Genomic DNA, 57,361 nt, shown 5'->3' on the forward strand with positions numbered 1-57,361 from the left:
CTGCCTCGGCGATCGGCTGGATGACCCCCGTCTCGTGGTTCACCGCCTGGAGGCTCACGAGCCGCACGGGCGCGACGGCCGCCGCTCGATCCACGGCGGCAGCGATCGCCTCCGGCGCGACCCGGCCGGACGGCTCGGGATCGATCCACGCGACGTGCACGCCGCGGCCGGCGAGCGCCTCGGCGGCGCGGGTCACCGACGGGTGCTCGATCCGCGAGACGACGAGCGCCCCGGATCGCTCGTCGAACGCGTGGCAGAGCGCGAGGTTGTTGGCCTCGGTGCCGCCCGAGGTGAGGACCACGTCGCGCGCGTCGAAGCCCGTCAGCCGGGCGACCGCCTCGCGCGCCTGCTCGATGAACGCGCGCGCCCGACGCCCCGGTCCGTGGACGCTCGCGGGGTTGGCCCAGGCCACCTCGGCCGCGGCCTGCATCGCCGCCAGGACCTCGGGGTGCGGCGGCGTCGTCGCGTTCCAGTCGAGGTAGATGGCGCGAGCGGCTGGGTGCATCAGATGGACGACGAGGGATCGGTGGGCGGCGACGAGGGCGGGCCGAGCCGGCCGGGGGAGCTGCCATCGTCCTGGAAGGGCGCTCGCCGGGCGACCGTCAGGTAGAACGCGGCCCCGGTCAGCGTCTCCCCCTCGATGATCTCGTTGCTGGGAGACGCGACGCGCACGTCGCCGCCGAGCCCCCGGGCGGTGCGCCGCGCGATCGCGAGCCCGACGCCGACGCCGCCGTAGGCGCGCGTGGCCGAGCCGTCGACCTGGTAGAACGGCTCGAAGATGCGCGACTGGCGGTCCGCCTTGACCCCGGGCCCGGTGTCGGCGACGCAGAGCTCGTAGTGCCCCGACTGGAGCACGATGACCCGCACGCCCGCGGTGCCGCCGGCCGGCGTGAACTTCGCCGCGTTCTCGAACAGCTGGATCATCGCCCGCTGCAGGCGGCCCGCGTCGCCCCACGCGGGGAGCGGGCCGCGCGGCAGCTCCTCGACGAGCTGGACCTTCCCCTCGGCGAAGCGGTCGGCGACCTGGGCGAGGGCGCGCCGCGTGGTGTCGAGGAAGTCGTACTCGGAGTGCATGAAGCGCATCCGGCCCGTCTCGATGCCGGTGACGTCGAGGAGGTTGTCGATGAGCGAGCGGAGCCTGCGGACGCAGTCCTCCATCGCGAGGAGCGCCTTCTTCTGCGCCTTGTTGAGCGGGCCCAGCTCCTCGTCGGCGAGCAGCTTCACGTACCCGACGATCGGGGTCATCGGGGTCGCGAGCTCGTGGGAGATGTTGCGGTAGAACTCGGTGCGCGCGGCGTCGAGCTCGCGGAGCCGGGCGTTGGCGCGCGAGAGCTCGGCCACCTTCTGCTCCAGGTGGGCGACGATGCGCTGGCTCTGCTCGCGCAGCCGGAGCGGCCCCTGGGACGCGGGGAGCTCCTCGCGCGCGCCGCTGAGGTACCGGGCGATGATCGACGGGAAGGAGCGCGCGTCGATCGGCTTCTGGAGGAAGCCGTCACAGCCGACGGCGAGGCTCGTGTCCCGGTCGCCCTCGGCGGTGATCGCCACGATGGGGACGCCGGCGAGCGACGCCTCGCCGCGCAGGCGCAGGGTGACCTCGAATCCATCGAGGCCCGGGATGTTCAGGTCGACGAGGACGAGGTCGGGGTGCTGCGTACAGGCGAGACGTACCCCTTCGAGCCCGTCGGCGGCCTCTAGGACCTCGTAGCCCGCGTTCTGGAGCAGCTTGCGGACGAGCAGGCGGTTCGCGGGGTCGTCCTCGATGTGAAGGATTTTCGACATGGGCTCTGCGTGCGCATAGTAGTCGCGATCGCGGGGGTTCAGGCACGTTCTGCGCGAACTTCCACCGCCTGGCCGGGACGCGCGGGCGCGCCCGGCGCCGGGATCGTCCGCTCGTAGCGCTCGTTTGCGGTGCGGGTTGCCAGGCTCGCGCCGAGCGGGTTGCCAGGCTCGCGCCGAGCGGGTTGCCAGGCTCGCGCCGAGCGGGTTGCCAGGCTCGCGCCGAGCGGGTTGACGGAGGGGCAGCATCCCTTCAATACGGGGGCCGCCATGCTCGGCCCTTCCAGGTTCCACCGCGCCGCCGTCACGACGACGCGCTGCCTTCCCTTCCTCGGGCGCTCCCGATGACGACCGCGCACCAGCAAGAGAGCGAGGCTGCCGTCGCAGACGCCGGGGGTGGAGAGACCGCCAGCCTCCCGCTGCCGGACGCGCCGCGCAGCGCGGGCGACCCCCCCGCGAGCGCGGGGAGCGCTGCCCGCGCGCTGCCCGCCCGCCTCGCCTATGCGCTCGCGGCGCTCAGCGGGCTCTTCTACTTCCTCGGGTTTCCTGGGGTGGATCTCTGGCCGATCTCGTTCTTCGGCCTCGTCCCGCTGATCGTCGCGCTGCGCGGACAGACGCCCGCGCGCGCGGCGCTGCTCGGCTGGATCGCCGGCTTCGTCATGACGATGACCGGCTTCTACTGGCTGCTCGAGATGCTGCGGGTGTTCAGCGGATTCCCCACGGTCCTCTGCGCGCTCTTCATGGCCATCCTCTGCGGCTACCAGGCCGGGAGGATCGCCCTGTGCGGCTGGCTCTACGGGCGGGCCGAGGCGCGCGGATGGCCTGGCTCGGTGGCCTTCGCGCTCGCGTTCGTGACGAGCGAGCTCGTCTACCCGCTGCTCTTCCCCTGGTACTACGGCGCCTCGGTCCACAACGCGCCGGTGATGGGCCAGGTCGCGGATCTCGGCGGCCCCTACCTCGTCGGCCTGGTGCTGGTCGCCGCGAACCTCGCGATCGCCGAGCTCGTGATGCACCAGCTGGATCGCGCGCCCCCGAGCCCTGCGCCGGGCGACGCCGGCCCGGCGCGGCGCGGCCGCCCGCTGAACCGCGCGGTCCTCGCTGTGGGGATCGCCGCCCCCGCCCTCGCCGCCGTGTATGGCGTCCTCCGGATCCGCGCCGTGGACGCGGCCGCCGCCGCGGCCGAGCCGATCAAGATCGGGATCGTCCAGCCGAACCTCGCGCTCTTCGACCGTGGGAACGCGCTCAAGATCCACGTGAGCCGGACCCGGGAGCTCGCGCAGCAGGGCGCGGAGCTCGTCGTGTGGAGCGAGGCAGGCGTGCCGCAAGCCTTCCGCGAGTCGGCCTACCAGAGAGAGGTCCAGCGGTCGCTCACGCGCCGCCTCGGCGTCCCCACGGTGGTCGGCACGGTCATCCACCGGCAGGCGGCCGACCGGAACGAGCGCGGCGTGAGCTTCAACACGGCGCTCATGGCCGGCAAGGACGGCGAGATCCTCGGTCGATACGACAAGCAGTACCTGCTCGCGTTCGGCGAGTACCTCCCGTTCGGCGAGATGGTCCCGTACCTCTACAAGCTGTCGCCGAACTCGGGCCGCTTCAGCTCCGGCACGTCGTTCGCTCCGCTCGAGTGGGAAGGCCACAGGCTCGCGACGATGATCTGCTACGAGGACATCCTGCCCCACTTCGTGAACAAGCTGGTCGCCCAGGGCGACCCCGACCTCCTCGTCAACCTCACGAACGACGCCTGGTTCGGCGACTCGACGGAGCCGTGGATCCACCTCGCGCTCGCGAAGATGCGCTCGATCGAGCACCGCCGCTACCTCGTGCGCGCCACGAACAGCGGCGTCTCCGCGATCGTCGACCCGGTCGGGCGGGTCGTCACGCACAGCGACACGTTCAAGGAGCAGTCGCTCCTCGGCGAAGCCCGGTTCATGCACGGGCAGACCGTCTACGGAACCGTGAAGGACATCCCGTGGTACGTCGCCGCGGCCGCGAGCGCCGCGATGGCGCTGTTCACGCGGCCGAAGCGCCGACGGCCCCGGCGCGGCGAAGCCTGAGCTGCGCGCGCGTTCGCGTCGTACTCGCCGACGCCGCGCGCGGCCCGGTTGACGCCGGAGCGACCAGAGAGCGACGGTCACCCGCACAGGAGACGGGCCCAGATCGGCGTTTTCGGCGCGGAAGCGTACTCACGTCTCAGGATTGATCATATTTCCCCCACCTCCCTCGCGGCGCTCCAGCCCTGAACGAGGGTGAGGAGCTGCTCGTAGCCACGGCCCAAGGTCTGCCAGCCGGGCTCGCCGTTTCGCCGGAGGTGTCCGCCGAGCGCGGCGATCGCCAGGAAGGCATCGCGGGCCGTGGCGTTCTCGGGCAGGGGCTTGCGCGCGAAGACCCGCAGCACCGCGAGCTGGGTGGGCGTGAGCACGGCGGTCGCGGGCTGCTCCGGAGCGCGCCGAGCCTCGCTGCGCAGCAGCAATAGCTGCCAGGCGATGGGCGCGAAGAGCGCCAGCACGTTGCGCAAGCCGTGCAGGTCCTCGATCTGGCGCTTCTCGTAGGCGCACCCGGTCTTCAGGGCCTTGAAGAATTCCTCCACCATCCAGCGCGCCCGGTACCAGTCGACCAGCTGCGTCAGCTGCTCGCCGGACTCGACCGGCTCGTTGGTGAGCAGCACCCACTCGACCGGCGCTTCGCCCGGCGGCGGCTCGAGCTCCCAGACACGCACGACCTGAAGCGAGAGTGTCGCCGGCAGCTCACGCGGCTGCGATCTGGGTCGTCGCAGCGTCACGCGCGTGCTGCCAAGGGCGAGCTTCGCCAGGCGTCCGGCACGGGTGGGATGCAGGCGTTTCTGTTGAGGGCTACGGTTGCCCGCCGGCCGTGGGGAAAGCTCTACCTCGCGCACAGCGACCGCTTGAACTTGCGCGAGCGCGTGCTCAAGTTTCGCCTCCTCTCCGAGGGCGGCGGCCTCGACGAGGCGATTGTGTGCCAGCCGGATCACGAACCGATGCCCTGCGCCCAGCAGCTGCGCGAACAGGCCGTAGTCGTCGCCCTCGCGGTCCATGACATGCACCAAGGCGTGCGGAGCACAGCCCAGGGCAGCGACCTGTTCCACCTGCTCTCCCCAGCGGTCGTGCTCGTTGCCCGTCGTGTCCTCGTCGCGCACGTGCGTGCTCAGAGCGAGCACGCCGAGCGGGCGACGCACCCCATCGCCGCTGACGGCCAAGGTGAAGTGGGCGAAGAACGTCTGCCCCGAGGAGCGCAGCCGGCCGAGCCCCTGCCGCTGGCCGTCCGAGCGGAAGGAGAGGGTCGTGGTGTCATGGATGGCGAGCACGACCGGCTCGGCCTCCATGCGCGCGAGGGTGGCGCGCACATGCGGAGCCAGGATCGCCGCGGGCGTGACGGCGTCGTTGCCGAAGAAACGGTACGCAGCCTCCAGCTCGCTGTCGGACAGCAGCGAGGGGAAGCTCTTGTCCGGCGCCTGCGCCAGCTTTTGCACCAGCTTGCTCTGGCGCTTCGAAAGCCGCACATCGCCGAAGGGCGCGTCGCTCATCTCCTCGGCGAGTGCGGCCGCGTTCTCTGCTGCGGGTGAACCCATCCGCAGCTTTGATCACGTCGCCCAGCACACATCAAGCGAGATGTGTAGGATCCTGAGACTCACGTACGCTGAGCACCGAAAACGTCGAGATGGGCCCGTCTCCGAAGCGGATGACCGCCGCTCTAGAGCTTCATTGCCTTTTTGAAGCGCTTCGCGTCGGCGAACATGTCGACGTTCGTGAACACGTACGTCGCGTCGTCGTGCTTCGCGCCGCGCGCGATCTCCGCGAGCCGCTCGATCGCCGGATCCTCGTAGCGCGACTTGTGCCCCGCGGGACCGTGCAGGCGGTAGTAGGCCACCTTCAGCCGCGAGAGGCCCGCGTTCAGCGGATCGCGCGCGGCGAGCGCACCGACCTCCTGGGTGAGCTCGTCGCACTCGTCCGGATCCCACCCCGGCGGAGGCTCGAAGACGACGCGCTCGAAGCGCTTCTTCACGTTGACGAGGAAGTCGCGCAGGATGGCCTTGTTCGCGCGCGTCGGCGTGAACTCCGGGGGGCCGACGAAGACGGCGAGCTTCGCCTCGAGCTCGTCCGCGACCGCCTCGATGCTCTTGAGCGCCGTCTCGATCACCTTGCCGTCCCGAAACCCCTCCTGCCCGATCTCGCGCGGACCGAGCAGGGCGAAACGAAAGCCGCCTGGAGCTTCGCGCCGCCAGCGCCGGATCGTTCCAGGTCCCGGAAGGGACACATGGGTCTCCTGCACCTCCACGAACATGAACTCGCGGAAATAGCGCGTCGCTGGGACGGGAAAACCGGCGCAGCCGACGGTAATCATCGCCCCCACCCTAGCCCACGCGCGCGCTGGCGAGAAGCCAGAGCGATGGATTTCTCGCTCGGCTCGCCCGGATGCCCGAACGAGACGGGGCGCGCGGCCAGGTCGCGGGCGCGAGGACGCAGTCGCAGTGGGTGCCCGCTCACTCCTCGCCCTCGCGCCGCGGCGCCGCTGGCTCGGAGCCTGGGCGCGCCGCAGCGCCGTCGACCGCGCCCGCGCCCGCGCCGGTGGCTTGCCCGAACGGCAGCGCGAGCACGGCGGCGCTGCGATCGACCTTGCGCTGCAGGCGGGCTCGGCGGCGGGCCTGCGCGGGCTCGGGCTCCGCGGTGCCCTGGTCGGCCAGCTCGAGGGCGCGGGAGAAGGCGCGCACGTGGTGCTCGTAGAGCTTCGCGAGCTCGAGGCGCACCGAGGGGTCGTCGATCTCGGCGGCGAGCGCCTCGTAGTCCGCGAGCGCCCGCGCCTTGTCCCCGCGCGCCTTCGCGATGTCGCCGCGCGCGCGCCGCGCGACCGCGCCGCCGCCGCGCTCGACGGCCGCGTCCGCGAGCTCGGCCGCGCGCTCGAGCGCGCCCGCCCGCCGCAGCGTCGCGGCCACCCCGGCGAGATCGCCGGCGGCGAGGCTGCCGAGCGGCTCGCCGTAGAGGCCGACCAGCGCGACCATCGCGAGGACGTCGGCGGCGTTGTGCTCGACGACGCCGAGCAGCGCCTCCTCGTCGCCGGTGCGCAGGAAGTGGGCGTAGCACGCGACGATCTCGCCGCCGGGCACGTCCCCGACGCGCACCCGGCCGAGCACGTCGTGCTCGAGGGCGATGAGGGTGCGGCTCTTCAGGCGGGCCTTGTGGATGCGGCGCGCGACGTGGACGAGATCGAGGTGCGGCAGCTCCGGCGGCGGCGGCAGGCGGTTCATCACGTAGCGCGTGCGCAGGAGCGGCATGTCGAACGCCTTGCCGTTGTACGTGACGATCATCGAGGCGCCGGCGAGGCGCTCGGTGAGGCGGCGCAGGATGGGCTCCTCCTCGCCGAGGCGGCGCAGGAGGAGCTGCTCCATGACGAAGCCGTCGGACGAGGGCTCGCCGAGCGGCCCCGCGCTGTCCGCCCCGGGGTCGAACCAGGCGAGGCCGATCAGGAACGGCACGGTGCCCGTGCCGCCTGCGAGGCCCGTGGTCTCCGTGTCGAGGAACAGCGCCCGCCGCACATCGCAGCCGGCGAGCGCCGGGTCGAGCGACAGGAGCGCGAGCATGGCCGGATCGGCGTCGCGCGCGGCGACGAGCGGCGCGCGGCCGACGCGGGCCGCCGCGAGCGAGCGGGTGCGGCTCGCATAGAGAGGCCCCCCGGGCGTCTGCTCGACATGGAAGGGGAGCTCGCCGCGCGCGGGATCGGCCCTGGGGGTCGGCGGCGCGCCCCGGGCGACGATGCGGGAGATGCGCTCGCGCAGATCGTCGAGCGACGGTCGAGCGACGCCCGTGGACGCAACCGCCGCGGCCGGCGCCGCGTCGCTCGGAGCCGGCGCCGCGGGCGGCGGTGCGGGAGGAGCATCGGAGGGGCCGACGCCGTCCACGGCGGGACCGCGGTCGAGCGACGCCGGCGCGGGGGCGAGCGGCGCAGCGCCGCGCCGCTCCGCCGGGAGCGGCCCGAGCCGCGCGAGCTTCGACTTGAACGACGTCATCGGCCAGTCGCGAGGTTTCCACGCCGGGCACTGCGCATCAAGTCAGTGGTCCAGCGGATGCCTATCAGGGATCCTGGCCCGATCCCTGGCGCGCGGCGCTGGGACCGACACCGAGCTTCGCCCGGATCGAGGCGAGCACCTCGTCGGCTTGCCGCTCGGTCGCGGCGCGATCGCCGGAGTTCTCGATGACGTAGTCGGCCACCGCGACCTTGCGGGCGAGCGGGAGCTGCGCGGCGAGCCGGGCGCGCACCTGGTGTTCGGTCGCGCCGTCCCGCGCCATCGCGCGGGCGATCTGGACCGCCTCGGGCACAGCGACCACGACGAGCGGGCGAAACGCGTCGGCGACCCCGTTCTCGACGAGGAGCGCCGCCTCGTAGCAGGCCAGCGGCTCGCCCTGCGCCTGGAGCTCGGCGGCGCGCTCCAGCGTGAGCGCGGTGATGCGCGGGTGCACGATCGCGTTCAGCTGGCGGCGCTTGTCCGGGTCGGCGAACACCACAGCGGCGACGCGCGCGCGATCGAGCGAGCCGTCCGGCGAGACCACCTCCGGGCCCAGGGTGCGCACCACCGCGTCGAGCCCCTCGGTTCCCTTCGCCACCACCTCGCGGGCGAGCGCGTCGGCGTCGAGGACCGGAAGCCCCCGCGCGCGAAAGTGAGCCGCCACCGTGCTCTTGCCGGATCCCAGGCCGCCCGTGAGCCCGAACAGGACAATCCCCATGGCCGCCTCACCGCCCTCCCTGGAGCGACCGGCACGCCTCTCCGCTGTCTGATCTCGACCCAGCGTCATAACGCATAGCGTTAAACCTGACCCTATCGTCCCGAAGGTCGAGCGCGGCGGGCGTCAAAGGAACGTGCGACCTGCGCCGGCGCCCACGTCTGCCCGGAGCGCCTGCTCGCCTCGTGACCACCACGACCCCAGCCTACCTCGAAGGGGGGTCTGCGACCGTCGAGTTTCCTCGCCGTCGGCGCTTAAGAAGTCCGCTTCTCCGGGAATGCAACTACCATAACTGGGTGGTGGCAAAGATCGATGACCGGCCGGAGTCGAGCCTGCACGCCGCGTTCGATCGCTCGGACGTGCACCGCGGCTCGCCGGACAAGCAGCTCGTGGCGTGGTTGTCCGAGCTCGACGTCGGCGTGATCGAAGTCGACGCCGAGCAGCGCGTGGTGCGCGTCAACGGTGCAGCGGAGCGGCTGACCGGCTGGTCGATCGTCGAGGCGCGCGGCGCGCTGCTCGATCGCGTGCTCCGGCTGATCCCGGCGGCGGGGACGACGAGCGGAGATCCGGACATCGACGTCGGAGAGATGACCGAGCTGTTCGACGAGGGCGCGCCGGCGAAGGCCGCTCCGCCGCTCGCGCTCACGCCGCGGCGCGAGCCGGTGGCGCCGCTCGCGCCGGTGATCATCGACGAGGGCGCGCTGCGCACGCCGGGCGCGCCGCTCGGCGCGCCGGAGGCCGCCGCGGCAGGCAGACCGACGTCCGCGCGGTACACCGCGCTGCTCGAGCGCCGCGACGGCTCTGTCATCCCCGTGCTCCACACGATCGGCACGCTCGCGGGGCGCCCCACGCGCGAGAGCCAGCGCGACTCGAGGCCGCCGCCGCCCCCGCCCGGACAGATCATCCTCTTCCGCGAGCTCGGCGCGCCGGGGCCGTTGCCGATCCACCCGGCCAAGCCCCGCTACGACGCGCTGACGCGGCTCCTCGATCGGTACGCGATCATCGATCGCATCGAGGAGGCGCTGAACGACTGCAGGGCGAACAACACGCCGTACGCGCTCTGCTACATCGACCTGGATCGCTTCCGGCTCGTGAACGCCACGTGCGGGCACGAGGCGGGCGACGATCTGCTCCAGTGGGTCGCGACGCGCGTGCACGAGATCGTCGGCCCGAAGGACGCGGCCGGGCGGATCGGCGGCGACGAGTTCGTCCTCTTGCTCGCGGACAAGAACGAGCGGGAAGCGGAGCGGATCGCGCGCGACCTGCAGATCTGCCTGCTCGAGTTCCGGTTCGGGTGGGCGGAGAAGACGTTCTCGATCGGCGCGAGCATCGGGCTCGTGGTGCTGACACCGCACTTCGAGCGCGCGGTCGACGTGCTCGGCGCCGCCGATCACGCGTGCCGGATCGCGAAGGAGAACGGGCGCGGGAGGCTGCAGGTCTACCTCGACGACCAGCAGATGACGACGAGCCGGCGCTCGATGCAGTGGGTCGCGAGCCTGCAGCGCCACCTCGCCGAGGGGCGGCTCCGGCTCTACGCGCAGGGCATCCACCCGCTCATCAAGCCGGGCGCGGCGCACACCCCCCGCGGCGCGCACTTCGAGGTGCTCGTGCGGCAGCTCGGCGAGGACGGCCGGTTCTACTCGCCGGTCGGCATCATCCAGGCGGCGGAGCAGAGCGGCCTGATCCACGTGATCGATCGCTACGTCGCGCGCCAGGCGTTCCGGCTCATCGGCGCGCTGCCGCAGCACGCGCTGAGGCGCCTCGACACGTGCTCGATCAACCTGTCGGGCGTGTCGCTGCTGCGCGAGGGCCTGCTCGACTTCCTCGTCGAGCAGCTGCACCGGGCGCAGGTGCCGCCGAGCAAGATCTGCTTCGAGATCACCGAGACGGCGGCGCTCGCCAACCTCGGCGAGGTGCTGTGGTTCATGCAGGAGCTCGGCGCCATGGGGTGCCGGTTCGCGATCGACGACTTCGGCAGCGGGCACGCGTCGTACGGCTATCTGGAGAGCCTGCCTGTCGACTACGTCAAGATCGACGGCATGTTCGTGCGCGATCTGAAGGACAACTCGCTCCACCGCGCGATCGTGGAGTCGGTGCACCGCATCGGCGACACGCTCGGCATCAAGACGGTCGCCGAGCAGGTGGAGAACCAGGAGATCGCCGAGCTGCTCACGTCGATGGGCATCCACTACGCGCAGGGGTGGCACTTCGACAAGCCGCAGCCGCTCGTGGACCTCTGCGGGTCCCTGCGCGCCCAGGGCGAGCCGAGCATCCCGGACACGAGCGGCTCGCCGGAAGGCCGCTGACGCGATCGCGGCGAGACCGGCCGCGCCACGCGCCGGTCTCGCCGCGCGATCCGCTGGATCCTACCTAGAAGAGAAGCGCCGACGATGTCGTGAGCGTGACGCCGGCGGCCTGCATCTCGGCGAGCGCCGCGGCGACCCCGGCCTCGGTGATGCCGGCGACGGCGTCGGTCAGGAGCGCCGTGCGGTAGCCGCGCTGGGCGAGGCCGAGGGCGGCGGCGCGGACGCAGTAGTCGGTCGCCACGCCGTAGACGACGAGCTCCGGCGCGTCGCCGAGCGCCGCGGCGAGGTCGCGCAGGAACGCCTCGGCGAGCGGGTTCGCGAAGAGGCTGTAAACCTCCTTCTCGAAGTAGACCGCCTGGCTCTTGCCCGCCGCGAGCTCGCGCACCGCCGCGTCGATGGGCGCGCGCTCCACGTTCGGGAGGAAGCGGAAGCGCGGCGGCAGCGTCCCCTCGACCTTCAGCCAGCCCGGCGTCCCCTTCACGCAGTGGTCGGGGAAGCCCGGCTTGCCGCCCTCGGGGGCCGGCGTGTCGTTCGACGCGAACTCCCACGCGTCCCACGCGTGCGAGTCGACCGAGCCGACGATGGGGATCCCGTGCGCGACGGCGTGCTCGGTGAGCCTCCGGAACAGCGCGTTCGGCGAGCCCTGCACGTAAAGCGCGCCGGTCTCCTCGCAGAAGTCCCGCTGGACGTCGACGTCCACGAACACCCTCGGGGGCGATGATTGCCGCGTCCATTTACCGCTCGCCATGTGCTCGTCTCCTGTCGTGGGGGGAGCGCGCGGCCTCGCGGCCGCGCACGCCAGGGGTCTCGCTCGCTACGGGTGTCCTGCGCCGGAGACGACGCGGGCGCGCACCGCCTCCACGAGCGCGCCGAGCCGCGGCGACACCTCGGCCGCGAAGGGCGCGCCCGGCTCGGGCTCGTCGTCGATGGAGAGGAGCGCCTCCGGGAGCCCGGCGAGCTCCGCGCGTGCGCGCAGCCGGACGGCGTCGAGCGCCTCGCGCGGCGCGACCCGGGCGCCGCGCGCCATCACGGGCGCGAGCAGCGGCTCTGCGTCGGGGCTCATCGGCTCGCCGTCGAGCGCGATCACGTCGCGGGCCAGCTTCCCCGATCGATCGCGGAAGCGGTGCACCTGGTGCGCGCCGGGCAGGGTCGCCTTCCCTTCCGAGAACTTCGCGATGGGCGTGCGCTCTCCGCCGGCGCCCCGCTCGACGTCGCCGATCTCCACGAGCTTGTAGACGCCGCCCAGCGCCGGAGCGTCGATCGACGTCACGAGATCCGTCCCGACGCCGTAGAGGTCGATGGGCGCCCCGGCGCGACGGAGCTCGGCGATGCGGTGCTCGTTCAGATCACCCGAGGCGACGATCTTCGCCGACGTGCAGCCTGCGTCATCCAGGATCCTGCGCACGGCCACGCTGAGCGCGCCGAGGTCGCCGGAGTCGAGCCGGACGCCTTTCAGCTTGTCGCGCGCGATCGCCGCGGCGCGCGCCGCGCCGACGAGCGTGTCGTAGGTGTCGATGAGCAGGATCGCCGCGCTCGGGAAGACGGCGACGTAGGCCTCGAACGCGGCCTGCTCCGTCGGGTGGGCCATGGTCCACATGTGCGCGGCCGTCCCGAGCACCGGGATGCCGAAGCGCATCCCGGCCTCGACGTTGGAGGTGCCGACGCAGCCGACCGCGTACGCGACGCGCGCCGCGTCGATCGCCGCCTCCGGGTGGGCCCTCCGGGTGCCGAACTCGATGACCCCCGCGTCGCCGGCGGCCAGGACGATCCGCGCGGCCTTCGACGCGATCGCGGTGGCGTGGTTGATGGCGGACAGGGCGAACGTCTCGATGAGCTGCGCCTCGATGAGCGGCGCCGTGACGCGCAGCACCGGCTCGTTCGCGAAGAACGCGGTGCCCTCGGGGATGGCCCAGACGTCACCGTGGAAGCGGAAGTCCCGCAGGTAGCTGCAGAACGCCGGCGTCATCGCGTCCGCGAGGGCGGGCAGCGCGCTCAGGTAGGCGATCTGCTCTTCGGTGAAGCGGAGCTCCTCGAGGTATCGCACGACCCGCGCGAGGCCCATCGCGACGAGGAAGCGCCGGTGCCGGGGAAGCCGCCGCACGAAGAGCTCGCACGTCGCGACGCGCGAGGCCATGCCGCGGTGGAAATAGCCCGCCGCCATGGTCAGCTGGTACAGATCGGTGTGCAGGGCGTCCACAGATCATGGCTAGAGACGCTGGACGTACGGGTCAACCGGAAGATGGCGTGACGTGAGGCGGTGAGCCGGCCGTCCTCACGCTCGCTCCGCGGGCCGCTGCGGGCACCGCCCCCGCGACGGCCGCGGGTGGACTAAGCTCCGCGGCCATGGCGGCGAAGATCCTGGACGGCAAGGCGATCGCGCAGAAGGTCCGCGACGAGGTGCGGGAGGGGGTGGCGCGCTTCGCGGCCGCCCACGGTCGGCCCCCCGGCCTCGAGGTGGTGCTCGTCGGTGAGGACCCGGCCAGCGTGACCCACACGCGGAGCAAGGAGAGGATGTCGAACGAGGTCGGCATTCGAGGCCGGCTCCGCGCGCTCCCTGCCGCGACGACCGAGGCCGAGCTGCTCGCGTGCGTCGCGGAGCTCGACGCGGACGACACCGTCGACGGGATCCTCGTCCAGCTGCCGCTGCCGGCGCACATCCGCGCGCACGCCGTGCTCGACGCCATCGACCCCGCGAAGGACGTCGACGGCCTCCACCCGATGAACGCAGGTCTGCTCGCGATGGGCCGCCCGGGCGCCATCGCGCCGTGCACGCCGGTCGGCTGCATGCGCCTGCTCGCGGAGGCGGGCGTCGAGCTCGGCGGCGCCCGCGCGGTGGTGGTCGGGCGGAGCAACCTCGTCGGCAGGCCGATGGCGCAGCTGCTGCTCGCGCGGCACGCGACGGTCGCGATCGCCCACACGCGCACGCGCGATCTCAAGGCGCTCTGCCGCGAGGCCGACGTCCTCGTGGCCGCGGCGGGCAAGGCGAAGCTCATCGGCGGCGACTGGATCAAGGAAGGGGCCACGGTGATCGACGTCGGCATGAACCGCGACGACGCGGGCAAGCTGGTGGGCGACGTCGATTTCGACGCCGCCAGGGAGCGGGCCGCGTGGATCACGCCGGTGCCCGGCGGCGTCGGCCCCATGACGATAGCCTCGCTGCTCGCGACGACGCTGCGCGCCGCGGAAGCGCGCGTCGCGAAGCGGTAGCGCCGCCGTGACGGGGGAGCTCGCGCCCGCGCCGCAGCTCGACGCCGACGCGGAGGCCGCCTCCGCCGCCGAGCGCGCCGCGGCGTTCGTCGCGCGCGAGACGGCCGTCGCCTGTCCGCCGTTCGTCCCCGAGGTCAGGCTCCACCTGGCGACCGAGGTCACGCCGCTCTGGCACGCGACCGAGGCGGCGCTCGCGCGCGCGGGCGTGCCGCCGCCGTACTGGGCGTTCGCGTGGGCGGGCGGGCAGGCGCTCGCGCGGTACCTCCTCGATCATCCCGCGACGGTGTCGGGCAAGCGCGTCCTCGACCTCGCCTCCGGCGGCGGCATCGTTGCGATCGCCGCGGTGCTCGCCGGTGCGGGGCGCGTGAGCGCCGCCGACATCGATCCGTTCGCCGCGGCGGCGCTCCGGCTGAACGCGGCCCTGAACGGCGTCACCGTCGACGTGATCACCGAGGATCTCACGGCGAGCGGCGCGACGGCGGCGTGGGACGTGATCGTGGCGGGCGACGTCTGCTACGAGCGCGCGATGGTCGACCGCGTGCTCCCGTGGCTGCGCCAGAAGGCCGCGGGCGCCACCGCGGTGATCGTCGGCGATCCCGGCCGCGCCTATTGCCCCTCCGAGGCGATCGAGGAGCTCGCGCGGTACCTCGTCCCCACGCCGCTCGACCTCGAAGGGCGCGAGCAGCGCGAGACGCGGGTGCTGCGGCTGCTGCCGCGCCCTTCGGACCGCGGCGAGGGGCAGCCCAGCCCGTAGGCGGCGTCCGGGGGCGCGTCGCCCCGCGGACCGAGGCGCCCGCCCCCTACTCCTCGCTGAGCCGCCCCCCGTTCAGCCGGCGCACGTGCCCCCCGATCGCCGCCGCGAAGGCCGCGTCGTTCGTCGTGAGGAGCGTCGCCTTCCCCTCCGCGCGGCGTTGCTCGATGAGCTCCAGCACCGTGCGCGCCCCCTCGGCGTCCAGCCCGTTGGTCGGCTCGTCGATCACGAGCAGCCAAGGATCGCCCACCAGCGCAGCGAGCAGGAGCGCGCGCTTGCGCTGACCGAACGACAGCCCAGAGAGCCGCTGCCGGTAGAAGGCGGCCGCGCCGAGCCGCTCGATCCACGCGCGCCACGCGCCGTCGAGCGGCGGCGCCTGCTTGAGCGCGCGCACGAGGGCGCAGAGCTCCGCGACCTGGAGATCGGGCAGCGCCTCGGTCGCGTCGGGCGCGTAGCCGAGCCGGCGCCGCGCCGCGACCGCGGCGCCGTGGACGGCCTCCCCCGAGAGCGTCACGGCGCCGCGATCGGGCTCCAGCAACCCGACGACGACCCGCAGCAAGGTCGATTTGCCGGCGCCGTTCTCGCCCATCACGACCGCCACCTCCGAAGGTCCGCAGCGGAGGTCGACGCCCGAGAGCACGTCCCTGCCCGAGAGCCGCTTGTGGATCCCCGTCGCCTCCAGCGTCACAGCGCCCTCCCCTCTCCTGCCGCCGCACCGCGCCCGCGGCGCGGCGAGATCCAGCGCGCCCCGACGGGCCCCGCGAGCAGCGCGGCCGCCGGGGCGAAGGCCGCGAGCGCGAGCTCGCCCAGCGTCCACGCGGCCGCGATCGAGGCCGCGATCGCGGCGAGCACCGAGAGCAGCACCCGGCTGCTGTCGCGGCCGTCTTGCCGAACGGACCACCGGACGCAGCCGAGCGCGATCGCGGCGAGGAGCAGCCCCGCGAGCCCCGCGCCGCCGACCAGGCGCAGCGCCAGCGACGGCGCCGCGCCGGTGAGCGCGCCGACCACCGCGCCATGCCCAAGCGCGAGCGCCGCGAGCGGCGCGGCCACCGCCGCGGCGACGGCGCCCGCGCGGAGCCCGGCCGCCGTGCCGCACGCGTCGAGGAGCCACGCGAGCCGCCGCTCCTCGCGCAGGACCGGACCGGAGAGGCCAGCGCCCGCGCAGAGCGCGACCGGCGCGAGCGCGACGAGCGACGCCGCCGCGAGCGGCTCGCCCCCGAGCCGCCCGCTGTTCCGGGCCCAGGCCGCCGCGGCGAGCGCGCCGATCGCGGCGAGCGCGAGGCCTCGCACGAGCACCGCGCGGTGGCCGCGGAGGAGCGCCGCCAGGTAGGCGAACGAGAGCGCGACGAGCGCGGGCGCCGCCGATGGGATCATCGAGCGCTCGCGGCCGGCAGCGACCTCCGGCGCGCGGACGACGGCCGCGCGCAGCCCGACGGCGAGCGCGGGCGCGGCGCAGGCAAGCAGGACCGACGCCGGGGCCCCGAGCGCGATGGCGCCCGCGAGCAGCGCGAGCGCCGAGAGCTCGCGCGCCCCGCGCGGCCGGGCCAGGAGCATGCAGCGCGCCGCCAGCGCCGCGGCGCAAGCGGCGCAGCCGGCGAGCGCGCCGGCGCCGACCGCCCAGAGCGCCGCCCACGGGAGCTCGGCGACGGCGAGGAGCAGCGCATGAGCCGAGAGCAGCTCGCGGCGCGGGACCGGCAGCGCGCGGAGAAAGAACGTCGCCGGCGCCCGGAGCAGCGCGCGCGCCGCCGGCGTCCCGACGAGCAACCACGCTCCCCACAGCGCGACCCGGAACAGGGGCGACTCGCCCGCGAGGCCCGTGAGCTGCGAGGGGTGCATCCCGTTGCCGCCGAACACGACCGCCGCGACGAGGCCCATGCCCATGTACAGCGGCATGGCGCGCGCGAAGGCGTCCTTCCCGGCCGTCGAGACCAGGACGCGCAGGACGAGGGCGAAGCGGCGCAGCACGCCACGTGCTTGTACCCCACGCCGCCCGGATGCTCCCCTTGGAAGCGCGTGCGCCACCGGCGCAGGCCGGCGCTGCCGCTCGGCGCCCGGCGCGCCGCCCGCCCCCCTGCCGCGCTGGCCAGCGCAGCGGCCCTCCCCGCCCGCGTGGCCGATGTCGCGGAGCGCGCCGGAAGCAGTAAACTCGACCGGGTGAGCCGCTCCCCTGGGCGCCGAGGCGCCGACCCGTCGCAGCTCTCGCTGTTCGGTCCAGCGCCGGAGCCCGCCGCTGTCGAGGCGGCGCGCGAGCGCGACGCGATGGCGGCGGTCTACGACGACGCCGCCCGCCTGGCGGCGCAGCTGCCGCCGGGGCTCCACCTCGGCACGAGCTCGTGGAGCTTCCCCGGCTGGCAGGGCCTCGTCTACGCCGCGCGGCAGAGCACGGAGGAGCTCGCGCGCGACGGCCTCGCCGAGTACGCCCGGCACCCGCTGCTCACGACGGTCGGGATCGACCGCAGCTTCTACGCCCCCGTCCCCGACAGCGACTTCCGCCGTTACGGAGCGCAGCTGCCGGACGGCTTCCGCTGCGTGTCGAAGGCGCTGCACGCGGTCGTGTCCCAGACGCTGGAGCGATCGCAGACCCCGCCGGGCGAGGACGACGGGCGCAGCGCGGGCCCCGCTCGCCTCGAGCCGAACCCGGATTTCCTCTCGGTGCCGCTCTTCCTCTCGCGCGTCGCCGCGCCGCTGCTCACGGTCTTCCGGGCGCACGCGGGGCCGGTGCTGCTCGAGCTGCCCCCGGTCGGCCCGCCCCACCGGCTCCCGCCTCGCGCGTTCTTCGAGCGGCTCGACGCGTTCCTCGGCGCGCTGCCGCGCGAGCTCTCCTGCGCGGTCGAGCTCAGGGAGCGCGCGTATTTCACCGGCGAGTACCGGGAGATCCTCGGCGCCCGCGGCGTCGCCCACGCCTACAGCTACTGGCGCAACATGCCGTCTCCCGGGGCCCAGGCGGAGGTTGTGCCCGTCTCGAACGCCCCGTTCGCGGTCGTCCGGCTCTCGCTGAAGCCCGGCCGCCGCTACGAGGCGGAGAAGCGCCGGTTCCACCCGTTCAACCGGGTGGTCGAGCCGGATCCCGAGATGCGCGCGGAGGTCGCGCGGATCCTGTGCGAGGCCGCGGCGCTGCGCATCGAGAGCTTCACGCTCGTGAACAACAAGGCCGAGGGCTCGGCGCCCCTGACCGTGCGCGCCGTCGCCGAGGAGGTCGCCGGCGCGTGGCGCGCGCCCACGGCGCCCACGACGATCGCCGGCGGGTGAGCCCGACCAGCGCAGGACGGCGCCGGCCGACCCGACGCGCGCCAGCGCCGTGGAGAGGACAGGCTGGAAAGGGTCGCCGTGCGGGCGGCCTCGGGGCCGGCGCTGCGCATCCCCCCCGGCTACCGCGCGCGAAAAGGGCTCTCCTCGCCGCACCATCCGTGCAACACCTCGTGCGCCACGGCCCGAGCGCCGGCGCGCCGGCCGCGGCAGAGGACGCGCACAGCGCTTGGAGGTGCCCAGTGAAACGCAGTGAAGCTCCGGCCCGCGCCGATGTGGTCATCGTCGGCGCCGGCCACAACGGTCTCGTCGCCGCGGTCCTCCTCGCCCGCCGCGGGCTCGACGTGGTGGTGCTCGAGGAGAAGGACGCGGTCGGCGGCGCGGTGAAGACCGAGCACCCCTTCCGGAACGCGCCGGGCCTCGGCGTCTCGAGCGGCGCCTACCTGCTCGGGCTCGCCCCCCCCGAGCTGCTCCGCGAGGTCGGCGTCACCCTCCCCCTGCGGCGGCGCGATCCGCACTATTTCCTCCCGACCACGGACCGGCGCTACCTGCTGTTCGGCTCGGATCAGGCCGCGATGAAGCGGCAGTTCCTGGAGTTCTTCTCCCAGGCGGACTGGGACGCGAACAGCGCGCTCCAGGCCGAGCTCGCCGCGCTCCGGGACGACATCGCCCCGACGTGGCTAGAGGAGCCGCTCTCCATCGAGGAGACGGCGGAGCGCTACGTGCGGCCCGCCCTCCGGCAGACGTTCGTGGCGCTCTGCCGGGGCACGATCTCCGACTACCTCGCGCGGTTCGGCTGGAAGAGCGACCTCCTCCAGGCGATGTACGCCGTGACCGACGCCTTCTCGGGGCTCGCGGGCGGCTTCGAATCGCCCGGCACCGGCATGAACTTCCTCATCCACAACATGTGCCGCCTCCCCGGCGCCGACGGGACCTGGATGATCGTCGAGGGCGGGATGGGCACGATCTCCCGCCTCTTCGCCGAGAAGGCGAGGGCCGAGGGCGCGACGATCGTCACCGGCGCCCGCGTCGCGCGGATCGAGTCGTCCGGGGGCGCCGTCTCCGGCGTGCTCCTCGAGGACGGCGCGCGCATCGCCGCGAAGGTGGTCGTCTCGAACGCCGATCCGTACCGCACCCGCGCGCTCGCCGGCGAGGCGGCGATCGGGGCCTCGCTCTCGGCGCGGCTCGACGCGCTCGCGAAGGACGGCTCGACGCTCAAGGTCAACATGGCGCTGACCGGACTGCCCACGTTCACGTGCCTCCCGGAGGACCGCGGGCAGTTCGGGCCGACCATCCACCTCCTGCCGGACGAGGACGTCGTGATGGACACGCTGCGGCAGGCCCACCGCGACGCGATGAGCGGGCGCCTCCCGGAGTTCCCCGCGATCGAGTGGTACTTCCACACGCCGATCGACCCGAGCCTGCGCGACGCGGAGGGCCACCACAACGCGGCGCTCTTCGTGCAGTGGGTGCCCTACGCGCTCGCGGGCGGCGAGACGTGGGACCAGGCCGCGCCGCGCTACGTGAAGCACCTCCTCTCGATCTGCGATCGCTTCGCGCCCGGGATGAGCGACCTCGTGCTGGAGACGTTCACGCTGGCGCCGCCGGACATCGAGCGGCACTTCGGGATCACGAAGGGGCACATCCACCACATCGACAACAGCTTCGGCTTCGCCGATCGCGTGCCCTACCGGTTCGGGCTGGCCGGGCTCTACTCGTGCAGCGCGGGGACGCACCCGGCCGGGTCGGTCATCGGCGCGGCGGGGCACAACGCCGCGAAGGCCGCGCTCGCCGACCTCGGGAAGTGAGCCGCGCGCGGCGGTCACGCCGCCGCGCGCGCGACCGTCCCCTTCGCCGTGACCACCGCGCGCTCGAGCGGGGCGCCGGCGCCGAGGACCACCTGCGCGCCCGGCCAGACCACGCACCCGCGCAGCGCGCCGGCCCCCTCGACCCGCGCCCCCGCGCCGACCACGCTGCCCGCCACGTCCACGCCCTCGGCGACGGACGCCCCCGGGCCGACGTAGCTCCCCAGGCCGCGCTGCGAGAGCCAGTGCGCGCTCGCCGCCAGGTACGCGGCCAGCGTTCCGATGTCGTGCCACACGGCGGGCGCCGCGAACGTCGCGAGCGAGCGCCCCTCGCGCAGCCACGGCAGGTACACGTCCCCCACCATGCACCCGCGCGGCGGCAGCCTTCGCCGGAGCGCCCCGCCGACCACGTGCACGCCCACGAAATCGCCGCCCGCGACCTCGTCGCCGAAGCGCTCGCCGCGGAGCCGCACCACCTCGCCCCGCGCGCCGACGCCGATCGTCCCCTCCCCGACCGGCCGCGGCGCGACCGCGAGCGTCGCCCCCGCGCCGTGCCGGCCGTGCGCCGCGTGCGCCGCCGAGAGCGCCGCCACGTCGAGATCGATCAGGATGTCGCCGTTCCAGAGGACCAGGTCACCCTCGCCGAGCGCGCCCGCCGCGTTCGCGAGGCCCCCGGCGGTGCCGAGGGGCTCCGGCTCGTGCAGGACCTCGACGGGCACCGGGAACGCCGCGAGCAGATCGCGCGAGAATCGCTCCGCGAGGTGGGACTTGTTCACCGCGACGCGAACGACGCCGCCCGCGACGAGCCGCTCGGCGATGTGCGCGATGAGCGGCCGATCGCCGAGCCACAGGAGCGGCTTCGGCATCTCGTCCGTGAGCGGGCGGAGCCGGGTCCCGAGCCCCGCCGCGAGGATCATGGCAGACGCCATGGCCGCGAGGATCGCCCCTTCACGGGGAACGTTCAAGAAATCGAGGTCGCTACGGCGCGACCGCGCAGCCGTGCGACGACGCCAGCGGAGATCGCGGCCATCGGCCCCATCCCTCGTTCAGCTCACTCCCCCCGCTCGGGCAGCCCCCGCGCCGCGCGCTCGAGCAGCTCGTGCCCCGTCGCGTCCCCCTCCTCGAGGTGCGCGACGCCGATGCGGAGGGTCATCCGGAAGGGCGTCGTGGCTGCGCGCCGGAAGCGGTGCTGGCGCACCTTCTCGCCGAGCACCTTCGCGAACGCGGACGACCGGGTCCGACCGATCCCTGGGCAAACGATCGCGAGGGTGTCGCGGCGGTAGCGCCCCAGCAGCCCGCCTTCCGGCACATAGATCCTGACGATGCGCGCGAGGTCGCCGAGGATGCGATCGACCCCCGCGCGGCCCTGCGTCTCCTCGACGCCCTGGAGCCCCTCCACGCTGAGCAGCAGCAGCGAGAGCCTCCTCGTCCGCTGCTCCTTGGCGCGCTGCACCTCTTTCTTCAGGAAAGCCCGGAGCCGCTCCTCGTGGACGACCGCGGCGAGGTCCTCGTCGCGGTGGCGTGACTCGCCGGCCTTGGGCCCAGGCTCCGGAGGCTTGGGCCCCGGGTCCGACGGCGAGCTGGCGCGCCGGTCGTCCGTCTCGCCCCCGCGGCTCTCGACCCCGCGGCGGGACGACGGCGGCGGGTTCGTGGGGCGATCGGGCGCGGGGGGCGGGGTCGACGGGGCGGGCGCGCCGAGCGCCTCCGCCATCAGCGTGACGGCCGCCGTCGCGCGCTCGAAGCGGTCCTTCGGGTCGATCGCGGTCGCCTGCTGGAACCACGCGTCGAAGGCGGGCGGCAGCCGGATGCTGCTGCGGCGCCGCGCGGCGCGGACGCTCGGCGGCTCGGGCAGCCCGGCCACCATCCGCTGGAGGAGCGCGTAGACCGACGGCAGGACGTTGGCCTCGGTCAGCCAGTACGGGCTGCCCACGAGCAGGGCGAAGGCGACGTGCGCGAGCGCATGGATGTCGGTCTTCGGCCCGACGGCGACGTCGCCGCGGATCTGCTCGGGCGCCATGTAGAGGGGCGTCCCGACCATCGCCGTGCGGTCCGCCACGCTGCGGTGCGCCACGACCTTCGCCAGCCCGAAATCCAGGACCTTCACGCAAGGGGAGCCGTCGTCCCGCCTCGTCAGGAAGAGGTTCGCCGGCTTGAGATCCCGGTGGATGATGGCGGCCGCGTGCATCTTGTCGAGCGCGCGCGCGACCTGGCCCAGGTAGAGGACCACCTCGGCCGGCGGCAGCGGGCCGCGGCGCGCGGACAGGCTCGCGAGCTCCTCGCCCTGGAGCAGGTCCATGACGAGGAAGGGCATCCCCGAGTCGGCGTCGATGCCGGCATCGGAGATGTGGACGATGTGATCGCTCTCGATCGCGCCGTGATCTTGGCTTCCTGGGCGAACCGGGCGCGCTGGGCCGGGTCCTGAATGGAGCCGGGGAGCATCACCTTGAGCGCTCGGCGGCGGTCCGTGACCTCGTCCACGACCTCGTACACCGCCCCCATCCCGCCCGTCTTGATGGGGCGCACGACGCGGTACCGCCCATGGAAAGGCGTGTCGGGTCGGAGCTGCGCGAGGCTCGGCGGATCCATGGGGTGATCGCGGCCCTTGGAGCATAGATCGGACCGGGCCCTGTCCGGTCGCCGTTCGCGCCCCCGAGGTGGGGTGGGCAGCTGGTGTGCCTGAAAACTCGACGCCTCCGGCGGCCGCGTGGTAGCTCCGCCGGGTGGGTTCGTCTGCGCTCGCCGTCCTCTCCGCCGCGAGGCGGAGCTCCGCGCCTTGGGCCGCGGCCGCGTTGCTCGGCCTCGGCGCCGTGACCGTCATCACAGCGCCGAGCTGCGGCAACGACGCTGTGGGCGTCGACGCCTGCCGGCGCATCGAGCGTGCCCGGTGCGAGGCGGCCGCCGTGTGCCCGGAGTGGATCGGCTCTGGGGACGCCGAAGAGCGGGTGAACACCTGCGTCGAGTTCTACTGGGACCAGTGCCTGCACGGCATCGAGAGCGGCGCCGGCGGCGGCCAGGCCGCGGCAGAGCCGACGACCACCCAGGTCGATGCCTGCGTCGCCGCCGTCGGCGAGGCGCGCGCCTGCGCCAGCGCCAAGGTCGCGTCCATGGCGGGGTGCTCCGCGGCGCCGCTCGCCGAGGGGATCGACCCCGCGATCAGCCCCTGCGTGGTGATCACCGCCCAGGCGGAGGCGCTCGAGGCCTGCGCGTTCGTCGCCGCCCCGAACGGCGGCGGCGCCGACATCGGCAGCGGCGGCTCTGGCAGTGCGGGCAGCGGCGGCTCTGGCAGTGCGGGCAGCGGCGGCTCCGGCGGCGACAGCGCCGGCAACGGTGGCTCTGACGGCGCAGGCAGCGGCGGCTCCGGCGGCGGCAGCGCGGGCAGCGGCGGCTCCGGCGGGCCCTAATACCGCTGCGGAAAGCTCCCTCGGACCGCTCTCAGGCTGATCGCCCACCTCGCACCAACCTGCTAGGTTCAGGGAGGAGTTCGACCATGGCTACGCCGGCAACAGTCCACGTTGATGTGGAGCTCCCTTCCGATCTCGCACAGCTCCGCCTCCCGGCGGGGGTCGATCGCAGGCTGCAGGCGCTCCTGGACAAGCAGGACCGCGGGGAGAAGCTGTCGGCGGATGAGGCCATCGAAGCCGAGGGGCTCGTCGATCTCGCCGAGCTGCTCAGCTTGCTGCGCCTCCGCGCATCGCGGAAGGAGCCTGCGCTGACGCGATGAGCCGCGACAGCGTGCCCGCGGCGCTCCAGCGTCGCGTCCGCAAGCGTGCCGCCGATCGATGCGAGTATTGCCGGCTCTCCCAGGTCAGCCAGGAGGCCGCGTTCCATGTCGATCACATCCAGCCGCGGCACGCAGATGGCCTGACCACCCCGGAGAACCTGGCGCTCGCCTGTGTGTCGTGCTCCCTGCGCAAGGGAGCGCGGACCCATGGAGAGGATCCGAGCACGGGCGACCACGCGAGCCTTTTCCACCCTCGCTGGGGTCGCTGGGAAGACCACCTCGACGTCACGAGTGATCTGCTGATCGCCGGAAAAACACCGACAGGCCGCGCCACGGTCGCGCGGCTCCGGATGAATCGGCCTCTCGTCATCGAGATTCGACGTGAAGAGGCGCTGCGGGGTCGATTCCCGTAGAGGGCGCCCGCTGCTTCCGCGAGCTCATTTCAAGCCTTGCAGCGGCCAGGCCCCCGGCGTCCAGGCGCAGCCGCGGCGCCGCCCCGCGCGGGCGGCGCATCCGCCAGCTCGCCCGCGAGCGCCGTCGTCCCCGGCGCCTCCTCCCGCGGGCCTCGCTCGGCCGCGCGCCGCGCCGGGCGCGGCGCCCGCGCAGCGGGGCCGCGTTTCATGTGGCGCCGTTCCCCGGCTTGGACTAGTGCCCCCTGCCGATGGGCCGAGCTCGAGCTGGTTTCGGAACCTTGTTCGCAGCGGATCGCGCGCGCGGGCGCTCCCCGCGACCCCGGGCTGGCCGGTGCGCCCTGGCGCTCGCCGTGCTCGCGCTCACGGCCTGCGCCGACGGGTCCAACAGCGACGACGACCTGCAGCTCGGGACGTCGGTGACCATCGACCCGCTCGCCTTCCTTGGCGACGTCCAGTGCTCCGGCTCGGACGAGCCGGAGGCCATCCGCAGCTACGTCGCCACGCTCACCGACAACAGCGCGGAGGGCGGGCCGTCCCCCCTCGCCTCGTCGCCGCCAGTCTCCTGTGCGTGGAGCGTGTCGTTCACCTCCGTCGTCGAGGGGCACAAGTACACGGTCAGGATCGACGGCTACGGGGGGGAGCTCGCCGACGAGCTCACGCCCGAAGGTGGCGAGACCTCCGGGAACCCCGAAATGCTGCTCCCCAACGGTGACAAGGCCGACCCGATCTGGACGTGGGAGTGCCCCGGCCCCGACCCCGACGCCCCGGACAGCGCCGGATCGATCGTGGCGGAGAAGGACGTAGAAATCGTCGTCCGGACGTGCGCCCCGCCCACCCGCTTCGAGCCCTGACCCTTCCGGCGCCCCCGTTGCGCCGCCTCAAGCTCCCGCCGCGCTGTCCAGCGCCCCCGCCCAGGACGCTCCAGCCGCGCTGTCCGGCACCCCTGATGCGCCCTCGACGGCGCCTCGCAGCGTCCGCCGAGGAGCCGGCGGCAGGCCGCGATCCACGCCCGCCGCGCGCGGGGAGGAACGCCCTCTGAGGCCGGCAAACCCTTTGCGCCAGCCTGCCCCTTGGAGTACCTGAACGCATCCGTCGCATCCCCTGAACAGCGTGGGTCATAGGGCGCGCGGCGAAGGCCGGGCTCCACCTCGTCGCTCGTCGATCGAGGCCAGGGCCGCTTCCGCCGCTCCGCTCGACGCTCGATCCGCGCTGGGATGGGCCTCTACGACGGGGGCCGAGCGCGCGCCGCGCCCGCCCCCCGCGCCTCGGGTGCAGGTCCCCCATGGAAGAGACGTCGAACATCCAGCAGAAGGTTCCGGTCAGCATCCAGGACGAGCTCCGGACGAGCTACCTCGACTACGCGATGAGCGTGATCATCGGCCGCGCGATCCCGGACGTGCGCGACGGCCTGAAGCCGGTGCACCGCCGGATCCTCTACTCGATGAACGAGCAGAAGATCGGCCCCACCGGCTCGCACAAGAAGTGCGCGCGCGTCGTCGGAGACGTCCTCGGCAAGTACCACCCGCACGGCGATCTCGCGGTCTACGACGCGCTCGTCCGGATGGGGCAGACCTTCAGCCTGCGCTACCCGCTCATCGACGGGCAGGGCAACTACGGCTCGGTCGACGGCGACTCGCCCGCGGCCATGCGGTACACGGAGTCGCGCCTGTCGCGGATGGCCGTCGAGCTGCTCGCCGATCTCGACAAGGACACGGTCGACTTCGTCCCGAACTACGACGACTCGGAGCTCGAGCCGAGCGTCCTTCCGGCGAAGTTCCCGCAGCTCCTGGTGAACGGCTCCGGCGGCATCGCCGTCGGCATGGCGACGAACATCCCGCCGCACAACCTCGGCGAGATCATCGACGCGACGATCGCCATCATCCGCAACCCCGACATCACCCTGGAGGAGCTGCTCCACCTCGTCCCGGGCCCCGATTTCCCGACCGGCGGCCTCATCTACGGCAAGAGCGGGATCGTGCAGGCGTACACGACCGGCCGTGGCTCGATCACGATGCGCGGGCGCCACCAGGTCGAGAAGACGATGAAGGGCGACCGCGAGCAGATCGTCTTCACCGAGATCCCCTACCAGGTGAACAAGGCCCGGCTGGTCGCGAAGATCGCCGAGTGCATGAAGGAGAAGCGCATCGAGGGGATCAGCGAGGTGCGCGACGAGAGCGATCGCGAGGGGATGCGGATCGTCATCGAGCTGAAGAAGGACATCTTCCCGCAGGTGGTCGTCAACCAGCTCTACCGGCTGACGGACCTCCAGGCGACGTTCGGGGTCATCAACCTGTCGATCGCGAACGGGCGCCCCGCGGTGCTGAGCCTGAAGGACACGCTCTCGCACTTCATCGAGCACCGGCGCGAGGTCGTGACGCGGCGCTGTCGGTTCGAGCTCCGGCAGGCCGAGGCGCAGCGCGAGCTCATCGAGGGGCTCGGGATGGCGACGAGCGACATCGATCGCATCGTCGCGACGATCCGGGCCTCGAGCGATCCGGACGACGCGCGGGAGAACCTGCAGAAGCTGCCGCTCCGGGGGCTCGGCGAGTTCCTCCGGCGCGCCGGCCGGCCGGAGCCCGAGTGCGCCGAGGCCGACACGCGCGGCGACTACTTCCTGTCGGAGCGGCAGGCCAAGGCGATCCTCGAGATGCGGCTGTCGCGCCTGACCGGCCTCGAGCGGGAGAAGCTCGCGAAGGAGTACGGCGAGCTGTCGCAGACCATCGAGCGGCTCCGGGCGATCCTGGCCGACATGGGGCTGCTCATGAACGTGATCGTGATGGAGCTCGAGGAGATCAAGGAGCGCTTCGGCGACAAGCGGCGCACCGAGATCGTGCCGGCCGAGGCCGAGATCCAGATGGAGGACCTGATCCAGGAAGAGGACATGGTCGTGACCATCTCGCACGCCGGCTACCTGAAGCGGACGCCGACCTCGACGTACCGGGCGCAGCGCCGCGGCGGCAAGGGGATGGTGGGGATGGAGGCGCGCGAGGAGGACTGGGTGAGCCAGCTCTTCGTGGCGTCGACGCACTCGTACGTCTTCTTCTTCAGCGACAAGGGCAAGGTCTTCGTCAAGAAGGTCTACGAGATCCCGCAGGCGCCGCGGAACGCGAAGGGCCGGGCGATCGTGAACTTCGTCGGGATGGAGCCGGGGGAGAAGGTCGCGGCGATCACGCCGGTGCCGAGCTTCGACGGCGAGACGTTCGTGGTGACGCTGACCCGCCGCGGGCAGATCAAGAAGACGGCGCTCAACGAGTACGAGAACTACCGGGACAAGGGGATCATCGGCGTGCGGATCGAGGAGGGCGATCAGCTCTTCACGGCGGCGCTCACCGACGGCAAGCGCGAGCTCGTGATCGCGACGCGGAGCGGGATGAGCATCCGCTTCCCCGAGGACCAGGTGCGCCCGACGGGCCGCGCGACGATGGGCGTGAAGGGCATCGAGCTCGACGAGGGCGACGTGGTGGTCGGCCTCGGCGTGAGCGGCGACGGGCGCGACCGGGTGCTCGCGGTCTGCGAGCGCGGGTACGGCAAGCAGACGCCGCTCGAGGAGTTCCGGCTCCAGAGCCGCGGCGGCAAGGGCGTGATCCTGATCGACGCGAGCGAGCGGAACGGGCCGGTCGTGGGCGTCGCCATGGTGAGCCCGAGCGACGAGGTGCTGATCGTGACCGATCGCGGGCAGATGATCCGCACCAAGACGAGCGAGATCCGCGAGACGGGGCGCAACGCGCAGGGCGTGCGGATCATGCACGTCGGCCAGGACGAGCGGGTCGTCGCCGTCGAGGCCTTCGCGGCGGAAGCGGAAGCGGCCGAGGCCGAGGAGGGCGGGTCGACGCCGCCGGCGGCCGGCGCGGACGGGACCAACGGGGTCGCGGATCACGCCGGCGGGAACGGGAGCAGCGAGGTCAACTAGAGGTCGACCGGGCGCCGAGCTCGGTCGACGGCCCGTCCGCAGCCCCCGCGGCGCGACCACCACACGAGGGACCGACGGTGGTCCTCGGGTCGACCGGACGGGGAGCTCGGTGGCCGACGAGGGCCGCTAGCTCGGTCACGTGCTCGTCGTGCGCGCCCATCGCCATGAGCGCGTCGGCGAGCCGCAGGACGTACTCGACGTTCGAGCCGCTCGGGCCGTGCGACGCGAGCACCTGCGCGGCGATCTCGGGGAGCGGCGCAGCGCCCAGGTAATCGGGGTTATCCGGCGTGGCCAGGTACACGATGGCCGACCGGGCCGTGATCTCCGCGCGCACCGCCGCCCCATCCGCAAGGTGGAGCGGCACGTCGTGGCGCGCATATCCGCCCTTCTCGCGGTGGTCCAGCGCGCGGAGCACCTCGTCGAGCTCGGCCTCGCCAACGCGATAGGCCATCCCCCAGCAGAGGGCGCCAGGCGACGGGATGAGCGTGACCACCCGCCCGGGCGCCCCGGGGACGCCCCGATGGTCTGTGGACCCCTGCCAGAAGCGGCGGGCCCACCCCGTGATGTACCCTGGCACCATCCGCTCGAAGCGGAAGGCAGGCCGCCAGATCAACGAACCGTAACCGAAGATCCACGCCTCGCGGTCCACGGGGCGATTGTACCAAACCGCGCCGGCCGTCAGCCGCTGCAGCTCACCCCTCGAGCAGCTCGAACCGGATCCCCGCCGCCTGAAGCCGCTCGATGAGCCGCTCCCCCATCGCGACGGCCGGCGTGATGACCCCGGCGCGCGCCGGCAGCCGCTCGCGGTCGAACGCCATGCAAAGCGCCGACTCCGCCACCATCTTGGCCGTCTCCGAGTACCCCGGATCGCCGCCGCTCACGCGCGTCACCACCTTGCGCGACGCGCTCTTCCCCTGGAAGGTCACCTGGAACCAGCTGCGCGCCCGCTCCTCCGCGCTCGGCCCCTCCCCCGGACTCCGCACCTTGCGGAGCAGCTCCCGCGTCGGTCCCACCTTGGCCAGCGCCGTGACCGCGCCGAAGCCGGCGATCCCCATCACGAGCTGCAGCCCGGACTTGACCTGCACGTTGTGGCTGTACTGGAAGTCGGGGCCGTAGGCGTCGAGCTCCCGCGCGCTCCGGAGCACGACGAGCGGATCGATGCTGGGCATCGGACAGAGCCATGCGCGCAGCCCCTTCTCGTAGCGGATACGCGCCTTGAGCCCCCGCACCCTGCGCGCCCCGTGCGCGCCCTCGCCGCGCGCGGCGCCCTTCCTGGGGCCGGCGTGCGCCATGATCTCGAGCAGCGACTGCCAGGTGCCGCCGGAGAAGCTGCCGTGCGCGCGCACGATGCCCTCCACAGCGATCGGCTCGCCCGCGGGGAGCTTCGTCACCGTGAAGAGCACCCCGAGGTCGTGCGGGATGCTGTCGAAGCCGCAGCAGTTGACGATCCGCACGCCCCGCGCGCGGGCGGCCTCGTGGTGGCGCTCGATGAGGCGGTCGACGAACCCAGGCTCGCCGGTGAGATCCGCGTAGTCGGTGCCCGCGCGGATGCACGCCTCGACGAGCGGCTCGCCGAGCGCCGTGTAAGGACCGACCGTCGTGATGACGACGCGCGCCTGGCGAGCCATGCGCTCGAGCGACGCCGCGTCGTCCGACGCCGCCTCGATGACGCCCAGCGAGGAGCACGCCGGATCGATCGCCTCCATCGCCGCCTTCACCTCGGCGAGGCGCCCCGCGCTCCGGCCAGCGATCGCCCAGCGGATGGGCCGCTCTTCTGCGCCACGGGCGGAGGCGTCCTTGCCCTTGGTGGCGAGATACTCGGCGACGAGGCGACCGGTGAAGCCGGTCGCTCCGAAGACGATCACGTCGTACGCGCGGTCGCTGGTCATGGGGGGCAGCCTTGATACCACGACCGCGGGCGGGAACGGTCAGCGCCGGCACCACGAGAGCGACGGCGGCACCCAGCCGCCGAACGAGCGCTCCAGGTGCTCCGCCACGGCGATCGTCACGTGATCGTTGCCGTGGATCGCCGCCACCTGGACGCCGAGCGGCAGCCCCTCGCCGTTGAGGCCCAGCGGCACCTGCGTCGCCGGCATCTCCATGACGTTGAGCACCGCGGTGTATGTCCACTGGAAGGGCGGCAGCAGCGGCGCGTAGTGCCGCGGCGCGGGGCTCGGATAGGACGGGTAGAGCATCACGCCCTGCTCGCCGATGCGCGACACGAGCTCGGCGCGCAGCGCCTTGCCGAGCTCCAGGGCGCGCTCGACGCGCGCCGGCAGCAGCCCGCCGACGTCCTCCAGCAGCGCGAGCCCCAGCGCGGGCAGCGTGTGCGTCGAGCGGCGGACCGACCAGCGGGCGAGCTCACGCGGCAGGCTGACCGGGCGGCCACCACCGAGCAACGCCCGGAACGTGACGCCCCCGGACGTGCCCACCATTGCCGTCCAGATGTCGAGCGCCCGCGCGAGGAGGTCGATCCTCGCCTCGACCACCGTCGCCCCGCAGGCGGCGAGCGCCTCCGCCGCCTTCCGCTGCGCGGCCACGAGATCGGCGCTCACCCGGCGCACGCCGTCGTGCTCGACGGAGAGCACCGTCAGCGCGCCGAGATCGACCGAGGCCGGATCGCCGAGCGGCAGCGGCGCACAGCCCGGATCGCGCGCGTCGGGGCCGGCGAGGATGCGGAGCACCGGCATGAGATCCTCGGCGCGCCGCGCGATCGGGCCCGTCGTCATGAAGCGGAGCCCCCGCTCGCCCGGCAGCGGGAACTGGCCCGTGGTCGGCACGAGCCCGCCGGTCGGTTTGTGGCCGAAGACGCCGTTGAAGAACGCCGGCATGCGGATGGATCCGCCGATGTCCGAGCCGAGGCCGACCGGCGCGCCGCCCGCGCCGATCACCGCGGCCTCGCCGCCCGAGCTGCCGCCCGCGGTGCGCGCCGGGTCGTAGGGGTTGTTCGTCCGGCCGTAGAGCCGGTTGTTCGTCTCCATCCACATGCAGAGCTCCGACACATTGGTGACGCCGAGCGGGATGAAGCCTGCGGCGCGCAGGCGCGTGACCGTCACGGCGTCCTCCTCCGCGCGCACGTCGGCGCGGGCGACGAGCCCCGCGGAGTTCGGCATACCGGCGACGGCGAAGCTCTCCTTGATGGAGCACGGGACGCCGAGGAACGGCGGCGCGCCCGCGGCCCCGCCCTCATCGAGGAGCGCGTCGACCGCGCGCGCCTCGGCGCGGGCGGCCTCGAACCGGTCCGCCACCATCGCGTTGAGCGTCGGGTTCACGCGCTCGATGTGCCGGATATGGGCCTCCACGACCTCGGCCGACTTCACGGCTCGTTCGCGGATCAGCGCAGCGAGCCGGGTCGCGGAGAGCAGGAGCAGCGGATCTCGTGACAGCATGCGTGCGGCGAGGATCAGGCTCGGGACGACGACCCAGGTCAAGGGCCCGCCACCCCGGGTCCGTCGATCGCCCCCGCCCCATCCCGGGCGCGAGACGCGCGCGGCCCTCGCCGAGCGTCCTCCTGGGCGCCGGGGGCGCTGGCCGCCTACTCTTCCGCGGCCTGCGCCGCGCCCGCAGCCTGCCCCGCGCCCGCAGCCTGCCCCGCGCCCGCGGCCTGCCCCGCGCCCGCGCCCGCGCGCTGCACCGGCGCGGCGGCGACCGCGCGCTCCCGCGCTCGCTGCGGGAAGGCCCAGCGCACCGCCCCGGTCACCAGCCAGTCGACCGCCCCCCGGTCGTCGACCTGGATGCCGGGATCGAGGTATACCTGCACCCGTTCGCTGAGCTCTGCTCCGACCTCCAGCACGCTCGTCGACACGACGCGGTGCGCGCCGCGGTGGTCGATCGAGAACGCCTGGTCCGGGCTCACCCAGAACCCGCGCGGCAGCTCGATGATGGCGAATTCCCTTATCGTCGACTTCTGGATGGCGTTCCGCCCCGGGTCACCGCCGAACGACACAGAGTGCTGCAGCTGGGCCCCGAGCCGCGCGGGCCGCGCCACGCGGACGTACGCCTGGACGAGGGGCGCCACCTGGTTCTTTCCCGAGCCGAGCGCGCGCTTCGTCGCCGAGTCGAGGACGAGATCCGTGCCGAGGACCAGCGCGAACCGCGGCGTGCCGACCACGCGGACGAGCGGCCGGATCAGGACGTCGCCGAGCCCCACGTCGCGCTGGCCCTCGATGTCGCCCGCATACGCGAGCGGCAGGTCTGCGCGCAGCGAGAACGTCCTGGTGAAGGCGTAGTCCCCCCGGAGCACCGCCGCGTTGAAGAAGCTGGTCTTGCTTTGCGAGTAATCGTTCCGGAGCTCGAGGAACGTGCTGAAGTTGGCGGCCGCCCTCGGTTGCGTCCGGGGCGCCGCTGCGGCGGGCCGCTCCGGCGCAGCAGGTGGCTGCGCAGGCGGCGCGGGTGGCAGCGACGGCCGCGCGGGCTGTGCGCCCGCGAGCGCCATGGGATCCGCTGGATGCGCAGGATCGGCGCGGGCCGCGGCGGCGCCGGTAGAGGCGCCGCTCAACACGAGGAGCCCGACCGTGCCGAGAGAGGCCACGCGGCGGCGCTGCAGACCCCAGGGCGAGACCGGTCGATCGGCAGGGCGCGCCTGCGCGACGCGATGCGCTTGCATGCCAGGTTCATGGGTGTGTCGCGCGATCTGGCGGCAGTCGGTTCAAGACAGCACTCTGCACCTCGGGCGCGCATGATCCGACGTCCGGTGTTTGCGCACCTCTCCCCCGGCGCTCCAGCATCCTGGCCGCGCCCTCGCCTCCGCGCGCTCCACGCGACGCGCTCGGCGCGCCTCGCTCGACTCGCCCGGCGTCACGCTCGAGTCGCGCTCGAGCGACACATCCGTGCACATCGAGCGCGATGCATCGCCGTTCGAGACACCGCTGGCCGAGCTCCCGGACAGCGCCGGTCCGTGCCGAACATCACGCGGTTCACGTGCGTGTGCTCGAACAAAAAACTGCACGAAATGCCGCAGAAACAAGCGTTCTGTAAAGAAACAACTTGACGCGACGCAGCAGCTCTGTAGGGTAGAAGCATCTACGCCATGCAGAAGCCGATGTGCACCACCAGCGCCCACGCCTCCGGCGACGGGACCCCCGCTGAGAAGGTTGTGCACCACGCTTCGTTGGCGTCCTCGACGACGCGTTCGTTCGTCGTCGTCGAAGGCGGCGTGTCCGTCGGGCTCCTAGCGGGCCTAGCCATTCCTGCGCTCTTCAGCCTAGTTGACGTCGTCGGGCTGATTCGCGTCGGGAACGGTTGCGGGCCGCCGCTCTGAGCTGAAACAGCATGGAGATAGGCCCCCGCACCGAGATGGTCCGGGGGCTTTCGTTTTTTTCGGCCTGAGGGTTCACGGAGAGCAGCCGTCGTCGAAGGAGGATCAGGTGAGCAAGGAACATTCGAGGAAGAATCGGGAGGACGCCTCGATCGAGGCCGTCGACCAGCGCATCGCGGAGCTCGCAGAGCTCGTCGCCGCGGGATGTGGGGGGCCCGTCGCGTCGAGCGCCGTGCGAGAGGAGTTCGAGGCGCTCGTCGACGAGATCCGCGCCCGAGCCAGCGGGGGCGCCGTCCGCGCGCCCCAGCGCTCCTCGACGCACCTCAAGGGCGCGCGCCCGCACGGCGACGCCGCGGAGGCCTCGTTCGAGTTCCATGCTGACCCGCCCTCCGCTCGCTCCAACGTGGACCAGCGCGCCAAGCCGGCGAGCGCACCGAGCAGCTCGCGCGTCGTGTCGCTCGACGACGCGCGCAGGGTGCTCGACGCGATCCGCCGCGAGGAGAGCAGCGGCGGCGGCCCTCGGGAGGATCTGCAGCGCGCGCGCGTCGCCTAAGTAGCTGAGCCTCTGAGAAACGGCAGAACCCCGCGGCCAAGGCGCGCCCATGGGCCCCACCTTCACCCGCGTGACTCGATGGAGTCGGGAATTATGAAACGAACCGGTGCACAGATTATCTGGGAAGTCCTCGTCCGCGAAGGCGTGGACGTGGTCTTTGGCTATCCGGGCGGCGCGATCATGCCCGCCTATGACACGATCCTCGGCTACCCGATCCGCCATGTGCTCGTCCGGCACGAGCAGGGCGCGTCGCACATGGCGGACGGGTACGCCCGCGCCTCGGGCAAGGTCGGCGTTTGCGTCGCCACCTCGGGGCCGGGCGCGACGAACCTCGTCACCGGGATCGCGACTGCGATGCTCGACTCCTCGCCCATCGTCTGTATCACCGGGCAGGTCTCGTCCAAGCTGCTCGGGACCGACGCCTTCCAGGAGACGGACATCACGGGCGTCACCCTGCCCATCACCAAGCACAACTACCTGGTGACCGATGTCCAGGACATCGCTCCCACCCTCCGCGAGGCGTTCTACATCGCGCGCTCGGGCCGCCCGGGCCCCGTGCTCGTGGACATCACCAAGGACGCCCAGCAGGCGTCGATCGATTTCGAGCCGCCGAAGGGCGAGGTCCGGCTGCCCGGCTACCGCCCCTCGCAGCACGCCGTCCAGACGGACATCGAGAAGGCGATCGACCTCATCGACGAGGCCGAGCGGCCGCTCATCCTGGCCGGTCAGGGCATCGTCAGGGCGGAGGCGACGCGCGAGCTCCTCTCCTTCGTGGAGAAGACGGGGATCCCCGTCGCCTCCACGCTGCTCGGCCTCGGGGGCTTCCCGGCGACGCACCCGCTCAGCCTCGGCATGATGGGCATGCACGGCGAGGCGTGGGTGAACAACGCCATCCAGGAGGCCGACCTCCTCATCGCGCTCGGGATGCGCTTCGACGACCGCGTGACCGGCAACCTCAAGACCTACGCCGTGAAGGCGAAGAAGATCCACGTCGAGATCGACCGGTCCGAGATCAACAAGAATGTCAAGGTCGACGTGGGCCTCATCGGCGACGTCCGGGACACGCTCCTGTCGCTCATCCCCGGGTGCAAGCAGCGCAACCGGGGCCCGTGGGTCGAGCGCATCAACCTGCTGAAGGGCGACTCGGCGGTCCGTGACATTCAACAATTGCCGTACAACGATAAATTGTACGCCGCGCACGTGATGCACGACCTCTGGCGGCTCACCGACGGCAAGGCGCTTGTGGTAACCGACGTCGGCCAGCACCAGATGTGGGAAGCGCAGTACTACAAGCACGATCACCCGCGGAAGCTCGTCACCTCCGGCGGGCTCGGCACGATGGGCTTCGCCCTGCCGGCGGCGATCGGCGCGCGCTTCGCGAAGCCGGAGGACGAGATCTGGGTGGTCGTGGGCGACGGCGGCTTCCAGATGACCGCGTGCGAGCTCTCGACCTGCGCGCAGGAGGGGCTCAAGGTCCACGTGGCCGTCATCAACAACGGCTACCTCGGCATGGTGCGGCAGTGGCAGGAGTTCTTCTACAACCGGCGCTACTCGGCCACCCCGATGCGCAGCCCGGATTTCGTGAAGCTCGCCGAGGCCCACGGGCTGACGGGCATCCGCGTCACGAAGCGTGAGGAGATCGCCGGCGCCGTGGAGCGCGCCCGCGCCACGCCGGGCACCGTGGTGGTCGACTTCCGCGTCGAGCAGGAGGATAGCGTCTATCCGATGGTCCCCGCCGGCGCCGACCTGAACGACATGATCCGGCGCCCGAGCCCCATCGTGGAGACCGGGGAGGATCCGTGAACGCGCCCGTAGACCCACGCGCCCAGGGCGCGCGCTCCAGCGTGAGCGTGCGCCCGTCGGACGGGCGGGGCGCGCCCGAGCGCGCCGCGGCTGGAGCCGCGCGCACCACAGACAAGAGGGACTTTCAAGAGGCATCCATGGATCGACCCATCCTGCGCACGTTCATCGCCTACGTCGAAGACCGCCCCGGCGTGCTCAACCGCGTCGCGTCCCTCTTCCGGCGGCGCGCCTACAACATCGAGTCGCTGAGCGTCGGGCGCACCCACATCGCCGGGATCTCGCGCCTGACCCTGGTCCTCGAGGCGGACGAGGACGGGGCGAGGCGCCTGGAGGCGAACCTCTACAAGCTGGTCAACACCCTCTGGGTCCGGGACGTCACCCACACCGCCTCCGTCGCGCGCGACCTCGCGCTCATCAAGGTGAAGGCGGACGCGACGAGCCGGGCGCAGGTGCTCCAGCTCTGCGAGGTGTTCCGCGCGCGCACCGTCGACGTCGCCCCCGAGGCGCTGACCATCGAGATCACCGGGACCGGCGACAAGATCGAGGGCCTGCTCGAGGTGCTCCGCCCATTCGGGATCATCGAGATGGTGCGGACAGGGATGATCGTGATGACCCGCGGCGCCGAGGAGGCCGAGGCCAGGTTCGACTCCATCCCCGTGCGCACGGCCGAGAACGGCGCCTCCTGACGGCGCAAGACGGTGTAAATAGCGCGCGCCAGACGTGAATGACGTGAAGGACGGGAGCCGCGAGGTGCGGGTCCCTGTTGTAAGGAGAGAGAGATGGCTAAGATTTTTTACGATAACGACGCGGATCTTTCGCTCATCCAGAGCAAGAAGGTCGCGATCGTGGGCTACGGCTCCCAGGGGCACGCGCACGCGCTGAACCTGCGCGACAGCGGCGTCACGGTGATCGTCGCCCTGCCCGAGGGCAGCAAGAGCCGGCCCAAGGCGCAGGCCGCGGGGCTGCAGGTGGCCACGGTGTCCGAGGCCGCGAAGGCCGCCGACGTCATCATGATCCTCGCCCCCGACACGTCGCAGGCGCGCATCTACAACGAGCAGATCGCGCCGCACCTCGGCCCGGGCAAGACGCTCATGTTCGCGCACGGGTTCAACATCCGCTTCAACACGATCACGCCCCCCCCGTCGGTCGACGTGTCGATGATCGCCCCGAAGGGCCCTGGGCACCGGTGCGCGAGACGTTCGAGGCCGGCGGCGGCGTCCCCGCCCTCCTCGCCGTCCACCAGGACGCGAGCGGCAAGGCGGAGGCCCAGGCCCTGGCCTACGCGAAGGGCATCGGCGCGTCGCGCGCCGGGGTGCTCCTCACGACGTTCGCGGAGGAGACCGAGACCGACCTCTTCGGCGAGCAGGCGGTGCTCTGCGGCGGCGCGAGCGAGCTCGTGAAGGCAGGGTTCGAGACGCTCGTCAACGCCGGCTACCAGCCGGAGATCGCGTACTTCGAGTGTCTGCACGAGCTCAAGCTCATCGTCGACCTCATGTACCGCGGCGGCCTCAACTACATGCGGTACTCGATCAGCGACACCGCCGAGCACGGCGACTACGTGTCGGGCCCGCGGGTCATCACCGACAAGACGCGCGAGGAGATGAAGCGCATCCTCGGCGAGATCCAGAGCGGCGAGTTCGCGCGCAAGTGGATCGCGGAGAACGAGGCGGGCCGGCCGAAGTTCGAGGCGACGCGTGCGAAGGAGCGGGAGCAGCGGCTCGAGATCGTGGGCGCCAACCTGCGCAAGATGATGCCGTTCATCGATCCCGTCACCATCAAGCCCGGCGACTGAGCCTCTCCACTCGTGGGAGGCGGCGGAGAACACCATGCCTGAGATGATTGCCAATCAAGCGATGCCCCCGTCCGATTACGTCCGCATCTTCGACACGACGCTGCGCGACGGCGAGCAGTCGCCGGGCGCGACGATGACGTCGTCGGAGAAGCTCGAGATCGCGCTCGCGCTGGCGAAGCTCGGCGTCGACGTCATCGAGACGGGCTTCCCCGCCGCCTCCCCCGACGATCTGCTCGCCGTCCAGACGATCGCCGAGCGCGTGGGCGCGGCCGCGGTCCCCGGCCGCCCGGCCGCGAACCCGCCGATCATCTGCGCCCTCGCCCGCGCCACCAAGGTCGACATCGACAAGGCGTGGGAGGGCGTCGCCCGGGCCGCTCACCCGCGGATCCACACCTTCCTCGCCACGAGCGACATCCACCTCAAGCACAAGCTCCGAATGACCCGGGCCGAGGTGCTCGACCGCGTGCGGGCCATGGTCGCGTACGCGCGCGACCTGTGCGCCGACGTGGAGTTCAGCCCCGAGGACGCCGGCCGGAGCGAGCCGGAGTTCCTCTACCAGGTGCTCGAGGCCGCGATCGCCGCCGGGGCCACCACGCTCAACATCCCGGACACGGTCGGGTACACCATCCCGAGCGAGTTCGGCGCGCTCATCGCCGGGATCCGCAAGAACGTGGCGGGGATCGACCGCGCCATCGTCTCGGTCCACTGCCACAACGACCTCGGGCTCGCGACGGCCAACGCGCTGGAGGGCATCCGCGCGGGCGCGCGCCAGGCCGAGGTGACCATCAACGGCATCGGCGAGCGCGCCGGCAACACCGCGCTCGAGGAGATCGTCATGGCGCTCGCGACGCGCCGGGCCGTCTTCGGGCTGCGCACCGGGATCGACACGACCCAGATCGCCACCGTGAGCCGCCTCGTCAGCGCGGCGACCGGCTTCAACGTCCAGCCGAACAAGGCGATCGTCGGCGCCAACGCCTTCGCGCACGAGTCCGGCATCCACCAGGACGGGATGCTGAAGCACCAGGAGACGTACGAGATCATGCGGCCGGAGATGGTCGGGGTGACGCAGACCCGGCTCGTCCTCGGCAAGCACTCGGGCAGGCACGCGCTCCGCAACCGGCTGGAGGAGCTCGGCTACCACCTCGACGAGGCCCAGCTCGCGGCGGCGTTCGCCAGCTTCAAGGCGCTCGCGGACAAGAAGAAGCACGTCACCGATCCCGACATCGAGGCGATCGTCTCGACCACGCGAGCGCAGGCCGACGATCTCTACACGCTCGACGCGCTCCAGGTTGCCTGCGGGACCACCGGCATGCCCACCGCCACGGTCCGCCTGCGCGGGCCGGACGGGACGCTGCACGTCCGCGCCGCGATCGGCACCGGGCCGGTGGACGCCGCCTACAGGGCGATCGACGAGATCGTCCGCGTGCCGAGCAGCCTCCTCGAGTTCTCGGTGCACGCGGTGACCGAGGGCATCGACGCGCTCGGCGAGGTGAGCGTCCGCGTCCGGGCGGACGCGACGTCGAACAAGAGGCACCCGCAGCACGACGCCGCGGCACGGGTCTTCCACGGCCACGGCGCTGACACCGACATCCTGGTGGCCAGCGCGAAGGCATACCTCACCGCCCTGAACCGGCTCCTCGCGACCTACGGCGTCGAGCCCAAGGACGACGCGGCGGCGTCAGAGAGCAACCAGAGCGGCCACGGCGCCGCCGTCGAGACCGCGAGGTAGGGCCGTGCGCCGAGCGCAGGAGGCCCCCCACGAGGGCGATGAGCTCGGCGACCCGATCTCGCTGCACAAGGAAGTCGAACCTTATGAATCCGCCTCATAACGGCGCGGAGCAGGGCGCCCGCCCCTCGGACCGCGTCGACGTCTACGACACAACGCTACGGGACGGTACCCAGCGCGAGGGCATCTCGCTCGCGTGCGAGGACAAGCTGCATATCGCGCGCCACCTCGACGCGTTCGGCCTGGCCTTCATCGAGGGCGGGTGGCCTGGCTCGAACCCGAAGGACGCGCAGTTCTTCGAGCGGGCGAAGGACATCGAGTGGAAGCACGCGAAGATCGCCGCGTTCGGCTCGACGCGCCGGGCCTCGCTGGCCCCCGAGGACGACCCCGGGCTGCGCGCGCTCCTCGCCGCCGGGACGAGCGTCTGCACGATCTTCGGCAAGAGCTCGGTCCAGCACGTGACGGCGGTGCTGCGCACGACGCTCGACGAGAACCTCCGGATGATCGAGGAGACCATCGCCTTCCTGCGCGCGCACGGCCGCCGCGTGATCTACGACGCCGAGCACTTCTTCGACGGGTTCGCGCTCGACAGGTCGTACGCGACCGAGACGCTCCGCGCCGCCGTGCGCGGCGGGGCGGAGGTGGTCACGCTCTGCGACACGAACGGCGGCTCGATGCCCTGGCAGATCGAGGCGGTGGTGGCCGAGATGAAGGCGGCGCTGGGCCACCCGCTCGGGATCCACGCCCACAACGACGGCGAGTGCGCGGTCGCCAACTCGATCGCCGCCGTGCGCGGGGGCGCCCGCCACGTCCAGGGGACGATCAACGGCTACGGCGAGCGCTGCGGGAACGCGAACCTCTGCGCGATCATCCCGAACCTGGAGCTGAAGCTCGGCCTCCGGGCGCTCCCGGACGGCGCGCTCCGCGGCATCACCGAGCTCTCGCACTACGTCGCCGAGGTGGCGAACCTCTCCCCCGACGATCACATGGCCTACGTCGGGCGGAGCGCCTTCGCGCACAAGGGCGGCGTGCACGTCGCGGCGATGCGGCGCGAGCCTGCGTCCTACCAGCACATCGATCCCGCGCTCGTGGGCAACGCGATGCGGACCGTGGTCAGCGAGCTGTCGGGCCGCGGCAACCTCCTCAGCAAGGCCGAGGAGTTCGGGCTCGATGTGCCGACGGGCGCCGAGGTCGAGGTGCTGGAGCAGATCAAGGAGCGCGAGGCGCGCGGCTCGTCGTTCGAGGCGGCCGAGGCGTCCGTCGCGCTCCTGCTCCGCCGGAGCTCGCCGGGCTACAAGCCGCCGTTCCGGCTGCTCGACTTCAAGGTCATCGCGGGCCAGCGCGAGGGCGTCGGCACCTTCGCCGAGGCGATGATCAAGATCGCGGTCGACGACGAGGTGGTGATCACGGCGGCCGAGGGATCCGGCCCCGTGAACGCGCTCGACGGCGCGCTCCGCAAGGCGCTCGCGCCCGTGTTCCCGGCCGTGCGTGACATCCAGCTCGTCGACTACAAGGTGCGCATCCTCGACGGGCGCGACGGCACCTCGGCGACGACGCGCGTGCTCATCAACAGCCGCGACGCCCACCGCGAGTGGAGCACCGTCGGTGCGTCGACCAACATCATCGATGCGTCCTGGCATGCGCTCGCGGACGGGATCGAGTATGGGCTCACGCTCGCAGCGAGAGAGCCGCAGCAGTTCACATCCACGTTGCCTGCCAGCGAGGTCGCATGAAGGCCAATATCGTTCTTTTGCCCGGCGACGGCATCGGCGTCGAAGTGGTCGCCGAAACCCGCGCCACACTCGACGCTGTCGCCGCCCAGTTCGGCCACAGTTTCAGCTACTCGGAGCACCTCATCGGCGGGTGCGCGATCGACGCGACCGGCACGGCGCTGACGCAGGAGACGCTCGACGCGTGCCGCGCGGCGGATGCCGTCCTGCTCGGCGCCGTCGGCGGCCCCAAGTGGGACAACCCGAGCGCGAGCGTCCGCCCCGAGCAGGGGCTGCTCGCCCTGCGCCAGGGGCTCGGCCTGTACGCCAACCTGCGGCCGATCCGCCTGTTCCCGGAGCTCATCCAGGCCTCTCCCCTCAAGGCGGAGCGGCTCGCGGACGTCGACATCCTGGTCGTCCGTGAGCTGACGGGCGGGCTCTACTTCGGCAAGCCGCGCATCCGCGAGGAGGTGAACGGGCGCCGGCGCGCTGTCGACACGCTCGAGTACACGGACGAGGAGATCCAGCGCGTCGTCGAGCTCGCGTTCCGCCTCGCCTCGTCGCGCAGGCGCCTCGTCACGTCCGTCGACAAGGCGAACGTCCTCGAGTCGTCGCGGCTCTGGCGCACGGTGGCGACCGAGGTCGCCGCCCGCCACCCGGAGATCCGCATCGAGCATCAGCTCGTCGACTCGTGCGCGATGCGGCTCATCACCTCGGCCGCGGCGTTCGACGTCATCGTCACCGAGAACATGTTCGGCGACATCCTGACCGACGAGGCCGCCGTGCTCGCCGGCTCGCTTGGGCTCTGTCCGAGCGCGTCGCTGGGCGACGGGACGCGCGGGGTCTACGAGCCGATCCACGGCTCTGCGCCCGACATCGCCGGCAAGGGCATCGCCAACCCGATCGGGACGATCCTGAGCGCCGCGATGCTGCTCCGGCACTCGCTTCGGCTCGACAAGGAGGCGGCCGTGCTCGAGCGCGCGGTGGCGCAGGCCATCGCCGGCGGCGCACGGACGGCGGACCTCGGCGGCAAGCTGTCGACCCAGGGGATGGGCGCCGCGGTCCGCGCGAAGCTCGCGGGCTGAGCGCTCCCTCCAGGCGGCCTCGGGCGATCCCCTCCCCGGGGCTCGCCGCGCGCATCGACGGCGCGCTCGCGCTCTTCGCGCCCCTTCCCTTCGCAGCCATCGACGCGTGGACACAAGGCCCCTTCGCGGGCCGCTCCTGCGCGTTGCTTCCACGTCGTCCAGTCCACCGCGTTTTTTTCGCTCGAATCCATCGGTCTTCGCGCCCGACTATCGACCAGGACGGGACGTGACGCGCCGTCGGCTGGTTCGACGATGGGCCTGACGCTCTCCGGTGCGAACCGCGAGCGCATGTGCTCCGAAGGCGCAGTTGCGGGAATCTCCTCATCACCCTTCCGCTGGAGATCCGGGCGGACGACACGATCGCGCGAGCCTTCATGAAGCCTCGTTCGCCGCGCGCCGCGCCTGCCGCGCCGCGATCGCTCGCGGCAGGCGCCTGGGTGCTCCGCGCCATCCGATCCATCTCCGTTGATCGAGCTGTTCGCGTTCCAGGAACCGCCACCGCAGCCTCATGAGGACAGGGCCTCCCGCGGCCGGTCCTCGCCAGCATCGCAGTCCGGCGCGCTTGCGCTGCTCCGCGCTCGCCAGCGAGAGCGATGACGCTGCGCCCGGCGCGCGGGATCAGCGAAGAGCGCGCGGCCCCACCGGAGGGCGCGGGGGCCGGTGAGCGAGCGCCTCGCGCCCTCGCGGAAGGAGCGCGCGATGCTGCCCTCTCCGCGCGCCGACGGCCTCGCAGAAAGCGTCCATGGTGTCTCAGGTGTCCTTTATGGGGTAATCGACATCACCTCCCGAACACCACACATGATCGTGCGGCGGGGGATTTCAGGTCCCCGCGCGTCAACGCTCGTCGTCATGACGGGCGATGACTCCATTCGACATGGATTGATGTGCACAGGAGAACGGGAACATGAGCCAATTGACGAAGTTCGCATCGCTCATCGCCCTCTCGACGGCCCTCTCTGCGGCAGGTTGCATGGCCGAGGCGACGACGTCGGACGCGCCCACCGACGACGTGATGAGTGAGACCGACGAGGCGAAGCAGGCGTTCCAGGCCGAGACGGATTCCGCTGATCAGGAGTCGAGCGCGAATCCGGCGATGGACGAGAGAGCGACGGACCCCAGCGCAGCAGGCGCCAGCGCGCCGGCCCCCGGCGCGCCCGACGTCGGCGCCGTGGACCCCGGCTCGACGAGCGAGAAGCCCGATGCGGCGCGCTGGTGGGGCGGCGGCTGGGGCTTCCGGCCCGGCTGGGGCTGGGGCGGCGGCTGGGGCTTCCGGCCCGGCTGGGGCTTCCGGCCCGGCTGGGGCTGGGGCGGCGGCTGGGGCTTCCGGCCCGGCTGGGGCTGGGGCGGCGGCTGGGGCTTCCGGCCCGGCTGGGGCTGGGGCGGCTGGGGCGGCGGCTGCGGCGGCTGGAGCGGCTGCGGCTGGTAGCGTGCCGCGCTCGCCATCACGGCTACCCGCATGACGGGGAGCCCTGCTGACGCTCGCTCCGCGCCCCCTGCGGCGCCGCCGCGGCTCGGTCCTCGCCATGGCAAGGCGCCGGCAAGGGGGTCATGAGCGGACGATGAAGCGACGGGCGCCCTGACGGGTCGAGGCTCCCTCACGCGGCCGCGGAGAGAGCCTCGACCGCCACCACGGTGCCCCCGGATCGCCCGCACGGGTCTGCGAGCGGTCCGGGGTACTCCGGGATCAGGCGTCGGCCTCGGCGAGGCTCGGGACGCGGCGTATGAGGAAGCGGGGCCTCATGCAGCACCACCACATGACCCCCATGGAGGTGAGATAGAAAGCGAAGAGGCACATGAGCGACGTCGTCGCCCCGCCCGTCGCCTTGATCGAGGCGCCGACGGGCGATTCGCTTCCCTGTCTTCTCTCAAAACGCATCATCGTCCGGATTCCACTCGGTAATCAAAGTGGGCATCGGTCCTCCCCACCGAGATCGGGGCGCTGCCGCCATGAACCATGGCGAATCGGAGCGGCCGAGGCCCGTTCAACCCACGCTCGACATCGGTCCTCATCTCCTGCATTGAATGATCCAAAATCGCAGCTCCTCGTGCGTTTCCGCGCCGTTTCGATGCGCTACTACCGTGCAGCGTCGATACCGCGCGGTCGCCGGCGCGGCGGAGGCCGCGCGCGCGGCGCGACGGCGCGCTGCCTCTATCGGGCGGAGGCGGTCCGCGTCGAGCCCCCGCGCGCCGTCGTGGGGCGCTCGAGCGGCGCTTCAGGGCGGCCGAGCTTCTCCGCGCGCTCGGTCACCCAGAAGCGCTCCGCGTCGGCCGCCGTCCAGGCAGACTCGTCGAGCAGCGGGAGCAGCGCATCGAACAGCGCGCGCGCGCTCTGGAAACGGTGGCGCGGGTCCTTGGCGAGGCAGCGCAGGACGAGGCGATCGACCGCGCGAGGGACGGCCGGGCCGCGCCGCACCGACGGCGCGTGGGGGGCCTTCGTCATGTGCGCGACGAAGAGCTGCCCCGACGACGAGCCCTCGAACGGCAGCTCCCCGGTGAGCAGGAAGTAGAGCGTGCCCCCGAGCGAGTAGATGTCGCTGCGCGCATCCGCCCGATCACCGCGGCACACCTCCGGCGCCATATAGGCCGGCGTCCCGCAGAGCATACCGCTGTTCGTGAGCTCGGCGTCCCGGCCGCCCTCGACCATCCGCGCGACCCCGAAGTCGAGCAGCTTGAGGAAGTCGTGATCGTCGCCCACGCGGGTGACGAAGAGGTTCTGCGGCTTGATGTCCCGGTGGATGATCCCTGCCTCGTGCGCCTCGATGAGCGAGCGGCAGGCCTGCAGGGCGAAGCGCACGGCGCGCGCCACGGGCATGGGGCCGTAGCTGCGCACGATCGCGGCGAGATCGGCCCCGCGCAGGTGCTCCATGGCGATGTAGTAGATGCCGTCGTCGCTCGCTCCGAAGTCGAAGATCCGGATGGTGTGCGGATCGCTGAGCTTGCTCGCCGCGTGCGCCTCCTGCTCGAAGCGCTTCGGCACCGCCGGGTCCGGCGCGTCCCGCGTCCTCAGGAGCTTGAGGGCGACGTCGCGGTGGAGCGTCTCGTCCCACGCGAGCCAGACCTCGCTCATCCCCCCTTTGCCGATCGGCGCCTCGAGCCGGTACCTCCCCAGCTTGCGCGCCTGATAGACCTGCTGCTGCGCGGCCCACACGACGTGGCTCGACAGCGCCCCGATCACCCCCGAGGCGGGGACGAAGATGTAATGGCTCGCGGCCGTGAGCAGCGTCGTCGGATCGAGCCACGCCGCATGGATCGACGGGGAGAAGATCGCGGCGATGCCCATCGTCGCCGGGAAGGCGAGGAACATCGGCGCGGAGGCGAGGAGCGCCTTGCTGAACGGCGCGGGAACGAGCGCCGTGCGGAGCAGCACGACGATGGAGAGCCCGTGCATGTACGCGCTCGTCAGGCCGCCGAAATCGAGCGCCATCAGCGAGATGAAGATCGCGGCGGTGAGGAACGCGGCCTCGTACCCGAGGAGCACGACGCGCCCCGAGAGCGTCGGGCGCCCCGACAGCCGGTACACGGCCAGGGAGAGCGCCTGCTCGACGACGCGCAGGGCGATGCAGCGCCACACCGGCGCCGCGGGGTACAGCACGGTCGCCATGAACATGTCGACAAGCGTGAACGCGGGCCATATCCAGAGCGCGACCCGGAAAGCGCGGCGGACCGCGCGGCGGACGCTCTCGGTGTCGTGGGCGCCCGTTGCGCTGCGCCGCGTGCCGAGCGGGCGAGTCTCGCGCTCTCTGAGCATGCGCGCCGCGGCCGATCGCTCAGCGCGGAGAGCCTCTCGGAGCAGCGCACGCTTCATGGCAATCTCGAGGGTCGCCAGAGCCACGACGAACGTCAAGCGAGCGTTGTTGGCTTCTCGCGCGGCAGGTTTCCTCGGCCACGACGCCGGGCTGCGATGCCCGCCGTCTCCCACCCCGGATGTCGTACCAACATGACCGTTCGCTGCCCCACATACCGTGTTCGTCCACCCTGCGCACACAAGCCCGCGAGGTCATGAATCCCGTCAGCGCCTCGGGGGAGCGGCGTGACGGGACGCCGAAGCGCGGAGAGGTGACCGGGGCGCCTGGGGTCTCGCTCTCGCCTCGGCCGCCGGCCCGCGGCCCTGGCAGCCGCGGCGCCGCTCGCGCCCCGACGCCGCGGGCTCGAGCTCAGCGGGCCCTTGCGCCTCGTGCCGAGGCGGTCGCCCTGGTCAACCGGCCGGATCCATGCTTGAAAGCTCGCCACCGTGCCGCTGTCGCCCGAAAGCTTTCGCCGGCTGTTCGCAAGCCGCCCCGTCGTCCTCGCGCCCATGGAGGACGTGACGGACGCCGTGTTCCGCCGCGTCGGCCGGGAGCTCGGCGCCGAGCTGTGCGTGACGGAGTTCGTCAACGTCGAGGGGCTGCTGCGCGGGTGCAAGACCGCGCGGCGCAAGCTCGCCCTGGCCGACGGCGATCAGCCGACGGCGATCCAGATCTACGGCGCCAACCCGGAGCGCCTCGCCGAGGCCGCGCGCGTCGCCGAGCAGGCCGGGCCGGCGTTCCTCGATATCAACTGCGGCTGCTGGGTGCCGAAGATCGCCGGTCGAGGCGCGGGCGCGGGCTGGCTCCGCGATCCGGAGGCGATGGTGGCGATGGCCCGCCTCGTGACGCGCTCTGTCGCGCTCCCGGTCACCGTGAAGACGCGCATCGGCTGGGGACCGGAGTCCCATATGCCGATCGTCGACCTCGCGCGCCGCCTCGAGGACGCCGGCGTCGCCGCGCTCACGATCCACTGCCGCACGGCCCAGATGGGGCACAGCGGCGCGGCCGACTGGGGCTGGGCCGCCCGGGCGCGCGAGGTCGTGTCCATCCCCGTCGTGGTGAACGGCGACATCAAGACCGCCGACGACGCGGCCCGCGCCCTCCGCGAGACGGGCTGCGCCGGCGTGATGGTCGGCCGCGCCGCCATCGACCACCCCTGGATCTTCCGCGAGGCCCGGGCCCTCCTCGACGATGGCGTGCACCTCCCGCCGCCGACGGCCGAGGAGCGGCTCGCCCTGTGCCGCGCGCACCTCATCGCGAACACCGAGGCGCGCGGCGAGCCGCACGGCGTGCGCGTGACGCGACGCCACCTGACCGGCTACCTCCGCGGCCTCCCCGGCGCGTCGGCCCTCCGGCGCGAGCTGCTCTTCTGCGACAGCCTGTCGGGGTGCCTCGACATCCTCGACAGCGCCGCGCAGCGGCTCGCGGCCTGAGGCCGCCGCCGCGCGGCAGGCCGGCGGCGGCGCCGCCTACATGCCCACGGGCGTCGCGTCGTCGACCGGGGCGGGCTCGCCGTTCTGCCGCTCGGCGCCCGGCGGTGCGCCCATGGGATCGTGCGGCAGGCTCCCGCGGTGCGAGCGGAGCAGCACGTGAGGCGTCGCCAGGAGAAAGTTGGAGACGCGGGACGTGTAGATGTCCGCCGAACGCTCGATCTGCCGGGCCAGGTGGCTCTTGTCGTTGCCCGTGCGGAGGAGCAGCCCCCACCTCGGGTTCAACGTCTCGGCCGACGCCTTCGCGAGCGGCGCGATCCGCGCGTCGAGCGCCGCGAGGCTCGCCTTGAGCTCGTTCATCTTCACCTGGATCTCGCCCTCCGTCGCCCCGGAGACCGGCCCGTAGCCGGCGCGCATCCGCTGGAGCTCCAGGCGCAGCCTGGCATAGACGCGCTCGGCGTCCTCCTTCTCCCGCATCCAGAGATCGAGGCGCGCCTCGGCCCCGCGCGCCTCCTCGATCGCGACGATCTCGTCCTCGAGCTCCCGGATGATGAGCGCCGTGCGCCACCGCAAGGCGCTCTTCGACACGTGCACATCTCCATAGATGTGATCGCCGATGTAGAGGATCTCGTCGCCGGACAGCCCCAGGTGGTGCTCGACGAGCCCCGCGTTGCCGCCCAGGTAGTGCCCGCCCACGCGCAGCCGGCCGGCCGGGCGCAGGAGGCCGTCCTCCGTGACCACCTCGAAGAGCGGGCTGCGGCTCGAGAAGAACTCCGGCTTTCGCGCGGAGACGATGACCACGTCGAACAGGTCGCGCCACGTCATGCCGCCCGGCAGGAAGCGGTCGAACGCGTAGCTCATCATCGCGCGCGTGTAGACCCACTCCGAGTTCGTGATCAGGACGAGCTTCTTGCCCGCCTCCCTCTGGTCGAGCAGCGTGAGCGGGATCTCCGGATCGAGCAGCACGAACCGGTCCGGATCGCCGATGATCTCGGCCTTCAGCTGCCCCTCCATGTGCGTCGCGTCGAGGCGATCCTTCACACGGCGATAGAGATCGCTGTAGCCGAGCACCTCGGGCAGCCGGCGCTGATCGAGCAGATCGACCAGCTTCGCGTACATGCACCCCTCCGAGAGCGAGAAGAGCGTGTTCAGGAAGACGTAGCGCCCGTCCGCGAGGTCGACGATCGTCCGCGCGTAGGTCGCGCGCTGTGTCTCGAAGTCGATCGGCTTCGTGCCGTGGTAGGCCCGCTTCACGTAGCCGAACCGATTCACCTTGAGCAGATTGCCGAGCTCGGTGTCCAGGATGAGCCCTCGGATCACGAGGTCCGGCTCGAACGTCAGGTCGCCGACCGGCCAGCCCTCGCTCTCCAGAAGGTGCCGGAGGTGCTCATAGGCCCGACGCTCCCACGCCTCCACCCGGTAGTGGATCAGCGTGTAATCCATGTCGTATCCGATCGCCTTGATCGAACGGAGATTCAGCGTCCGGTTGCAGAAGATCCCCCGCTGCTTGGGCGGCGGGGCGGCGAGGCAATCCAGCTTGTCCATGGTGATCGCCCGGAGAGCGGTCGTGAGGCATACCAGGGACCCACGGCGTTGCCCACCCGGAATCACCGTCACCCCGCCGTCAGGCGGCCGCGTTCGGCGTGTCGATGTCGTCGTAGACGTAGACGCGCACGCTCGGCCTCAGCGGCGCCTGAGCCGGCTCTTCCCGCTCTGCCGCCGATCGAGGCTCGTCGTGGGCCGAGGTGATCGCCCGTTCGTCGGCGATCGGCGGGCGTCGCCGCGGTCGTCCGCCTCCCACCCGTCGTCGTCCTCGTCGTCCTCGTCCTCGTCGTCGAACAGGTCGTCGTCGTCCTCGTCGTCGTCCTCGTCGCGCGCCTCGGCCCTGCGCACCTCGAGCCCGAGCATCGTGAGCGCCTGCTCGAGCGTCAGCGCCGTCTTCACGGCCTCGAGCTCGACCCCCATGGCCTGGAGCGTCATCGCTATCTCGGGGCTCAGCCCGGACAGGATGGTCGGTGTGCCCATGAGCCGCGCGGCGGAGGCAAGGTTCGAGAGCACCGCGCACAGGTGGCTATCCATGATCCAGACGGCCGTGAGATCGATGACCAGCCCCTTCGCGCCGCTCTCGTGGATGGCCCGCAGCACCTCGGTGTTCAGCTGCTCCGCGAGGTCATCGGTCACGTCCCCCTGGATGGGCACCAGGATCCGGTCCCACAGGTTGATGATCGGAAGGCGCTTGAGCTCCATGGTCATCCTAAGGTTCGATGTCGGCGATCAAGACCGTTGAGTCATCGTGCGAGCGCCGGTGTCGGCTCATGAGGGCGCGGCAGGCATCCGCGGCCTTCATTCCACGAAACAGCGATAGATCGAAGCGAGGGGAGACCCCGTCGGTGAACACGACGAGACGGTCGCCCCGCGCGAGCTGCGCATCGAAGATCCGGACCTTGCTGAGCGATGCGCCGAGGATGCCCGGGCTCTGGAGCCACTGGACGCGCGTGCCGTGCGACATCAGCTCGACGTTGCCGATGCCGCAGCCCTGGAGCCGCCCCTCCCGGAAGCGACAGATCATGCCGGCGGCGCCGCGGGTGCCGCGGAGCCGCACGTGGAGGCGATCGATGAGGGCGCGGACGTCCTCGCCGCTCGGCGCGTCCGCGAGCGCCTTGAGCGCGACGTTCGCCGCGGCCGCTGCGTGCTCGCCGTGGCCGAGGGCGTCGATGACCGCGAAGAGGACGCCGTCCTCCCCGGCCCGCACGAACGCGGCGTCGCCGCTCACGAGCTCTCCGTCCTTGGGGAGGATCGCGTACTCCACGGAGAGCTTCACAGGTGGACCTCGATCTCCACCCGCGTGCCCTTCGGCCCCGAGTCGATATGAAAGCGATCGGCCAGCCGCTTGACCCCGATGATGCCGCGCCCCATACCGGTCTTGCTCTTGTAGCGCCCGGCGAGGATCTCCTGCAGGTTCTGGATGCCTGCGCCCTCATCCACGGCGACGATGAGGAAGCGGACCGGGCTGTCGCGCTGCACCGCGAGCTCGATCGTCCCGCCAGGGGTATAGTGGACGATATTTCGCGCGAGCTCGCTGACGATGGTCGCGACCTTGTGCGACGTGAAGCTCTTTGCGCCGGCCGCATCGCAAACGGCCTTCGCGCTCAGGCGGGCCTCGCTGATGTCGGCCTCGACGTTGATGACCATGACCTTCGAGCGCCGCGAAGGCCGATCGCCGCCAATCGCCGAAATTTCCGACCTGAGCCGACCGAGCCGCGTTGGATCGACATAGAGACGGGCTCGGCGCTCGATGCTCGGAAGGATGTCGGGGAGGTCCTCGAGCGAGAACTCCTCGGGCTGGATCTCCGCCTCCCGCATGGCCCGGAGCAGGACTCCCTCTGCGTTCATCGCCGAGAGATAGCCGAGCAGGACGTTGAGAATCTGTTCGTGCGCGGGAGTCATCCGGAAAGCGCCTGGACCGGCAGGGTACCGGGGCCCTGGGTCCGCGTCGAGTACGCGGCGATGGCATCGCCGGGTTCGCCAGCTGTGACGCGGAAACCGCCGGGCTCCGGCCGGTCAGCGCCAGCAGGGCTCGGTCGGCCCGTCGTCTGCATCGCGCAGGGCGTCGCCTGGCCCGTGCCCGCGCCGACCAGACGGTCTACGGCCGGCTTGAACCCATGCGCGGCCGGCTCCAGGCAACGTGCGGCCGGATCCAAGCAACGCTCGTGCCTGGCTGGCCGTTCCACCGATGTCGCTCAGGCCGGGTAGTACGACGTCTGGCCTTGACGCAGCTCCTCGGTGATCTTGTTCTCCGCGAGGAGTTTCTTGAGCGGCTCCTGGAGCTCCGCTGCGGGGGTCCCCATCGCCAGCGCAAGGTCGTCGATCCCTTGCCCAGGCTCGATCTCCACATGGGCGAGCAGCGCCTCGGCGATCTCGTCCCCGGAGCTCCCGGACGGCAGGCTCACCGGGCTCGCCGGAGCGGCCTGTTCGGCGGCTTTCAGGGGGGCCACGGCGGCGGGCGCCGGGGTACGCGCGGCGCGTGCCTTCGGCGGAGCGACGGCCGGCCGCGCACCACCTCCGGTCGTCCGCGGCGCGGCCGCCTTCTTGCGCGGCGCAGCGCGCGTTGGCGTCTTGGGCGACGGGGCGCTGCGCGGAGGTGCGGCCGGGCGGCTCGGCGCCGGAGCGCGCTCGGCCTTGCGGACCGGCTTGGCGGGAGTCGCGGCCGGCCCGGTCGATATCCCTGCGGCGCTGATGTCGACTTGCAGGTACTGCGCAGCGGCCCGGAGAACGTCCTTACGGACCAGCGCTCTCATGCCCTCCAGGAACTCGGCCACGGAAGCACGAATCTCATTCTCGATCTCGACATCGGATATCACGCAGCCGCCGTCTCATGAATCCCCCGGAATGTCAACGTCTTCCACGCACAGTGGCCCGCACAGGCCGGAGAAACAAGGCGTTCCTGCGCCGGTCGGCGCTCGGGACCGGGCGCCGGATCCCTCGCTGGGGCCGCGCGCGTCCGCTGTGAATTTGCCGTTTTATCAAATGAATTGCTGGCAAGATCTGAAACGCATCGACAGATCATGTCGGGACCCTCCGTCCGCACGCATGAGCCTCGCGTCCGGGCAGAGGTCGACTCGCCGCTCGCGGCTGCGCCAGGGGGGCGGACCTACGGGTGTGCTCAAGCAGCCTTGACAGCGCGGAGCGACGCGCGGCGCAACGGGCGGAGCTGCGACGCCGCAAAAGCCGCGCCGAGGGCGAGCCCGCGGAGCGTCAGCCGCATGTGGAGGACGTCGAGATACCCCTCGCGGTGCAGGGCGGTGATCGCCCGGCGGACGTCGGTCCGGCGCACCTGAAGGGCCGTGGTCAATGTGTCGAGGGTCACCGTCTTGCCCTCGCTCTGGAGGGCAACCAGCGTCCGGAGAAGATGCGGAGCGAGGTCCTTGTTGGTCATGGTGCACACCGTAACCGCCGCCTGAACGGCCGTACAGTTTGTGACGACGTTTTCTCCGAGCCGGCTGCGGGGAGCGCTGGAGACGCCCCGAAGACAGCCGTCGTCTGTGGTAGGTCCTTCCCGTGCGCGCCGACGACTCACCTCCTCAAGCCGTGATCCTCGCCGGCGGGCTCGGCACCCGGATGCGCCCCCGGACGGAGCGCACCCCGAAATTCCTGCTGCCCGTGGCCGGGCGGCCGTTCGGGGCGTGGCTCCTCGAGCGTCTCGCCGCAGCGGGCTTCGCCGAGGTGGTCCTCTGCGTGGGTCACCTCGGCGACGCCATCCGACAGGCGATGGGCGACCGGTTCGCGGGCCTGCCGCTCCATTATGCCGACGACGGCCCCGATCTCCTGGGCACGGCCGGCGCGCTGCGCCGCGCGCTGCCCCAGCTGGCCCCTGTGTTCCTCATGACGTACGGCGACTCCTACCTCCCTTTCGACTACCTGGCCCCGCTCCGGGACCTCTGCACACACCCCGGCGCGCTCGGCACGATGGCCGTGTACCGGAACGAGGGTCGGTTCGACGCGTCGAACGCCGCGATATCGGGCGACCTGGTGGTGCGTTACGAGAAGCGGCGCGCGGGCGCGCGGCCCGACCCTGCGCTCGACCACATCGATTACGGCGCGACCGCGCTCCGCCGCGAGGTCATCGAGGCGCTGCCGGCCGACGCGCCGCTCGGCTTCGAGGTGGTGCATCGCGACCTCGCGGCGCGCGGCCGCCTCCGGGCGCTCGCGGTCGCGGCGCGCTTCTACGAGATCGGCTCGGAGCAGGGCCTCCGCGATCTCGAGGCCGCGCTCGCGACCGCGGCCGCGACGGAGGCGCGGGGATGATCGTCTCTCGCGCCCCGGTCCGCTTCTCCCTCGGCGGCGGTGGGACCGATCTGCCCGCGTACTCCGGCCGCTTCGGCGGCTACCTCGTGTCGGCCGCCATCGACAAGTACATCTACGTGACGGCCAACAAGCGCTTCCACCGGGACATCCGCCTCGCGTACTCCAAGACCGAGATCGTCCCCTCGGTCGACGCGATCGAGCACCCGATCTTCCGGGAAGCGCTCCGGATGCTGGGAATCGAGCACTCGATCGAGCTCACGAGCGTCGCGGATCTCCCCGCGAACTCGGGCCTCGGCTCGTCGAGCTCGTTCACGGTCGCCCTCCTCAACGCCCTGCACGCGTACAAGCGCGACTTCGTGTCGTCCGAGCAGCTCGCCCGTGAGGCCTGCTCCATCGAGATCGAGCGCCTCGGAGAGCCGATCGGCAAGCAGGACCAGTACATCGCCGCTTACGGCAACGTCACGGCGTTCACGTTCTCTCCGGACGGCTCGGTGCACGTCGAGCCCGTCCCAGTCCGCGACGAGGTGCTGGACGAGCTCGAGAGCAACCTGCTCATCGTGTGGAGCGGCGTCGAAAGGCCGGCCAGGATCGTGCTCTCGGAGCAGGGCCGGCGGCTGCAAGACCTGGAGCCCGAGGTGGTCGAGCGGATGCACCGCATCAAGGAGATCGGCCGCGACGTGCATCGCATCCTCGTCACGGGCAGGCTCGACGACTACGGCGAGCTCCTGCACGCCCACTGGACCCAGAAGCGTAAGCTCGCGTCCAAGATGACCGACGAGGTCCTCGACGAGATCTACGAGATCGCTCGAGGCGCGGGGGCGCTCGGCGGCAAGCTGATGGGGGCCGGCGGCGGCGGCTTCTTCATGTTCTACGTCCGGCCGGCGGAGCGGCGCCGGGTGCTGGAGGCGCTCGCCGCGAAGGGCCTGCGCGTCCTGCGCTTCCGCTTCGATCTCGACGGCGCGCGCATCGTCGCGAACCTGCACCGATCGTGAGCGGGCGCGCCGGCGCGCCCCCTCCTGCTGGGCATTTCAGCGGGACTCTGGCTATAGATCGGCCATGCCTCAGAGCACGCACGACTTCGTCGAAAAGTACCTCCGCGAGACGTCCGAGATCGCCCTCGCGACGAGCCCCGACGACATGGCTCGCGTCATCGAGATCCTCTTCGATGCGTACAGGAGCGATCGCACCATCTACACGTGCGGCAACGGCGGCTCGGCGGCCAACGCGAGCCACCTCGCCTGCGACATCGCCAAGTTCACGTGGGTCGACGGCAAGCGGCGCTTCAAGTGCACCTCGCTCTGCGACAACGCGGCGCTCCTCAGCGCCCTAACCAACGACGTCGGCTTCAACCGGATCTTCCTCGAGCAGCTCGACGGCCGCGTGGTCGCGGGCGACGTGCTCGTGTGCCTGAGCGTGCACGGCGGCTCGGGCGCCGATCGCGCCGGCCCGTGGTCGCAGAACCTCGTCGCCGCCGCGGATTTCGCGAAGAAGGCGGGGGCCAAGGTGGTCGCGCTCGTCGGCTACGACGGCGGCGCCCTGCGCCAGATGGCCGACGCCAGCGTGATCGTGCCGAGGACGCGGGCGGGCTACACGTCAACGCCGCACGTGGAGGGCTTCCACGAGGTTTACCACCACCTCATCTGCGAGCGGCTCCTCCAGCTCGTGGCCGAGAGCTGAGCGCCGCGTGGCGAGGCGCGGGATCCTGCTCGACCGCGACGGCACGCTCATCGACGTGGTGCGCGATCCCGAGCTCGGCGTCGTCGTGACGGCGTTTCATCCGGATCAGATCCGCGTCCTCCCCGGCGCGATCGAGGGGCTGCGGCGCCTCGCGGGCGCGGGGTTCCTTCTGGCGATCGCGACCAACCAGCCGGGCGCGGCGAAGGGCCAGGTCCCGTGGGGGGCGATCGAGCGCACGAACCGCGCGCTCGTCGATCGGCTCCGCGAGGCCGGCGTCGCGATCGCGGCGCTCGCGGTGTGCCCGCACCACCCCGAGGGCGGGCCAGGCGGCGATCCGGCGCTCATCGGCCCGTGCGATTGCAGGAAGCCGAAGCCGGGCATGCTCACGGCGCTCGCGCGCGATCTCGATCTCGACACCGCGGCGAGCTGGATGATCGGCGACGCGCCGAGCGACGTGGCGGCCGCGCGCGCGGCGGGCATGCGGGCGGGCCTCATCATGGATGGACGCCGCTGCGAGCTGTGCCCGCTCCGCGGCGAGGCCGATCTCCCCTGCCCCGATCGCGCGGCGCCGCGCCTCGATCTCCTGGCCGCCGAGATCCTCGCCGAGCCGCGCGGCTAGCGGGCTCTTGCGCGCCACGCCGCGCCGCGCCGCCCGATAGCCCGCGCGCGGCGTGCTACCGTCCCGCCGTGACGCCTCCTCCGGATCACGACGGCGGCGCGCTCGACGATCGGGGCGCCCGCGACGACACCCCGGCCACCGCGGCCGAGCTCGACGCCCGCCTCTCGGCGGCCCGCTACATCTCCGATCCGGCGACCTCGCTCGCGCTCTGGCTCGCCCTCCGGATGGATCGGCCGCTCCTGCTCGAGGGGCCGGCGGGCGTCGGCAAGACCGATCTCGCCCGCGCGGCCGCCGAGGCGCTCGGCCGAGGGCTCATCCGGCTCCAGTGCTACGAGGGCCTCGACGAGGCGAAGGCGCTCTACGAGTGGGACTACGCGAAGCAGATGCTCTACACGCAGCTGCTGCGCGACGCCGTCGCGAAGGAGATCGTCGGCGCCGCGAGCCTCGCCGCGGCCGCGCGCGCGATCGCGGGGAGCGAGGCCTCGTTCTTCAGCGAGCACTTCCTGATCGCGCGCCCGCTCCTCGCGGCGCTCCGGAGCGCCGCGCCGGTCGTCCTGCTCATCGACGAGGTCGATCGTGCGGATCCTGAGTTCGAGGCGTTCCTCCTCGAGGTGCTCTCCGACATGCAGGTCACGATCCCCGAGCTCGGCACGATCCGCGCCGCGCGCCCGCCGCTCGTCCTGCTGACGACGAACGCGACGCGCGAGATGACCGAGGCGCTGCGCCGCCGGTGCCTGCACGCGTTCCTGGACTACCCGCCGCCGTCGCGCGAGGTCGCCATCCTGAAGGTCGCCCTCCCGGGGATCGAGCCCCGCCTCGCGGCGCAGATCGTGGCGTTCGTCGGCGCCCTGCGGGCCATGGATCTGCGGAAGTCTCCCGCGATCAGCGAGACGATCGACTGGGCCCGCGCGCTGCTCCTGCTCGGCAAGCGCGCGGTGACGCCGGAGATCGCGCGCGACACGCTCGGCGTCCTGCTCAAGCACCAGAGCGACCGCGGCGACGCGGAGGCGAAGCTCGGCGCCCTCGTGCGGGCCGCCGAGCACGCGGGCGCGGGCGAGCCGGCTACCTGAGCTCGGCCACCTTCTCGCCGAACAGCTTCTCGAGCCGCCCGAGCATGGCGTCGTTGGGCTCGACGCGGAGATCGCGCCCCAGCGCCAGCACCGCCTCTGCCCCGTCGTCGAGCTGGATCACGAGCTGCACCGGGCACACCCCGGGGCTCGCCCGCAGCAGCGCCCCGAGCCGATCGATGTGCTCGCGCCTGGCGCTGCGCGACTTCAGCGTGATCGCCACGCTCCGCGTCTGCGCGAGGATGGCGTCGGCGAGCGGCTGCACCTCGTCGAGCAGCAGGGTCGGCTCGCGCGGCGCGGCCTCGGCCTCCTCGGCCCCCTCCTCCACCATCGGGAAGCTGATCTTCCCCGAGATCAGGACCGGCTCCCCTCGGTTCAAGAGGTCCGCGTAGCTCTCGATCTGCTTCTCGCGCACCTTGACCTCGACCCGGCCGGTCGTGTCCTCGAGCACGAAGAACGCGATCTTGCCGCCACCTCCCTTGAAGATGCGCTCGCGGTAGCCCTCGACCATCCCGCCGACGCGCACCCTGGCCCAGGCATCCATGCCGGCCAGCGCGCTCACCGCGGTCACGTCGAAGCGGTTCATGTCGACGCCGTACCGATCGAGCGGGTGCCCCGAGACGTAGAACCCGAGCGACTGCTTCTCCCGCGAGAGCGTCTCGCGCAGATCCCAGTCCTCGGCCATCGGGTAATCGTCCAGCCTCACCTCGCTCTTGGACGCCACCGCCGCGAACAGGCCGATCTGCGCGCTGTTCCGCTCCTTGCTCGCGGAGCGCGAGCGCTCGAGCGCCCTGTCGATGCCGGTGAACGCCCGCGCCCGCGAGATGCCCCGCGCGTGGAGGCTCGCGTCGAACGCGCCGCACTGCACGAGCGCCTCGAACACTCCCTTGTTGACCCGCCGCGGATCGACCCGCTCGGCGAAGTCGAACAGATCCGCGAACGCGCCGCCCGCGTCCCGCGCCTCGAGGATCGCCTCGAGCGCCGACTCGCCGACGCCGCGGATCGCGCCCATTCCGAAGCGGATCTTCGGGTCGTACGGGTCCCTCACCCGCGAGCCTCCGCGCCGGGTGCCGGCCATGCGCTTGCCGTTCGTCGCCGGCTTCGCGCTGTAGACGACGGTGAAGTCCGTCTTGGACTCGTTGATCTCGGGCGGGAGGATCTCGACCCCCCACGCGCGCCCCTCCGCG

49 protein-coding genes and 1 pseudogene (2 of these 50 only partly in view) are annotated in these 57,361 nt (G+C 72.2%); 26 read left to right on the forward strand and 24 right to left on the reverse strand.

The genetic code is table 11. The features are described from left to right. Positions 1 to 505: the 5' end (the start) of a cysteine desulfurase family protein gene (locus POL72_RS29630; RefSeq protein WP_272099396.1), read on the reverse strand. It extends 668 nt beyond the left edge of the window; the window shows 505 of its 1,173 coding nt (coding positions 1–505); it begins with the start codon at positions 503 to 505; its stop codon lies beyond the left edge, outside the window. Beyond that, positions 505 to 1,779 carry a hybrid sensor histidine kinase/response regulator gene (locus POL72_RS29635; protein ID WP_272099399.1) on the reverse strand — a complete coding sequence of 425 codons (1,275 nt, stop codon included), beginning with the start codon at positions 1,777 to 1,779 and terminating at the stop codon, positions 505 to 507. The genes POL72_RS29630 and POL72_RS29635 overlap by 1 nt, the downstream gene beginning before the upstream one ends. 341 nt (positions 1,780 to 2,120) lie before the next feature. Between POL72_RS29635 and lnt the strand changes: the two genes are divergently transcribed. Then, positions 2,121 to 3,830: an apolipoprotein N-acyltransferase gene (gene lnt / locus POL72_RS29640; RefSeq protein ID WP_272099400.1), complete on the forward strand. Its 1,710-nt coding sequence runs from the start codon at positions 2,121 to 2,123 to the stop codon at positions 3,828 to 3,830. A gap of 146 nt (positions 3,831 to 3,976) precedes the next feature. Here lnt and POL72_RS29645 read toward each other — a convergent pair whose 3' ends face one another. From POL72_RS29645 to coaE, 4 genes are all read right to left on the reverse strand, one after another. Next, the gene (locus POL72_RS29645) at positions 3,977 to 5,362 is read right to left on the reverse strand and encodes an IS4 family transposase (protein ID WP_272093452.1); all 1,386 of its coding nucleotides are present in this window, start codon (positions 5,360 to 5,362) and stop codon (positions 3,977 to 3,979) included. A 122-nt stretch (positions 5,363 to 5,484) separates the two neighbouring features. Beyond that, a complete protein-coding gene (locus POL72_RS29650; RefSeq protein WP_012236337.1) occupies positions 5,485 to 6,135 on the reverse strand; it encodes a DUF72 domain-containing protein in 651 nt (216 codons plus the stop codon). Between the two features lie 139 nt (positions 6,136 to 6,274). After that, positions 6,275 to 7,795 (reverse strand): ribonuclease H-like domain-containing protein, encoded by a 1,521-nt coding sequence (locus POL72_RS29655; protein ID WP_272099402.1) that lies wholly within the window; start codon positions 7,793 to 7,795, stop codon positions 6,275 to 6,277. Positions 7,796 to 7,859: 64 nt separating this feature from the next. Beyond that, positions 7,860 to 8,510, reverse strand: a complete 651-nt coding sequence (gene coaE, locus POL72_RS29660) for a dephospho-CoA kinase (RefSeq protein WP_272099404.1) — start codon at positions 8,508 to 8,510, stop codon at positions 7,860 to 7,862. Between the two features lie 296 nt (positions 8,511 to 8,806). Between coaE and POL72_RS29665 the strand changes: the two genes are divergently transcribed. Beyond that, on the forward strand, positions 8,807 to 10,813 hold the full coding sequence (locus POL72_RS29665; protein WP_272099406.1) for a putative bifunctional diguanylate cyclase/phosphodiesterase: 2,007 nt from the start codon (positions 8,807 to 8,809) through the stop codon (positions 10,811 to 10,813). Between the two features lie 64 nt (positions 10,814 to 10,877). Here the strand turns inward: POL72_RS29665 and POL72_RS29670 are convergent, their stop codons facing one another. Together POL72_RS29670 and POL72_RS29675 are read right to left on the reverse strand one after the other, a co-directional pair. Then, positions 10,878 to 11,561 (reverse strand): cysteine hydrolase family protein, encoded by a 684-nt coding sequence (locus POL72_RS29670; protein WP_272099408.1) that lies wholly within the window; start codon positions 11,559 to 11,561, stop codon positions 10,878 to 10,880. 66 nt (positions 11,562 to 11,627) lie between these two features. After that, positions 11,628 to 13,010 (reverse strand): nicotinate phosphoribosyltransferase, encoded by a 1,383-nt coding sequence (locus tag POL72_RS29675; RefSeq protein WP_272099410.1) that lies wholly within the window; start codon positions 13,008 to 13,010, stop codon positions 11,628 to 11,630. 146 nt (positions 13,011 to 13,156) lie between these two features. Here POL72_RS29675 and folD point away from each other — a divergent pair, with 146 nt between their 5' ends. Continuing rightward, positions 13,157 to 14,020 (forward strand): bifunctional methylenetetrahydrofolate dehydrogenase/methenyltetrahydrofolate cyclohydrolase FolD, encoded by an 864-nt coding sequence (gene folD / locus POL72_RS29680; protein WP_272099412.1) that lies wholly within the window; start codon positions 13,157 to 13,159, stop codon positions 14,018 to 14,020. 7 nt (positions 14,021 to 14,027) lie between these two features. Then, positions 14,028 to 14,774 (forward strand): class I SAM-dependent methyltransferase, encoded by a 747-nt coding sequence (locus tag POL72_RS29685; protein WP_272099414.1) that lies wholly within the window; start codon positions 14,028 to 14,030, stop codon positions 14,772 to 14,774. Positions 14,775 to 14,820: 46 nt separating this feature from the next. On the opposite strand, the gene POL72_RS29690 is transcribed toward POL72_RS29685, so the two are convergent. Both POL72_RS29690 and POL72_RS29695 read right to left on the reverse strand, forming a co-directional pair. Further along, positions 14,821 to 15,459 carry an ATP-binding cassette domain-containing protein gene (locus POL72_RS29690; protein ID WP_272099416.1) on the reverse strand — a complete coding sequence of 213 codons (639 nt, stop codon included), beginning with the start codon at positions 15,457 to 15,459 and terminating at the stop codon, positions 14,821 to 14,823. Beyond that, positions 15,456 to 16,736 (reverse strand): hypothetical protein, encoded by a 1,281-nt coding sequence (locus POL72_RS29695; protein ID WP_272099418.1) that lies wholly within the window; start codon positions 16,734 to 16,736, stop codon positions 15,456 to 15,458. Before POL72_RS29695 ends, POL72_RS29690 begins: the two co-directional genes overlap by 4 nt. Positions 16,737 to 16,784: 48 nt before the next feature. Here POL72_RS29695 and POL72_RS29700 point away from each other — a divergent pair, with 48 nt between their 5' ends. Further along, entirely contained in the window at positions 16,785 to 18,020 is a 1,236-nt protein-coding gene (locus POL72_RS29700; protein WP_272099420.1) for a DUF72 domain-containing protein, read from the forward strand. Between the two features lie 239 nt (positions 18,021 to 18,259). Continuing rightward, positions 18,260 to 19,825 (forward strand): phytoene desaturase family protein, encoded by a 1,566-nt coding sequence (locus tag POL72_RS29705; RefSeq protein WP_272099422.1) that lies wholly within the window; start codon positions 18,260 to 18,262, stop codon positions 19,823 to 19,825. A 14-nt stretch (positions 19,826 to 19,839) separates the two neighbouring features. On the opposite strand, the gene POL72_RS29710 is transcribed toward POL72_RS29705, so the two are convergent. Next, on the reverse strand, positions 19,840 to 20,787 hold the full coding sequence (locus POL72_RS29710) for a nucleotidyltransferase family protein (protein WP_272099424.1): 948 nt from the start codon (positions 20,785 to 20,787) through the stop codon (positions 19,840 to 19,842). An 86-nt stretch (positions 20,788 to 20,873) separates the two neighbouring features. Then, positions 20,874 to 22,640 (reverse strand): protein kinase domain-containing protein, encoded by a 1,767-nt coding sequence (locus tag POL72_RS29715; protein WP_308738135.1) that lies wholly within the window; start codon positions 22,638 to 22,640, stop codon positions 20,874 to 20,876. Here POL72_RS29715 and POL72_RS29720 point away from each other — a divergent pair. The 5 genes from POL72_RS29720 to gyrA all read left to right on the forward strand — a co-directional run bounded on the left by POL72_RS29720 (position 22,543) and on the right by gyrA (position 27,866). Next, entirely contained in the window at positions 22,543 to 23,223 is a 681-nt protein-coding gene (locus POL72_RS29720) for a hypothetical protein (RefSeq protein WP_272099429.1), read from the forward strand. The genes POL72_RS29715 and POL72_RS29720 overlap by 98 nt on opposite strands. Positions 23,224 to 23,309: 86 nt before the next feature. Further along, a complete protein-coding gene (locus POL72_RS29725; protein WP_044965251.1) occupies positions 23,310 to 23,543 on the forward strand; it encodes a hypothetical protein in 234 nt (77 codons plus the stop codon). Continuing rightward, entirely contained in the window at positions 23,540 to 23,956 is a 417-nt protein-coding gene (locus POL72_RS29730) for an HNH endonuclease (protein ID WP_272099431.1), read from the forward strand. The genes POL72_RS29725 and POL72_RS29730 overlap by 4 nt, the downstream gene beginning before the upstream one ends. Before the next feature lie 350 nt (positions 23,957 to 24,306). Further along, complete coding sequence (locus POL72_RS29735) at positions 24,307 to 24,807, forward strand: hypothetical protein (RefSeq protein ID WP_272099433.1); 501 nt, start codon at positions 24,307 to 24,309, stop codon at positions 24,805 to 24,807. 431 nt (positions 24,808 to 25,238) lie between these two features. Continuing rightward, positions 25,239 to 27,866, forward strand: a complete 2,628-nt coding sequence (gyrA, locus tag POL72_RS29740; RefSeq protein ID WP_272099435.1) for a DNA gyrase subunit A — start codon at positions 25,239 to 25,241, stop codon at positions 27,864 to 27,866. Here gyrA and POL72_RS29745 read toward each other — a convergent pair. From POL72_RS29745 to POL72_RS29760, 4 genes are all read right to left on the reverse strand, one after another. Further along, positions 27,859 to 28,515 (reverse strand): gamma-glutamylcyclotransferase, encoded by a 657-nt coding sequence (locus tag POL72_RS29745; protein ID WP_272099437.1) that lies wholly within the window; start codon positions 28,513 to 28,515, stop codon positions 27,859 to 27,861. The genes gyrA and POL72_RS29745 overlap by 8 nt on opposite strands. Positions 28,516 to 28,558: 43 nt before the next feature. Beyond that, a complete protein-coding gene (locus POL72_RS29750) occupies positions 28,559 to 29,755 on the reverse strand; it encodes a saccharopine dehydrogenase family protein (protein ID WP_272099439.1) in 1,197 nt (398 codons plus the stop codon). Positions 29,756 to 29,794: 39 nt separating this feature from the next. Continuing rightward, the gene (locus tag POL72_RS29755; RefSeq protein ID WP_272099441.1) at positions 29,795 to 31,297 is read right to left on the reverse strand and encodes an amidase; all 1,503 of its coding nucleotides are present in this window, start codon (positions 31,295 to 31,297) and stop codon (positions 29,795 to 29,797) included. Positions 31,298 to 31,401: 104 nt separating this feature from the next. Beyond that, positions 31,402 to 32,472: a hypothetical protein gene (locus tag POL72_RS29760; RefSeq protein ID WP_272099443.1), complete on the reverse strand. Its 1,071-nt coding sequence runs from the start codon at positions 32,470 to 32,472 to the stop codon at positions 31,402 to 31,404. 423 nt (positions 32,473 to 32,895) lie between these two features. On the opposite strand from POL72_RS29760, the gene POL72_RS29765 reads away from it, so the two are divergent. The 9 genes and pseudogenes from POL72_RS29765 to POL72_RS29805 all read left to right on the forward strand — a co-directional run bounded on the left by POL72_RS29765 (position 32,896) and on the right by POL72_RS29805 (position 43,217). After that, a complete protein-coding gene (locus tag POL72_RS29765) occupies positions 32,896 to 33,126 on the forward strand; it encodes a hypothetical protein (protein WP_272099445.1) in 231 nt (76 codons plus the stop codon). Between the two features lie 106 nt (positions 33,127 to 33,232). Next, entirely contained in the window at positions 33,233 to 33,676 is a 444-nt protein-coding gene (locus POL72_RS29770; RefSeq protein WP_272099447.1) for a hypothetical protein, read from the forward strand. 93 nt (positions 33,677 to 33,769) lie between these two features. Beyond that, positions 33,770 to 35,479, forward strand: coding sequence for a biosynthetic-type acetolactate synthase large subunit (ilvB, locus tag POL72_RS29775; protein ID WP_272099449.1), 1,710 nt, complete (start codon positions 33,770 to 33,772; stop codon positions 35,477 to 35,479). Between the two features lie 137 nt (positions 35,480 to 35,616). Then, positions 35,617 to 36,165 carry an acetolactate synthase small subunit gene (ilvN, locus tag POL72_RS29780; protein ID WP_012236361.1) on the forward strand — a complete coding sequence of 183 codons (549 nt, stop codon included), beginning with the start codon at positions 35,617 to 35,619 and terminating at the stop codon, positions 36,163 to 36,165. Between the two features lie 174 nt (positions 36,166 to 36,339). Next, positions 36,340 to 37,271, forward strand: a pseudogene (gene ilvC / locus POL72_RS29785) (ketol-acid reductoisomerase); the annotation flags it as partial. 34 nt (positions 37,272 to 37,305) lie between these two features. Further along, a complete protein-coding gene (locus tag POL72_RS29790) occupies positions 37,306 to 39,000 on the forward strand; it encodes a 2-isopropylmalate synthase (protein WP_272099452.1) in 1,695 nt (564 codons plus the stop codon). A gap of 83 nt (positions 39,001 to 39,083) precedes the next feature. Beyond that, the gene (gene cimA, locus POL72_RS29795) at positions 39,084 to 40,730 is read left to right on the forward strand and encodes a citramalate synthase (RefSeq protein ID WP_272099454.1); all 1,647 of its coding nucleotides are present in this window, start codon (positions 39,084 to 39,086) and stop codon (positions 40,728 to 40,730) included. Further along, positions 40,727 to 41,791, forward strand: a complete 1,065-nt coding sequence (gene leuB / locus POL72_RS29800) for a 3-isopropylmalate dehydrogenase (protein ID WP_272099456.1) — start codon at positions 40,727 to 40,729, stop codon at positions 41,789 to 41,791. Before cimA ends, leuB begins: the two co-directional genes overlap by 4 nt. A gap of 904 nt (positions 41,792 to 42,695) precedes the next feature. After that, entirely contained in the window at positions 42,696 to 43,217 is a 522-nt protein-coding gene (locus POL72_RS29805; RefSeq protein WP_272099457.1) for a hypothetical protein, read from the forward strand. A gap of 723 nt (positions 43,218 to 43,940) precedes the next feature. Here the strand turns inward: POL72_RS29805 and POL72_RS29810 are convergent. Then, positions 43,941 to 45,539 carry a serine/threonine-protein kinase gene (locus tag POL72_RS29810; protein ID WP_272099459.1) on the reverse strand — a complete coding sequence of 533 codons (1,599 nt, stop codon included), beginning with the start codon at positions 45,537 to 45,539 and terminating at the stop codon, positions 43,941 to 43,943. Between the two features lie 483 nt (positions 45,540 to 46,022). Here POL72_RS29810 and dusB point away from each other — a divergent pair, with 483 nt between their 5' ends. Further along, positions 46,023 to 47,009: a tRNA dihydrouridine synthase DusB gene (gene dusB / locus POL72_RS29815; protein WP_272099462.1), complete on the forward strand. Its 987-nt coding sequence runs from the start codon at positions 46,023 to 46,025 to the stop codon at positions 47,007 to 47,009. Between the two features lie 36 nt (positions 47,010 to 47,045). On the opposite strand, the gene POL72_RS29820 is transcribed toward dusB, so the two are convergent. The 6 genes from POL72_RS29820 to POL72_RS29845 form a co-directional block, all read right to left on the reverse strand. Next, positions 47,046 to 48,551 (reverse strand): HAD-IG family 5'-nucleotidase, encoded by a 1,506-nt coding sequence (locus POL72_RS29820; protein WP_272099464.1) that lies wholly within the window; start codon positions 48,549 to 48,551, stop codon positions 47,046 to 47,048. A gap of 138 nt (positions 48,552 to 48,689) precedes the next feature. Further along, positions 48,690 to 49,253, reverse strand: coding sequence for an STAS domain-containing protein (locus POL72_RS29825; RefSeq protein ID WP_272099466.1), 564 nt, complete (start codon positions 49,251 to 49,253; stop codon positions 48,690 to 48,692). A 7-nt stretch (positions 49,254 to 49,260) separates the two neighbouring features. Continuing rightward, a complete protein-coding gene (locus tag POL72_RS29830; protein WP_272099468.1) occupies positions 49,261 to 49,827 on the reverse strand; it encodes a SpoIIE family protein phosphatase in 567 nt (188 codons plus the stop codon). After that, positions 49,824 to 50,453 carry an ATP-binding protein gene (locus POL72_RS29835; protein WP_272099470.1) on the reverse strand — a complete coding sequence of 210 codons (630 nt, stop codon included), beginning with the start codon at positions 50,451 to 50,453 and terminating at the stop codon, positions 49,824 to 49,826. Before POL72_RS29835 ends, POL72_RS29830 begins: the two co-directional genes overlap by 4 nt. 293 nt (positions 50,454 to 50,746) lie before the next feature. Beyond that, a complete protein-coding gene (locus tag POL72_RS29840; RefSeq protein WP_272099472.1) occupies positions 50,747 to 51,325 on the reverse strand; it encodes a hypothetical protein in 579 nt (192 codons plus the stop codon). A 344-nt stretch (positions 51,326 to 51,669) separates the two neighbouring features. Next, entirely contained in the window at positions 51,670 to 51,942 is a 273-nt protein-coding gene (locus POL72_RS29845; protein WP_272099474.1) for a hypothetical protein, read from the reverse strand. 122 nt (positions 51,943 to 52,064) lie between these two features. Here POL72_RS29845 and POL72_RS29850 point away from each other — a divergent pair, with 122 nt between their 5' ends. The 5 genes from POL72_RS29850 to POL72_RS29870 all read left to right on the forward strand — a co-directional run bounded on the left by POL72_RS29850 (position 52,065) and on the right by POL72_RS29870 (position 56,177). Next, entirely contained in the window at positions 52,065 to 52,811 is a 747-nt protein-coding gene (locus POL72_RS29850) for a nucleotidyltransferase family protein (protein ID WP_272099475.1), read from the forward strand. Next, positions 52,808 to 53,803, forward strand: a complete 996-nt coding sequence (locus POL72_RS29855) for a GHMP family kinase ATP-binding protein (RefSeq protein WP_272099477.1) — start codon at positions 52,808 to 52,810, stop codon at positions 53,801 to 53,803. Before POL72_RS29850 ends, POL72_RS29855 begins: the two co-directional genes overlap by 4 nt. 64 nt (positions 53,804 to 53,867) lie before the next feature. Next, positions 53,868 to 54,488 (forward strand): D-sedoheptulose-7-phosphate isomerase, encoded by a 621-nt coding sequence (locus tag POL72_RS29860; protein WP_272099478.1) that lies wholly within the window; start codon positions 53,868 to 53,870, stop codon positions 54,486 to 54,488. A gap of 7 nt (positions 54,489 to 54,495) precedes the next feature. After that, complete coding sequence (locus POL72_RS29865) at positions 54,496 to 55,107, forward strand: D-glycero-alpha-D-manno-heptose-1,7-bisphosphate 7-phosphatase (protein WP_272099480.1); 612 nt, start codon at positions 54,496 to 54,498, stop codon at positions 55,105 to 55,107. A gap of 68 nt (positions 55,108 to 55,175) precedes the next feature. Then, positions 55,176 to 56,177, forward strand: a complete 1,002-nt coding sequence (locus POL72_RS29870) for an AAA family ATPase (protein WP_272099482.1) — start codon at positions 55,176 to 55,178, stop codon at positions 56,175 to 56,177. Here POL72_RS29870 and dnaE read toward each other — a convergent pair. Then, positions 56,170 to 57,361 carry the end of a DNA polymerase III subunit alpha gene (gene dnaE, locus POL72_RS29875; protein WP_272099484.1) on the reverse strand. It continues 2,447 nt past the right edge of the window, so the window shows 1,192 of its 3,639 coding nt (coding positions 2,448–3,639); the start codon falls outside the window, past its right edge; its stop codon occupies positions 56,170 to 56,172. The genes POL72_RS29870 and dnaE overlap by 8 nt on opposite strands.

This window comes from Sorangium aterium (assembly GCF_028368935.1).
Classification (GTDB): domain Bacteria; phylum Myxococcota_A; class Polyangia; order Polyangiales; family Polyangiaceae; genus Sorangium; species Sorangium atrum.

What these genes read in the sequence shown, in the direction of transcription:
- lnt (WP_272099400.1), top strand. Translation starts at nt 2,121, where the DNA reads ATGACGACCGCGCACCAGCAAGAGAGCGAGGCTGCCGTCGCAGACGCC.
- POL72_RS29760 (WP_272099443.1), bottom strand. Translation starts at nt 32,472, where the DNA reads ATGCAAGCGCATCGCGTCGCGCAGGCGCGCCCTGCCGATCGACCGGTC.
- POL72_RS29650 (WP_012236337.1), bottom strand. Translation starts at nt 6,135, where the DNA reads ATGATTACCGTCGGCTGCGCCGGTTTTCCCGTCCCAGCGACGCGCTAT.
- gyrA (WP_272099435.1), top strand. Translation starts at nt 25,239, where the DNA reads ATGGAAGAGACGTCGAACATCCAGCAGAAGGTTCCGGTCAGCATCCAG.
- POL72_RS29805 (WP_272099457.1), top strand. Translation starts at nt 42,696, where the DNA reads ATGAGCCAATTGACGAAGTTCGCATCGCTCATCGCCCTCTCGACGGCC.
- POL72_RS29670 (WP_272099408.1), bottom strand. Translation starts at nt 11,561, where the DNA reads ATGGCGAGCGGTAAATGGACGCGGCAATCATCGCCCCCGAGGGTGTTC.
- POL72_RS29825 (WP_272099466.1), bottom strand. Translation starts at nt 49,253, where the DNA reads ATGGAGCTCAAGCGCCTTCCGATCATCAACCTGTGGGACCGGATCCTG.
- POL72_RS29635 (WP_272099399.1), bottom strand. Translation starts at nt 1,779, where the DNA reads ATGTCGAAAATCCTTCACATCGAGGACGACCCCGCGAACCGCCTGCTC.
- POL72_RS29860 (WP_272099478.1), top strand. Translation starts at nt 53,868, where the DNA reads ATGCCTCAGAGCACGCACGACTTCGTCGAAAAGTACCTCCGCGAGACG.
- POL72_RS29790 (WP_272099452.1), top strand. Translation starts at nt 37,306, where the DNA reads ATGCCTGAGATGATTGCCAATCAAGCGATGCCCCCGTCCGATTACGTC.
- POL72_RS29730 (WP_272099431.1), top strand. Translation starts at nt 23,540, where the DNA reads ATGAGCCGCGACAGCGTGCCCGCGGCGCTCCAGCGTCGCGTCCGCAAG.
- POL72_RS29715 (WP_308738135.1), bottom strand. Translation starts at nt 22,640, where the DNA reads ATGACGGTCACGGCGCCGAGGCCGAGCAACGCGGCCGCGGCCCAAGGC.
- POL72_RS29820 (WP_272099464.1), bottom strand. Translation starts at nt 48,551, where the DNA reads ATGGACAAGCTGGATTGCCTCGCCGCCCCGCCGCCCAAGCAGCGGGGG.
- POL72_RS29725 (WP_044965251.1), top strand. Translation starts at nt 23,310, where the DNA reads ATGGCTACGCCGGCAACAGTCCACGTTGATGTGGAGCTCCCTTCCGAT.
- POL72_RS29655 (WP_272099402.1), bottom strand. Translation starts at nt 7,795, where the DNA reads ATGACGTCGTTCAAGTCGAAGCTCGCGCGGCTCGGGCCGCTCCCGGCG.
- POL72_RS29845 (WP_272099474.1), bottom strand. Translation starts at nt 51,942, where the DNA reads ATGACCAACAAGGACCTCGCTCCGCATCTTCTCCGGACGCTGGTTGCC.
- POL72_RS29835 (WP_272099470.1), bottom strand. Translation starts at nt 50,453, where the DNA reads ATGACTCCCGCGCACGAACAGATTCTCAACGTCCTGCTCGGCTATCTC.
- ilvN (WP_012236361.1), top strand. Translation starts at nt 35,617, where the DNA reads ATGGATCGACCCATCCTGCGCACGTTCATCGCCTACGTCGAAGACCGC.
- POL72_RS29750 (WP_272099439.1), bottom strand. Translation starts at nt 29,755, where the DNA reads ATGACCAGCGACCGCGCGTACGACGTGATCGTCTTCGGAGCGACCGGC.
- coaE (WP_272099404.1), bottom strand. Translation starts at nt 8,510, where the DNA reads ATGGGGATTGTCCTGTTCGGGCTCACGGGCGGCCTGGGATCCGGCAAG.
- leuB (WP_272099456.1), top strand. Translation starts at nt 40,727, where the DNA reads ATGAAGGCCAATATCGTTCTTTTGCCCGGCGACGGCATCGGCGTCGAA.
- POL72_RS29765 (WP_272099445.1), top strand. Translation starts at nt 32,896, where the DNA reads ATGCAGAAGCCGATGTGCACCACCAGCGCCCACGCCTCCGGCGACGGG.
- ilvB (WP_272099449.1), top strand. Translation starts at nt 33,770, where the DNA reads ATGAAACGAACCGGTGCACAGATTATCTGGGAAGTCCTCGTCCGCGAA.
- cimA (WP_272099454.1), top strand. Translation starts at nt 39,084, where the DNA reads ATGAATCCGCCTCATAACGGCGCGGAGCAGGGCGCCCGCCCCTCGGAC.
- POL72_RS29810 (WP_272099459.1), bottom strand. Translation starts at nt 45,539, where the DNA reads ATGCTCAGAGAGCGCGAGACTCGCCCGCTCGGCACGCGGCGCAGCGCA.
- POL72_RS29855 (WP_272099477.1), top strand. Translation starts at nt 52,808, where the DNA reads ATGATCGTCTCTCGCGCCCCGGTCCGCTTCTCCCTCGGCGGCGGTGGG.
- folD (WP_272099412.1), top strand. Translation starts at nt 13,157, where the DNA reads ATGGCGGCGAAGATCCTGGACGGCAAGGCGATCGCGCAGAAGGTCCGC.
- POL72_RS29645 (WP_272093452.1), bottom strand. Translation starts at nt 5,362, where the DNA reads ATGGGTTCACCCGCAGCAGAGAACGCGGCCGCACTCGCCGAGGAGATG.